Source organism: Mycobacterium sp. SP-6446, assembly GCF_001954045.1.
Lineage (GTDB): Bacteria > Actinomycetota > Actinomycetes > Mycobacteriales > Mycobacteriaceae > Mycobacterium.
The window spans coordinates 1-57,671 of the sequence record NZ_MBEM01000252.1; the positions used below are offsets into that span (position 1 = coordinate 1).

At 63.5% G+C, this 57,671-nt stretch carries 36 protein-coding genes and 2 pseudogenes (1 of these 38 running past the window's edge); 28 read left to right on the forward strand and 10 right to left on the reverse strand.

The annotated features are described in order from the left end of the window. From A5736_RS22500 to A5736_RS22525, 5 genes are all read left to right on the forward strand, one after another. The coding region (locus A5736_RS22500; RefSeq protein ID WP_254848435.1) for a rhodanese-like domain-containing protein at nucleotides 1-570 on the forward strand (570 nt) is incomplete at its 5' end. 1,058 nt (nucleotides 571-1,628) lie between these two features. Further along, a complete protein-coding gene (locus tag A5736_RS22510; protein ID WP_139333514.1) occupies nucleotides 1,629-2,183 on the forward strand; it encodes a hypothetical protein in 555 nt (184 codons plus the stop codon). Between the two features lie 652 nt (nucleotides 2,184-2,835). Further along, the gene (locus A5736_RS22515; protein WP_076248666.1) at nucleotides 2,836-4,299 is read left to right on the forward strand and encodes a wax ester/triacylglycerol synthase family O-acyltransferase; all 1,464 of its coding nucleotides are present in this window, start codon (nucleotides 2,836-2,838) and stop codon (nucleotides 4,297-4,299) included. Between the two features lie 1,044 nt (nucleotides 4,300-5,343). Beyond that, nucleotides 5,344-6,036 carry a TetR/AcrR family transcriptional regulator gene (locus A5736_RS22520; RefSeq protein WP_076248726.1) on the forward strand — a complete coding sequence of 231 codons (693 nt, stop codon included), beginning with the start codon at nucleotides 5,344-5,346 and terminating at the stop codon, nucleotides 6,034-6,036. Nucleotides 6,037-6,137: 101 nt separating this feature from the next. Next, on the forward strand, nucleotides 6,138-7,586 hold the full coding sequence (locus A5736_RS22525) for a hypothetical protein (protein WP_139333516.1): 1,449 nt from the start codon (nucleotides 6,138-6,140) through the stop codon (nucleotides 7,584-7,586). Between the two features lie 21 nt (nucleotides 7,587-7,607). On the opposite strand, the pseudogene A5736_RS22530 reads toward A5736_RS22525, so the two are convergent. Then, nucleotides 7,608-8,783: pseudogene (locus A5736_RS22530) on the reverse strand (MinD/ParA family protein); the annotation flags it as partial. A gap of 1,016 nt (nucleotides 8,784-9,799) precedes the next feature. On the opposite strand from A5736_RS22530, the gene A5736_RS22535 reads away from it, so the two are divergent. Continuing rightward, a complete protein-coding gene (locus A5736_RS22535; RefSeq protein ID WP_083667659.1) occupies nucleotides 9,800-10,690 on the forward strand; it encodes an alpha/beta hydrolase in 891 nt (296 codons plus the stop codon). Nucleotides 10,691-10,987: 297 nt separating this feature from the next. Beyond that, a complete protein-coding gene (locus A5736_RS22540) occupies nucleotides 10,988-11,479 on the forward strand; it encodes a hypothetical protein (RefSeq protein WP_139333517.1) in 492 nt (163 codons plus the stop codon). 120 nt (nucleotides 11,480-11,599) lie between these two features. On the opposite strand, the gene A5736_RS22545 is transcribed toward A5736_RS22540, so the two are convergent. The 5 genes from A5736_RS22545 to eccCa all read right to left on the reverse strand — a co-directional run bounded on the left by A5736_RS22545 (nucleotide 11,600) and on the right by eccCa (nucleotide 24,132). Then, nucleotides 11,600-14,152 carry an AAA family ATPase gene (locus tag A5736_RS22545; RefSeq protein ID WP_076248672.1) on the reverse strand — a complete coding sequence of 851 codons (2,553 nt, stop codon included), beginning with the start codon at nucleotides 14,150-14,152 and terminating at the stop codon, nucleotides 11,600-11,602. Nucleotides 14,153-14,310: 158 nt separating this feature from the next. Further along, complete coding sequence (locus tag A5736_RS22550) at nucleotides 14,311-17,115, reverse strand: LuxR C-terminal-related transcriptional regulator (protein ID WP_139333518.1); 2,805 nt, start codon at nucleotides 17,113-17,115, stop codon at nucleotides 14,311-14,313. A gap of 26 nt (nucleotides 17,116-17,141) precedes the next feature. Next, nucleotides 17,142-18,542, reverse strand: a complete 1,401-nt coding sequence (gene mycP / locus A5736_RS22555; RefSeq protein ID WP_139333523.1) for a type VII secretion-associated serine protease mycosin — start codon at nucleotides 18,540-18,542, stop codon at nucleotides 17,142-17,144. 53 nt (nucleotides 18,543-18,595) lie between these two features. Then, complete coding sequence (eccD, locus tag A5736_RS22560) at nucleotides 18,596-20,098, reverse strand: type VII secretion integral membrane protein EccD (protein WP_083667665.1); 1,503 nt, start codon at nucleotides 20,096-20,098, stop codon at nucleotides 18,596-18,598. Next, complete coding sequence (gene eccCa / locus A5736_RS22565) at nucleotides 20,095-24,132, reverse strand: type VII secretion protein EccCa (RefSeq protein ID WP_076248678.1); 4,038 nt, start codon at nucleotides 24,130-24,132, stop codon at nucleotides 20,095-20,097. The genes eccD (A5736_RS22560) and eccCa overlap by 4 nt, the downstream gene beginning before the upstream one ends. A gap of 169 nt (nucleotides 24,133-24,301) precedes the next feature. Between eccCa and eccD (A5736_RS22570) the strand changes: the two genes are divergently transcribed. Continuing rightward, nucleotides 24,302-25,726 (forward strand): type VII secretion integral membrane protein EccD, encoded by a 1,425-nt coding sequence (eccD, locus tag A5736_RS22570; protein ID WP_254848437.1) that lies wholly within the window; start codon nucleotides 24,302-24,304, stop codon nucleotides 25,724-25,726. A gap of 6 nt (nucleotides 25,727-25,732) precedes the next feature. On the opposite strand, the gene eccB is transcribed toward eccD (A5736_RS22570), so the two are convergent. Continuing rightward, entirely contained in the window at nucleotides 25,733-27,241 is a 1,509-nt protein-coding gene (gene eccB / locus A5736_RS22575; RefSeq protein ID WP_076248680.1) for a type VII secretion protein EccB, read from the reverse strand. Nucleotides 27,242-27,422: 181 nt separating this feature from the next. Between eccB and eccE the strand changes: the two genes are divergently transcribed. The 5 genes from eccE (at nucleotide 27,423) to A5736_RS22600 (ending at nucleotide 32,148) form a co-directional block, all read left to right on the forward strand. Next, nucleotides 27,423-29,057 carry a type VII secretion protein EccE gene (eccE, locus tag A5736_RS22580; RefSeq protein ID WP_254848438.1) on the forward strand — a complete coding sequence of 545 codons (1,635 nt, stop codon included), beginning with the start codon at nucleotides 27,423-27,425 and terminating at the stop codon, nucleotides 29,055-29,057. 150 nt (nucleotides 29,058-29,207) lie between these two features. Then, the gene (locus A5736_RS22585; protein WP_139333520.1) at nucleotides 29,208-29,876 is read left to right on the forward strand and encodes a DUF5336 domain-containing protein; all 669 of its coding nucleotides are present in this window, start codon (nucleotides 29,208-29,210) and stop codon (nucleotides 29,874-29,876) included. A 36-nt stretch (nucleotides 29,877-29,912) separates the two neighbouring features. Further along, nucleotides 29,913-30,233: a Smr/MutS family protein gene (locus A5736_RS22590; RefSeq protein ID WP_076248686.1), complete on the forward strand. Its 321-nt coding sequence runs from the start codon at nucleotides 29,913-29,915 to the stop codon at nucleotides 30,231-30,233. Between the two features lie 3 nt (nucleotides 30,234-30,236). Beyond that, nucleotides 30,237-31,376, forward strand: coding sequence for an alpha/beta hydrolase fold domain-containing protein (locus tag A5736_RS22595; protein ID WP_083667669.1), 1,140 nt, complete (start codon nucleotides 30,237-30,239; stop codon nucleotides 31,374-31,376). A 100-nt stretch (nucleotides 31,377-31,476) separates the two neighbouring features. Next, a complete protein-coding gene (locus A5736_RS22600; protein ID WP_076248690.1) occupies nucleotides 31,477-32,148 on the forward strand; it encodes a hypothetical protein in 672 nt (223 codons plus the stop codon). Between the two features lie 75 nt (nucleotides 32,149-32,223). On the opposite strand, the pseudogene A5736_RS22605 reads toward A5736_RS22600, so the two are convergent. Together A5736_RS22605 and eccA are read right to left on the reverse strand one after the other, a co-directional pair. After that, nucleotides 32,224-33,198: pseudogene (locus tag A5736_RS22605) on the reverse strand (AAA family ATPase); the annotation flags it as partial. A 65-nt stretch (nucleotides 33,199-33,263) separates the two neighbouring features. Beyond that, nucleotides 33,264-35,081 (reverse strand): type VII secretion AAA-ATPase EccA, encoded by a 1,818-nt coding sequence (gene eccA / locus A5736_RS22610; RefSeq protein ID WP_076248694.1) that lies wholly within the window; start codon nucleotides 35,079-35,081, stop codon nucleotides 33,264-33,266. A 156-nt stretch (nucleotides 35,082-35,237) separates the two neighbouring features. Between eccA and A5736_RS22615 the strand changes: the two genes are divergently transcribed. The 15 genes from A5736_RS22615 (at nucleotide 35,238) to A5736_RS22685 (ending at nucleotide 46,909) form a co-directional block, all read left to right on the forward strand. Beyond that, nucleotides 35,238-35,594 (forward strand): hypothetical protein, encoded by a 357-nt coding sequence (locus A5736_RS22615; RefSeq protein WP_083667671.1) that lies wholly within the window; start codon nucleotides 35,238-35,240, stop codon nucleotides 35,592-35,594. Further along, nucleotides 35,591-35,938, forward strand: a complete 348-nt coding sequence (locus tag A5736_RS22620; protein ID WP_076248697.1) for a YbaB/EbfC family nucleoid-associated protein — start codon at nucleotides 35,591-35,593, stop codon at nucleotides 35,936-35,938. Before A5736_RS22615 ends, A5736_RS22620 begins: the two co-directional genes overlap by 4 nt. A gap of 167 nt (nucleotides 35,939-36,105) precedes the next feature. After that, nucleotides 36,106-36,393, forward strand: a complete 288-nt coding sequence (locus A5736_RS22625) for a hypothetical protein (RefSeq protein WP_076248699.1) — start codon at nucleotides 36,106-36,108, stop codon at nucleotides 36,391-36,393. 9 nt (nucleotides 36,394-36,402) lie between these two features. Beyond that, nucleotides 36,403-37,758: a hypothetical protein gene (locus A5736_RS22630; protein WP_076248701.1), complete on the forward strand. Its 1,356-nt coding sequence runs from the start codon at nucleotides 36,403-36,405 to the stop codon at nucleotides 37,756-37,758. Nucleotides 37,759-37,772: 14 nt separating this feature from the next. Further along, nucleotides 37,773-38,066, forward strand: a complete 294-nt coding sequence (locus A5736_RS22635; RefSeq protein ID WP_076248703.1) for a PE family protein — start codon at nucleotides 37,773-37,775, stop codon at nucleotides 38,064-38,066. A gap of 38 nt (nucleotides 38,067-38,104) precedes the next feature. Continuing rightward, nucleotides 38,105-39,187, forward strand: a complete 1,083-nt coding sequence (locus A5736_RS22640) for a PPE domain-containing protein (protein ID WP_076248706.1) — start codon at nucleotides 38,105-38,107, stop codon at nucleotides 39,185-39,187. Next, complete coding sequence (locus A5736_RS22645; protein WP_076248708.1) at nucleotides 39,184-39,996, forward strand: ESX secretion-associated protein EspG; 813 nt, start codon at nucleotides 39,184-39,186, stop codon at nucleotides 39,994-39,996. The genes A5736_RS22640 and A5736_RS22645 overlap by 4 nt, the downstream gene beginning before the upstream one ends. Nucleotides 39,997-40,072: 76 nt before the next feature. Further along, on the forward strand, nucleotides 40,073-40,345 hold the full coding sequence (locus tag A5736_RS22650) for a hypothetical protein (RefSeq protein WP_076248710.1): 273 nt from the start codon (nucleotides 40,073-40,075) through the stop codon (nucleotides 40,343-40,345). 13 nt (nucleotides 40,346-40,358) lie between these two features. Beyond that, entirely contained in the window at nucleotides 40,359-40,643 is a 285-nt protein-coding gene (locus tag A5736_RS22655; protein WP_076248712.1) for a hypothetical protein, read from the forward strand. Nucleotides 40,644-40,721: 78 nt separating this feature from the next. After that, on the forward strand, nucleotides 40,722-41,090 hold the full coding sequence (locus A5736_RS22660; RefSeq protein WP_076248714.1) for a hypothetical protein: 369 nt from the start codon (nucleotides 40,722-40,724) through the stop codon (nucleotides 41,088-41,090). Between the two features lie 22 nt (nucleotides 41,091-41,112). Beyond that, the gene (locus tag A5736_RS26155; protein ID WP_139333521.1) at nucleotides 41,113-42,594 is read left to right on the forward strand and encodes a hypothetical protein; all 1,482 of its coding nucleotides are present in this window, start codon (nucleotides 41,113-41,115) and stop codon (nucleotides 42,592-42,594) included. Nucleotides 42,595-42,596: 2 nt separating this feature from the next. After that, nucleotides 42,597-43,598, forward strand: coding sequence for a hypothetical protein (locus A5736_RS22670; protein ID WP_076248717.1), 1,002 nt, complete (start codon nucleotides 42,597-42,599; stop codon nucleotides 43,596-43,598). Then, nucleotides 43,595-44,371, forward strand: a complete 777-nt coding sequence (locus A5736_RS22675) for a hypothetical protein (protein WP_076248719.1) — start codon at nucleotides 43,595-43,597, stop codon at nucleotides 44,369-44,371. Before A5736_RS22670 ends, A5736_RS22675 begins: the two co-directional genes overlap by 4 nt. Before the next feature lie 160 nt (nucleotides 44,372-44,531). Then, a complete protein-coding gene (locus tag A5736_RS26490; protein ID WP_175611365.1) occupies nucleotides 44,532-45,566 on the forward strand; it encodes a terpene synthase family protein in 1,035 nt (344 codons plus the stop codon). Continuing rightward, nucleotides 45,566-46,909, forward strand: coding sequence for a cytochrome P450 (locus A5736_RS22685; RefSeq protein ID WP_076248722.1), 1,344 nt, complete (start codon nucleotides 45,566-45,568; stop codon nucleotides 46,907-46,909). The genes A5736_RS26490 and A5736_RS22685 overlap by 1 nt, the downstream gene beginning before the upstream one ends. A gap of 292 nt (nucleotides 46,910-47,201) precedes the next feature. Here A5736_RS22685 and A5736_RS26165 read toward each other — a convergent pair whose 3' ends face one another. Then, a protein-coding gene (locus A5736_RS26165) for a LuxR C-terminal-related transcriptional regulator (protein ID WP_139333522.1) crosses the window boundary here: on the reverse strand, nucleotides 47,202-57,671 show its 3' portion. Its footprint extends 1,581 nt past the window's final position; only the last 10,470 of its 12,051 coding nucleotides appear in the window; its start codon lies off the right edge, out of view; the stop codon is at nucleotides 47,202-47,204.

Genomic DNA, 57,671 nt, shown 5'->3' on the forward strand with positions numbered 1-57,671 from the left:
GCGGAAGGCGGTGTGCTGGGCATCATCTGCGCTTCGATCGCGTCGGTGATGGGCACCGAGGCCATCAAGCTGATCACCGGAATCGGCGAACCGCTGCTGGGCCGGCTGATGATCTACGACGCGCTGGAGATGAGCTACCGCACGATCAGCATCCGCAAGGACCCGTCGACGCCGAAGATCACCGAGCTGATCGACTACGAGGATTTCTGTGGCGTGGTGTCCTCGGACGCCGCCGACGCGACCGCCGGCTCCACCATCACCCCGCGGGAATTGCGCGAGCTGCTCGACTCCGGCAAGAAACTGGCGCTGATCGACGTTCGCGAACCGGTGGAGTGGGACATCAATCACATCGAGGGCGCGCAGCTGATCCCGCAGTCGTTGATCAACTCCGGGGAGGGTCTGGCGAAGCTGCCGCAGGACCGGATGCCGGTGCTGTATTGCAAGACGGGCGTGCGCTCGGCCGAGGCGCTGGCCGCGCTGAAGAAGGCCGGATTCTCCGACGCGGTGCATCTGCAGGGCGGGATCGTGGCCTGGGCCCAGCAAATGCACCCCGACATGGTGATGTACTGACGCAACACTACAGTCCCAAGCCAGTACCGCTGCACACCCTGGTCACCGTCGCCGGGCAGCGTTGGCGCATCGAAGAATCCTTCCAAACCGCCAAAGGACTGGTTGGGATCGACCAACACACGTCCGGCGCTGGAAGTCTTGGCACCGCCGGATCACCCTGGCCATGCGCGCCCATGCGTTCCTGGCAGTGGCCACCGCGATCCAACGCGACACCAGCCCCCGCACCAGACGGGCTGATCACGTTGACCGTCAACGAGTTTCGCAGACTCTTTGACCCCTCCTGCTGACCACAACCCACACCCTGACCAGCCTGCTGGCCTGGTCACGATCGCGACGACGACACCAATACAGAACCCGCCAATCCCACTACCGACGACGATGATTTCGAATCTACCGGCTGCAGGTTTAGTTGACATGCGCGAACTTGGTGTGTGCCAACATGCTTCGGATTCACGCGTGATATGCGGGCCAGATCAAGATGACAATTCCGTACGATTCGCAAAATATCAATCGATGAATGTAAACGGCAGCTAGCGTTGCTCTTGGCCATCGAGATGCACGCTGTACCAGGACATCTCACACTTTCCGGTAACGGTGTATGTTTCAGGCCCTTGGCCGCGGCATCGATGCTGCTGTAGCAGGCACAACCGCCCTGAGTCGCAGACGACGCGCCTGCCAGCCCCTTGCCCAAGCACTGATACACGCCGTATCGTGACAGTGCCGCACGGATCCTCGCGCGGATGTCGACGCCTCGGTTGCGTTGAGCAACGGATGCCAAGCGACTGTAGCCACCCGGGGAAAGGCAGTTTTGCCTGGGGCTGATCGCGATCAGAGCAGGCTTGACGCAGGCCGTTATGGTTGCGGCCTGTGTCGTGATGGCGCCCGCTGCGCAAGTCCAAACCGCCGTCGGGGTGGTGCGGCCCGCGTCGCCGGCGCTGCCGCAATCTCTCGGTCCGCTGCGGGAAGCACCGGTTCCGGCTGCCGACTGCGGCCCGACACCGGCGGCTCCGAGCCCGACCGATACGTATCGGACGCCGTTTGGGGATATCGGCAAGTGGATGCTGCAGGCCGGGGGCGGTCAAATCGCTAATTGGGGCTGTCAGCAGCACGATTCGAAAGGCCTCTACGAGCCGGTCAACCTGATCCTGGTGGACCGGATTTCAACCTCTGCCCAACTGGCGATCAACAAGCTCAACAAAGCCCTGACGAACGCGGGTTTCCCGTCACGGCTGGGCCACACTGTGGGCTTCTCAGGCCGCGTCGGCAACACGGTGTACAAGCAGCAGCCCGATATCCTCTTCGCGGCCTACGCCGATGCCCCGTTCGTGCCTGATCCCGACAATCACGGCCGCGTGTTCGGGCCCGCTCCCGCAGCCAACGGTCAAGGCTTCGTGTGGTCTGCGGCGTTCAGCCGCGAACGTCCCAGCTTCTACGACGGTCAGGCTACCCATGTCTACGAATCCTTCAACATCGCCCGCGACAGGCTGCACACAAACCTGGTGGCAACCGGCGCCGCCGATCTAGGCCCTGTCCGGCTGGACAACGCCATCAACGCGCCAACTGTCACCACCGGTGACCACGATGGCTACGCCGCCGCGGTCGAACTCACCTAACTACAGACGAGACCGGAGCCCAATCTTCGTCCAGCCCACGTATTTTCACCAGACGAACACGCCACACTTAAACACCACGAATCATGAAGTCGACAACCGTCTATCGACAGACACCTTACGGTGATGACGTCGCGATTCATACGCCTCGTCGGTTTGACTGAGCCTCGAGGTGGTTAGCTCGGCGCTGACGTGCTGGGTTCCGTAGTCGGTCCAACTGTCGCCTACCACAAAGTCCGGCAAGTCGATGAATCGGAGCAAGTTGCGTCACGGATGGGCGCCCCCCAAATAAGGGCATCTCGGCGTAGCTGGTTTAGGCGTCATGCGACATCCCAAATGCGTTCGGTTACACCGATCTACAGCTGCAGTACTAACTGGAGATACATGCCGTATCAGCACTTCGGCATCGCCGTTCCGAAGCTGTGTCGCACTTGAGGATCCCGCTAACCGAACGACCAACGCACCGAACGCTATTCGCGGACAGCTTTCATGAACCAATGCCATGGCCTTGTGACCCGGGGCGATTAAGCACTATGCTTAAAAATTGACAGCGATTCTCCGTGGGTCGACCGTCCAGGAGGGGCGGCAATCATTACCGACATGTTCCCTGGGGAGCGGCCAGGGACGTCTCGGTCTATCGAAAGGCTCTGCGCCGATGGTTTTGCCGATGTCGCCCGCGGACGCATTTTTTCTGCTAGCCGAGACGCCGAGGCGACCGATGCATGTTGGCGCGCTGGCGGTGCTGAGCCTGCCTGAAGGCGCCGACGCGCGCTGTGTGCGCGAAATGTTCGCCGCCGCGCTGGCACGCAATCAGGTAGCGCCGCTCTGGCGGCGGCGCCCCCGCCGTTCGGCTAGCTCCTTTGGGCAATGGTATTGGCACACTGAGACGAACGTCGACCTCCAGTACCACCTGCAGCTCGGTGCATTGCCGCCACGAGCCGACGAGACTGACTTATGGCGTTTCGCCTCGGAGTTGCATACCGGAATGTTGGATCGCTCCCGTCCGCTATGGCAGATGCACCTCATCGAAGGTCTCCCCGACGGGCGGTATGCGGTCTACATCAAAACCCACAGCGCGCTAGCCGATGGAGTCTCGGCGATGCGGCTGCTTCAACGGACTTTCAGCTCCGACCCGGACCAGCGTGCGATGCCCGCTCCGTGGGAGGTGATCGGTCAGACGCACGGGGACAATGTCGCTGCCCAGACCACCGCGGTCGATCCACTGGCAGCCGTGCGGACAGCGCTGAGCGCGGTCGGAGACCTCGCGGGCATTGCGCCCGCACTGGCCGATGCGGTTTGGCGAGCGGTCCGGCGGCGCGGCGGTCCGCTGACCCTGGCGGCGCCGCATACCCCGCTCAGTGTTCCGATCGGTTCCGCCAGATCGTTCGCTGGTCGCACATTCTCAATTGATCGGCTGCGGATGATCGCCAAACACACTGACGCTACGCTCAACGAGATTGTGCTCGCCATGTGCGCCGGGGCGGTGCGCCGTTATCTTCTTGTGCATCAAGGGCTCCCGGGTGCACCGCTCATGGCAACCGTGCCTGTACCTCTGCGCGGCGATGAATCCGCTGGCGCGCCAGACCACGTTCCTGGCAACAAGCTCGGAGGGTTGACGTGCTCGCTGGCCACACACCTCGCCGACCCGGCGGAGCGTCTGGCTGCGGTGCAGGCCAGCATGCGCGACGCTAAGGCAGCACTGGCCGACCGGAGCCGGATGCAGGTGCTCACGATGAGCGCGCTAGGCGTAACCCCTCTAGCCCTTGCCATGATGCTTGGCCGCATGCCCGGGCCGTTGCGCCCACCAAACATGGTGATTTCCAACGTTCTTGGCCCACGAAGCCCGCGTTACTGGAACGGCGCCCGCGTCGAAACGATTCATCCGATGTCGGCCCTGTTCGATGGACAGGCGCTCAACATCACCTGCACAAGCATTGACGATCAGATCGCCTTCGGCTTGACCGGATGCCGTCGCGCCGTTCCGCGGATTAGCACTCTCGCCGATTCCCTCGACCGCGAACTGGATCTGCTAGATGCCTTCCATCGCATTTCAGGTGCGCACCGCCGTGATCGGCAACGCGATTCGCGTTCGCGCCAATTCCGGGCTCCCAAGCGATGAGGCAAGCTAACAAGCGCCGGCTGCCGACTATTCGACGAGGGGTATGGCGATCGAGAATTTTCTCGCAAGATCACGCAAATCCAATAGATGCGCTGAGCAACAGATCCTGCCGGCCCGCAGTCTTTTAAACCCGCCCAGGACGTAGTACGGACGTTACTAGGCCCAGGCACTTTCCGTGACATAACTCGACCCCTTGTCCTCGGCCGATACGCAATGTATCGTTACCGTCGATACACTTTGTATCGACGAGTGCACACCAAGCGCTCGCAAGGACGAGCCCTGGGCGATCGATGCGCGCCCGGCTCAATGGCCACAAGATCGTCAAGCGCACCGCTTGGCGGCTGGCGGAAGTGCGCCGGTGCGCCGAGTCGTGCGGGAGCTCGGAGCCGCGAATGCATAGGCGCACAATCGGAAACCGCGACCCTGTGTCGATCGCGACTAGTCGCGCTGACGGTCCGGCGGTTGAGGGCGCAGCAAACCATGATGTGAGGTCGGGCCCCCAGGCTGTCTGCGTGATCAACCAGCGGGAAAATTCTGCTCTCCGTGTTCCTCGACGGCGGGTCGGTGCTGCCGCCACTGACGTACTGGTGTTCGGCGGCGTGTGCGACCGATGTGGGCGACCATATTTGGAGTGCCGTTTCCCGAATGGCCTGTGCCCAAGCTGTTTTCCTGGCAACTGGAGGGCGATTGAACCGACGCCGTCGATCGCGCATCCCCATCTCCGTGGCCCAAGCCTGGCTCCGGCGTGAGCACCGCTTACGCCACTTCGAACTGGTATTTCGGCCAGACTCGGCGATGCACATCTGCAATCGCGCTTGCTGAAGCCCGGGCACTCGCGCGAGACCGGCAGATGTATGCATAACTGCCGAAAACGCGCGGGCCGCAAACGTTATGCACCTGGTCCACAGGAAATAGCTGCTCGCCAGCCGCGACCTCTACGCGGGGATCGACATCGCATTGGCAGACGACCCGACACCACCCCAGCCGCCTGACGATACACTCAGTATCATCAAATAGCAGCACCGACGAGGTGAGCCAGTGAACATGACACCGTCCAACACGCGCCCAGACTCGCACCCGCCACTCCGCTATGAGCAGATTCTCGAAGCCGCTCGGACCGCGGTCGAGGAGCATGGTCCTGACGCGTTGACCGCCCAGATCGCAGAATGTGCCAAATTGGCCCGGCCGAATGTATACCGCCATTTCGCCAGCAAGGAGGACCTCGACCAAGCGCTCGCGCGCAATGTTTACCGCGAGCTGCGCCGGGAAATTGAGGCGCGCTTGCACCTGCCAGGCACCCTGCTCGATGTGATCCGGGAGCTCATCGAGGCGCAAGTCGGCTGGGCAGATCGCCACCCGAACCTGTATCGATTCCTGGTCAGCCGCGGCTATCAACGCAAGTCTCAAACCCAAACCGTCCAGCGCAGCGACTTTATTGCTGAAGTCACCGCGGCCGCGGCGCGTTATTTCCCACGACTCGCGGACGAGCCCGACGCAGTCGAGGGCACACTTGTCGGGCTGATCGGAATGTTCGACGCATCGGTCCTGCGGTGGCTCGACCGACCTGTCGGCACCCGTGACCAACTCATCGATCGGCTCACCGCGCACGCGTGGCTGATCCTGGACGACCAGCTGCGCAAATTCGGCATCCGGGTCGACCCCGCTTTGTCGCTGACGCTGCCGGCGGGGTCGCTAGAGAACAACGAAGCGCCCTTGACATCAAGCGAATCGATCTAAAGGCCAACGTAGAGTGGGGCCGACACCCGCAGAGGGAGAAACAGCACGTGGAGGCGGCACAAGCAATTTCTTTGGTATCGGATTTCATACGGTACCAAGACTTGGATTATCCCAGTGAGGGGCTGGAAGCGGTTCGCTTCGAGGCAGGCTGGAGGGTGTATGCGCCGGTAGACATCGACGAAAGCGATCCCACAGCATTTCTGAACATGCCCGTGGACCAGTCGGTGTTCTTGGTCGCCGACTCTGGCCGCATCGAACAAACGTCGACGTCGGTTCCACCCCGGCAGGCTCATGAACGATTCATGGAGCGCGAAGCTGCTGGCCGGCGCGCCCCGGGCGGGTCCGACGAAGCAGAATTCATGGCCGAGCTCAAACAGCGGTTTACCGAGCTGGGCGCCGACGGGCCACCGACGATCAAAGAATTCAACATCGTCGAGGCCAAGCGCGACCACGGCCCCGAGTCCGCGATCGCCGCCGAAGCATCGCGTTTGCTTGATCCAATTGTCCAAGAGCTAGCCCAGCTTGGCCCGAGGGGCTGGCAGCGGTTCTCGGCGGAGTTCGCGTTCACGATCTCCGCTGAGGTTGCCCAGCTGCGCTTCTGGTCCGACGACCAGGCGAGCCTAGTGCCGGTCCCGCAGTCGATCGCGCGGCTGGTGCGGCAGCAACGAGAAGTGGCGGCGGCCATGCCCGCCGGGCCTTGGTGGCGGTTGCTGCTGACTGCCAGTAATGGTGGCGAGATGACCGCCGACTACGACTACGGCGACGAGCCGTTCCCTGACGACCAGCTGCTGAACCCAAGGCACTACCGCGACGACCTCGATGCCTACCCCCGTACCCGCGTACCGGTGTGGCTGTCCGGTTATATCGCTGGCCCAGTTCAGGGACGAACACCTAAGCAGGCCGCCACCCAGGTAGCCACGGACTGCGAGGGCGGACGCGCCGCCACCGCCACCCAAGACGTCCCCGCGCTGCCCGACGTATGGACCCGGTGGGCCGTGCTCGCGGCAACGTTCGTCGGCGTCAAATCGGAATGGGGACCGCGGATTCTTCCCGGCTATGGCTGGTACGAAAACGACCACCGCAGCGGGTCGACCCTCTACCGGCTCCCTGGGCAGCGCGCCGTCCTGTCCGGTGGGCGCTGGAACTCGCCGTTGCTCGAAGCTGCCTACAACGACGGGCAACCGCTTCCCGACCTCTACACCGGTGCGCCGGCGTGGGTGAACGACGCAGTGCTGAACACCCGCTTCCGCAATGGTCTGCTCAGCTTCTGCTTCTGGTGGGTGGATGGAGCCTGGTACCGCGGCACCACGAACACCGCCGACGAACTCGCCCTGCCCTTGCCCTCGGTATGGGCCACCGATCGAACCGTCCAAGCAATGATCGGCCAAACGGGTCCCGACACCGAGGATCAATGCCGCGCCCTGCTCATCGCCGCCAGTGACCAGTCCGCCACCCACGACGAAGTGGCCGCAATATTCACCAACCATCCCGACGCTGATGTGGACGCCGCTGTCAATGAGCTCAGCCTGGCAGGACTACTGACGCCGTAAGTCTGGCATGGGCAGACCGCGTCATGGGCGTCCGGCATCCAGCCCAGGGAAATTCTCGGCAACCGCACCAGCCAGCTCTACGTACGCCTGGCGAGTCGCTGGTTTCAGCATGCCGAAGTCGACGTCGGCCCCCTCGGCCAGATGTGGATCGAAAGGTATGAAATGGATTGACCGGCAGCGTGTCTCGAAGAATTCGCTAACTTTGTCCAGCTTCAGCGCAGCCGAGCCTGGTCGTGCCGCACTCAGCACCACGTGGCCTCCTCTCACCAGCCTCGAATGGCCATGCTGCAAAAGCCAATCCAGCGTTGCCGAGGCACTTCGGACGGCGTCCATTGCGGGCTGACTGACGAGCACGATCGAGTGCGCAAGGTCGAGGACGCCGGCCATCGCTGAGTGCATAATGCCGGTACCGCAATCAGTCAGGATCACGTTGTAGTAGTGGCCGAGAATGCCGATCGTGCGCCGATAATCCGCCTCGTCAAATACATCGGCCGCCGCCGGATCTTGCTCACTTGCCAGCACCTCTAGCCGGCTGACCGCCATTCGGGTGTGTCCTCGAATGTCCGCGTAGCGCTTGATATTCGGGTCCGTCAGCAGGTCACGCACAGTCGAGCTGGTCGAGATGTCTCCGACCCGCTCGGCCAGCGTTCCACGGTCGGGATTGGCATCCACCGCGATCACCCGGTCGCGGCGAACCATCGCGAGCGCCGAACCCAATCCTAGCGTGGTGGTTGTCTTTCCGACTCCGCCCTTGATTGAAAGCACCGCGATCCGGAAATCGCCCATGATGGGCTGCCGAATGTGGGATAGCAGATCATCTTGTGCGCGGTCTTTGCGCGAATCGCCTGGGTTGAGATGCCCGCGTGTGGCTCGATGGACGGCGCGGCGCCAGCCGGATCGCGGTGCGGATTTCCGCGGATTAGCGACCTTCGCCTCGTCAAGCGACGGTGGCATCCGAAATGTCGGTACCGGGCGGGTTTCCGGTGACACAGCCGTGTGCGACTGAGCCGGTGCGGATTCCACGCCGTGCCCCCAGGCGGGCGGTGGCAGCGCGCCGGGGGGCGGCCACCATGGCGGGCCCGGCGGAAGCCAACCCGCCGGTGGCGGGCCGCCCGGCGGCCAGCCCGGCGGTGGCGGGGGCGGCGCAAACTGCACTCCCGGCGGTAGAAAATCGGATTCTTGCCAACCTCCTGGCGGAGACGTCCGTTGAGTAGCCGGCTCGTGGGTGCTGTCTCGTGAGACCTGTTGCTCTTCAAGCTCTTCGGGAGTCAAGTCACTTTCTTCGGCACGCCAAGCGCTGTCCAGTCGGCTGGCTTCGTCCGTATCCATGTGGTCCGACCGGTCCCGCGGTCCTTGGGACGCGGAACCTCGGATCGTCATGTCGGCATAAGGGGGACCGCAACTATCCCTGCTGTGGTCACGTTGCGGGGGCCGCGCATCCACGCCTCGATATGAGTCCTGGGCTGAAAGCCACGGCGGCCGCGGCAGTCCGGGACCATCGTGGTCAGGCGGCTCGTGTCTTGGCAATCGGACTCCCGGGTCAGCGAATTGATCAATCCTCCGACCATGTTAGGCGGGGCCGGCGGTCTGCGCGTCGGTAGATTAAGGCCTCGCCGTCGTCGAGGCGCCGGCGGACTTGTCTCGCCCGGCGGAGTTCGTGTCAGCTGCCACAAGAGGTCCCGTCAAAACCGGTGACCGTTACCAAAGCCATACCTGATCAGCAGGTTGATTTCCAACCCAACAAGGCAGCGCCGCACTGGGCGGGACGGCCGAACAAACGCTATGGCCTTACCTAAGTAGCCACCGCGAGGCAATCCGATCAGCTGCCGATGACTGTCGCGTTCCGATCGCCGAAAGATTGCTGACGTCAGGCCGAAGCAGTTCAGCATCGGGAGGTGGGACAGGTGCGACGCGTACAAATCAGGCCGGAACGGAACTGGTCTATTGCGGAGTTACCGACTACGCGAGCGGGGCTGCTCGACACCTTTGCACCAAGTCGGTTGTCTCGGCGCGGCGACGCGACCGGTCAGCTAGCGGGCGCGACTGAGAGGAAAGCGCGGCTTGGGCCAGGACCCAAGAGGTCTTCGCTGATCGTGGAGCGCCCGAACCGGGCAAGCCTCGGGACTCAACTCGCCGACGCCGCCCTACGCAGGACCCTCGGAGTCGGGCTGGCAGCGCTTGCGCGAACACACGGCCGATATCAGCTTGAGTGGATGCTGCTGCTCGGTCGCATCGTCGATCTCCTGGCCGCGGTGCCGGTTGCCCCGTGCCGGGCCCACCACGTGCCAGTCCCGTTAGGGAACTTTCGAGGTGAATGGTTATGGCACGACGAAGTTGCCGACCCGCGGCGGCAACAGGATTGGGTACTGCTGTATTTCCACGGCGGAGGCTATGTCGTCGGCGGTTTAAATACCCACCGTCAGCTCGTCGCCAAGATCGCGCGGGCGAGCCGGATGCCTGCGTTCCATGTTGATTATCGCCGGCTGCCGAAAGCTACTTTCGCACAGATTCTCGACGACGCGGTCGAGTCCTACCGATACCTGCTGGAGCAGGGTTTCCGGGCCGACCACATCATTGTGTCGGGCGACTCGGCTGGCGGCGGACTTGCGTTTCGCCTCGCATTGGCCACCAAGGAACATAAATTGCCGATGCCGGGTGGCATCTCGGCCATTTCACCGTGGGCGGACTTCGATCCAACCACGCGCAACGCCCACCCCAACCGGCGTCGCGACTGCTATCTACCTACTCGGTGCATGGAAACCATCGCCCAGCAGGGTTTTGCCGTAGACGGTCAAATCGATCCGACGTGGTCGGCGGTCAATCACGACTTCACCGGCCTACCGCCCGTCCTCATTCAGGTTGGCTCGACCGAATGCCTACTGGCCGACGCCGAGACGCTGGCCGAACATTGCGCTAGGGCACAGATACCGACTCGGCTGCAAATTTGGGACCGTGCCCCACACGTGTACCACATCGCCTCAGACCTGCTCGCCGACGCCCGCGTGGCCATCGAGCACCTGGGGACATTCCACCGGACGCTGATGACGGACGCTGCCCGCCGATCACGGTCCGGGTCCCGTCGCAGTCGACGAGCGCCCGCTTAACACGCCACGGCGTAGAGAGGGACCCGATGCGAGCGAGGTTGGAGCCACCTTCGGCGGGGGACCAGCGACGACTGCGGCCGGCCACTAAGCGGTCCGGTAGGTATGTCACTTATCGCCTACCGATGTGGCGGTGCATTACCCGACCGAACAATATTGCTATGCCCGTCGAAGGGGTTTGTGTGGGTGGAGGAGCAGCCGCAAGCTTCGCGGTGTCCGTGAAATACGGGGTGGAGACGCCGACCGACACCGCTATCGACCCACCGCAGCCCTGTCCAACCCAAGAGGATCGGTGACCGAATGACGATCAGTGAACCATTGTCCCGACAAATTGATTCACGGGAGCAGGACACGATGCAACCCAAATTGAAACTTCTCGATGGCGGTTGGGTCGAAGCCGCTCTGGCTATGCACAAAAAGGTGGCGCGGATCTACGAAGAGGCCTGGAACGCTCACACATTCGACTTCGAGAAAGACGTGGGGCACTTTATGGCTCCCGATCTCAGCATCGTTTCGGGCGGTATGCTTGGCGACCGATCCATGCTCGGCGAGATATCGGATGCACGCGCGGAATATATCCGCACCGGGGACGTGATAGTGACCCTGGACGTCGAGTTTACCTGCGTCGCGGACCTAGGCACCACGGTTGTGGTGGTAGCCGAAGGCGATTTCAAGTTCGCGTATCCCGATCAGACAACCTACACCCAACAAATATCGGTCTCGTCGACTCTGCGTCTCCTGGGCGGCAGGTGGGTCTTCCAACACATTCATTGCGGAGAAGCTTGCTTGTAGTGGCTTGGGTTTGGACTCAGCCGCCCGCATGACGCATCGCCACGACCGGAAAACTGTCGCTCTCAAGGCGTTTCCGACAAGTCTCAGGGCACGTGGGTCCGGGGGCCGGGCGGAAATGAATCACCGTTTGCCTCGGCTTTGGCGAGGAACGTGGGAGCGTTCGGCCGAAACGCGGTTGCGCAGGTCTTTCGGAACCAAATTAATGATCGCCTCGCGTGAGTTGATCATTAGCTTTTGAAAGATTGAGGCCACTTGCGCATCAGTGGTCCGGGTCGTGGTACCTCGGCGCGCCCCGATCGCACTGTTGGGCCAGCCGGCCGCGGCCAGGATCGCGACTTCCTGCTCGGCTTCGGACAACGCCTGCCAACTCGATGTGCCACCGCTTCCGGCGGCCGGCGATGCTCTTATCGACCAGGTGCCCAACGCGATTCGCTCCAGCTCGGCGCGTTCGACAAACAAGCGCGATCCGCGTTTCTCGGCCTCGGCGTAGGATTTTTGCCCGAGCAAATCACGTGCGACCTCCTCGGCGCGGCCCATTTCGTCGGCGAATGGACCCTTGTTCTCGATCAACACACCCAGTCGGGCCGTTTGTGCCTTCACGCCGCCGGCGAGGTAGGCGATCTCGGTTGCCAGGTCGACGAGGGCGCTGCGACTAGTGTTTCCGGCAGCGATCTGGTCGGTGATCAGTCGCGCCAATGACCACATGCGGATGTGAACCACCCAGTCAGGCCCCCACTGATCCCCGGTCGGCAACTGGTACGTCAGCGCGTCGCGGCCCAGCTCCAATGCCTCTTTGGGGTCGCCGTGTTTAGTCAGCGCGATCGCCAAGGTCAGTTGGGCCCACGACCGCGCCAGGGCTGAACCGGCCGCGGTCGTCCGCTCGAGATGTCGCCGAGCGGTAGTCATCGCTACTTCTGCGGTTCCGAAGAATCCGGCCGCCAGAGCCTCGAGCAGCTCGCACATCGCCTCCCCGCCGCGGTGTCCGATGCGCCCGAACTTCTCACGCGCACGAGCCAACACGACGATTGCCCGCGGATCGCGTCGGACCCACATCAGCTCAGTACCCCAGGCGTAATCGACCACAGCCGGAAAACCCAGGTCGCTGTCTGGCCGGTCGCGCCACTGCGCTGCGTCGGCATTTGGATCGCACGCAGCAACACAGCGCTCCAGGAGTTCCTCGGCTTCCTCCGGGCACCCCTGCACCAGGGCCAACCATGCGAGCTGCGCCACCGCGGCAAGCCGAAGCCCGCTGAGCCGGGGTTTCGAGGCTTGGGTGGCTGCCAGCGTCTGCTCGATACGCCCCCGGATTTCCGGCAACGAACCGATTAGGCACGGACCCCGCAGTGCCAGCACACCCAGGGCGATTACCAGTCCCACCATGGGCTCTCCGTCGGCTCGCACGCTGGTATCAATGGCCCGCCGGATGTTCGACCATGCCCCTATTGCCCAAGTCAGCAACTCCTGATCGGCTGGACCGAACAACTGGATCTGGGCGAGCAATACCTTGTCGCGGTAGTAGTAGCAGTGCCGCCGCGCCAGCCGGGCCGGCTCGTCGATGGCCTCGGTGGAGCGCTCGGCCAGCCGATCGGCCGCGAAAAGGCGAAGGCTTTCCAACAATGAGTAGCGCACTGCGTCGTCGCCGATATGGATCGAGACCAGCGACTGTTCCACCAGCCGCTCGAGCAACTCGCGGATTTCGGTGCGAGCGAGGTGAACACTGTTGGCCGTGCTGTCGGTGTCGCAACCCTGGATTGCAACGTCGTCAGCGCAAACAGTCTCGATGGCCTCCAATTCCGCCCCGACATCAGCTGCCGCTGTGGCATCCTCGGGATTGGCGTCGTGACCCGGCGCGAACACCGACAACCGGTCAAATAGCAACCTGTGTTTGTCCTCGCACAACTCATACGACCACGCAATGACATCGGTGACGGTATGGTGACGGCCCTCCAGCCCCGCCCGCGGCCCATGCCGCCACCGCATCCGCACATCGTCGGATTCGCCACTGAGCTGCGCAAGGATCGCCGGCAATGGCTCGTAGAACACGCGCGCGGCCGCCAGCCGGATAAACAGCGGATGCCCGTGTACGTGCCCGCAGATTTGCTGGGCCAGCGCGACATGACCGGGCTCGGTGATCGGATGGCCTGCCAGCCCGGCGCGTTGCCGAAACAGCTCCAGCGACTGGTCAGCCGACAACGGCGGCACCGTTATCAAGTGCTCATCGACCCAGCCCACCGGTTCCCGGCTAGTAGCCAAGATCGTCAGCCCCGGCACCGCTTCAAGCAACTCCACGATCACCGCTCCCACACTGGTCAACAGGTGCTCACAGTTATCCAGTACGAGAATGGTCTGGCCCACCCGCCCTGCCGCATCCGCCGGCGAGAGCCTTTGCACTGCGCCCTCCCACGCCGAGGCGCCCGCGAATCCCCCAACTAATACCGACGCGGTGATCGATTCCCGCACCGCCGCCCTATCCGAGCCCTTGGGCAGGCGCGCTAGCCGTGCCGCGAACACTGGCGTGTGTCGCGCACGGTTCAACCGACGGGCGGCCTCCTCGGCGAGCCTGGTCTTGCCGATCCCACCCGGCCCGACCAACGTCACCAACCGGGTCCGTCCCACTAACAGGGCGCCGACCCGATCCAACTCGGGCTGACGACCGATAAATGCGCCCTGCACGGGCGGCAGAGCGGTCGAATCGGCTGGATTCCCCCTGGGCATGGCTTCCCACGATACACCCCGTATCCGATTGGACCGGTCGACGCTTGTGACTTCGCATCAACCGCGCCCGCAAAGGTCAACACCTTCGGCAGTTGGCTAGGGAGCCGATTCCGATATCAGGCCCGGTCGATCTTGCGGCTGGGCTGAATGGAACGTGGTTTTTCTCCGCTTTTGCGTCCAGCACGGGAACTCTCGGCCGAAACCCGGCCGCGCAGGTCCTGCGGAACGAAACGAGCGATATCCTTGCGCGAATTGATCATCAGTTTCTGGAAAATTGACGATATTTGCGCATCGGCGGTCTTGGTTGAGGTTCCCCGACGCACTCCAATGGCACTGTTGGGCCAACCGGCCGCAGCCAGGATGGCGACTTCCTGTTCGGTCGCCGACAACGTATGCCAGACCGATGCGGTGCCCTCTGCAGCAGCGTCGTCGTCAGGGGGTAGCGCGTTTATAGACAAGGTGCCCAACGCGATTCGTTGTAGCTCGGACCGCTCGTAAGACAACCGGGACCCACGGTTCTCGACCTCGGCGTAGATTGCTGGTCCGAGCACATCCCGCGCGACCTTCTCGGCGGTACTCGTTTCCTCAGCGGAGGGACCCAACCCCTCGATCAGCACACCCAGTCGGGCTCGCAATGCCCTTACGCCTCCCGCAAGGCAAGCGATCTCGGTAGCCAGCTTGACCAGGGAGCTGCGACTCGCGGTGCCGGCCGCGACCTTATCGGTAATCAGTCGCGCCAACGACCACATCCGAATATGCAAAATCCAAATGGGACCCCATTGATCCCCCAGCGGCATCTGGTAGGCGAGCGCTTCGCGACCCAGCTGCAGCGCCTTTTCCGGATCGCCGTGTTTGGTCAACGCGATCGCCATGGCCATCTGGGCCCACGACGTCGCCGGCCCTGCACCGGCTGCGGTCGTCCGCTCGAGGTGGCGCTGACAGATACTCATCGCCTGCTCGGGCGATCCGAAGAATCCGGCTGACATCGCCTCGAACATCTCGCACATCGCCTCCCCCCCGGGGTGTGGGATTTGGCGAAATTTCTCGCGCGCACGAGCGAACACAGCGATGGACCGCGGATCGCAGCGACCCAGCATCAGCTCGGCGCCGCAGGCAAATTCGATCACGGCAGGCAACCCGATGTCGATTTGTGGCTGGTCGCGCCAATCCTCAGCGCGGGCCGCGGGTATGCCGCACACGGCTACACACCGCGCCAGAAGCTCGTCAGCGTCCTTATGACGCCCCTGGTACACGGCCAACCACGCGGTCAAGGCCATCGCACCCAACTGAAGCGGACTCAGTTGCGGTTGTGACGCTTGGGTAGCCGCAAGCGTCTGTTCGAGGCGCCCCCGGATCTCCGAAAAAGAACCAAGGAAAAAGGGGGCGCGAAGCGATAGCAGGCCAACACAGATTTGCAGGCCCACCGCCGGCTTCCCGGCTGCCATGCTGGCATCGATAGCCCGTCGGATATTTGACCACGCTCCCGATGCCCAGGTCAGCAGGTCCTGTTCGGCGGGGCCGAACCATTCGGACTGCGGCTGCAGGACCTTGTTGCGGTAGTAGTAGCAATGCCGGCGCGCCAGCCGGGTTGGCTCATCGATCGCCTCGGTGGAGCGCTCAGCCAGCCGATCGGCAGCAAATAGCCGAAGGCTTTCCAATAACGAGTAACGCACCGCCTCGTCGCTCCTGTGGACCGAAACCAGCGACTGCTCCACCAGGCGCTCTAGCAGCTCACGAATTTCCCTGCGCGCCAAGCAAACAGCGGGCTCAGGCCGATCCGCACACGTGGCGCTAGCCTCAACGTCGCAGCCCTGGATTGGCACGTCGTCGGCACAAACAGTCTCGATGGCCTCTAACTCGGCCCCCACATCGGCCGTGCCCGCGGCGGCGTCCTCGGGGTTGACGTCGTGCCCTGGCGCGAACACCGACAACCGGTCAAACAGCAACCGCTCCTGATCCCCGCACAATTCATACGACCACGCAATCACATCGGTGATCGTGTGGTGACGGTCCTCCAACCCGGCCCGCGGTCCATGCCGCCACCGCATCCGCATATCGTCGGAATCGCCGCTGAGCTGCGCGAGGATCATCGGCAACGGCTGATAGAAAGTCCGGGCGGCCGCCAGCCGGATAAACAACGGATGCCCATGCATGCGTTCGCAGATTTGTTGGGCCAACGCGACCTGAGCGGGCTCGGTGATCGGATGCCCGGTCAGCTCGGCCCGCTGCCGAAACAACTCCAGCGACTGCTCTGCCGACAACGGCGGCACCGTTACCAAGTGTTCATCGACCCAGCCCACCGGTTCCCGGCTGGTCGCCACAACCGTTAACCCCGGCACCGCGTCGAGCAATTCCGCCACCACGGCGCCCGCGCCGGCCAGCACGTGCTCGCAGTTGTCCAGAACCAGGACCGTCGGCTGTACCCTCCCGGCGGCATCCACTGGCGAAAGCGCTTGCACAGCACCGTCCCACGCCAAGGGACCGACGAACCCGCCAACGAGTACAGATGCCGTCACGGCCTCCCGCACCGCCGCCACATCCGAATCCCTAGGCAGGCGAGCCAATCGTACGGCGAATACTGGTGTACGCCGCGCCTTGTGCAACCGACGCGCGGCCTCCTCGGCGAGCCTCGTCTTGCCGATCCCACCGGGCCCGATCAACGACACCAACCGGGCGTTCCCCAGCAATAAGCCACCAATTCGGTCTAGCTCCCGATTACGACCGACAAACCCTCCGCGAACACGCGGCAGATCAGCCGAATCACGTGGATCTCCCGTTGGCATGTCTGCCACGCTACCGCCCGTTAACCCGTCATGTCTTAACCCGGGAGTCGTTCCATCATTGGATCGACTCTGTGCAGGGGCCGGTGGCCCCGCAGGCACCGGCATTTTTCTGCGGTCTTCGCTTACCGCCGCAGCCACTCGTTGTGATCCAAAAGTACGATTTTTCAAGATATTTCACCGACCTGCGCGGAGGCTTTCGCCTGAGCGCCGGCGATCGATTCATCGCCGTCGCGGGCCGCCCCAGCGGGCCGGACCTTCCGAATTCGCTTGGGCCCCAACACACCCAGGGCAACCGCCGACAGCACCACACATGAGCCCGTCACCGCCATCACGATGTTGCGAACCCGGTCATCACGGGCTGCTCGCGGCGGACGCGGTACGGATCGGCCAACTTCTGGGTTCGGCACTTTCTGCAACGGCGGCAAGTGATACGTCAACGCCGCCACCGGATCGATGACACCGTAGCCCGTAGCGGTGTTGGGGCCCGGTCCGTCGGTGTGCGCTGTACGTTTGATGAGCTCCATGATCTGGCCGGCGTTGAGGTCCGGGAAGCGCGCGCGCACTAGTGCGACAACACCCGCCACGAACGGCGCGGCGAAGCTGGTGCCGTTGATTGGTACCAAACCGCGCTGGTCCTGCCAGGCATTGATGAGTCCGGGACCACCCGGATCCAACGAGACGATCCGCTCCCCCGGGGCCGCGACAGCCACCCAGGGCCCATGCAGACTGAATTCCGATGGCCCCCCCGAAGGGCTCAGCGCGGCGACAGTGAGCACATAGTCGGAGAACCATGCGGGGCTGGCGACTGTCGTAACGGTGTCCCATTGCCGCCGAAGCGGCAGGTTCGGATCCCCGACCATGTTCTGGCTGGCGCACATCCCCTGCTGTTGGACGTTTCCGGCAGCGGCCACCACCACAACGTTGCGCTCGTAGGCGTATCGGAGCGCCGAGCCGAGTTCGGCGTCGTTCATGCCCGCGCCTACCGGCGCACAGGCCACCTCCGAGAGGTTGATCACTGTCGCACCCAGATCGACAGCCCGGGAAATGGCGAGAGCCAAGGTATGGATGTTGCCGTAGCCGGGTGACACCGAGTTCGGGTCGTTCTGAGCGCCGCCGGAACCCTTGACGGCGTATACGCCGCTGTTTTGACGAATCGACAGAACCGTCGCTTCCGGCGCTACCCCGGCAAATGCATCGTCGGGACTGGGGGCGGCCGCGATGATCCCGGCCACCAACGTACCGTGCGCGTCGCAGTCCACTAGACCGTCGGACCCCGCAACATAGTCGCCGCCGCCCTCGAGGGCTGACAGCCGCGGGTGTCGGTTAACACCGGTGTCGATGACCGCCACCTTCTGCCCGGCACCGCGGGAAAACCGCCACGCGCTGGTGTAATCCAGCTGGGCCTCCGAACTCGGCCGCTGCCGGAAATCGGTCTGCGGCAATACCCCGCCCGCCCCACAGACGGACTTTTGTTCCGTCGGATCGGGCGGTGCGACCGGTCCGGCCGGAGGGGGTCCGGGCGCCACGACCGGCGGTGGTACCGCGCCCGCGGGCGGCGCCGCCATGGGCGCCCACAGCGCGACAGCTGAACACGCGACCCATCGCTCGATCTGTCGCCTCACGAGATCTCCAGTTGGGAACAGCCGCCAGCGACCCACAGCGCCGCGGGGATCAGCGCCGCATATGCCGCGTAGTGCAGATAAGCCCACGCCGTCGCGCATCGCTGCGGCCGCTTACTGCCGGCAACCCTCAACCCGACGATCGACGTCACCACCGCAGCGGCGAGCAGCGTACTCAATCCGGCAGAAACCATCGCAGCGGTGCCGCAAAATGCACTGGCACAAAGCAAAACCGCCAGCGCTGCCGCGGGCACGCCAAGCGACATACGTTCGGCCAGGGTCTGCGGTAGCCGGGCATGGACGCTGAGCGCGGTCGCACACACTGCGGCAAAGCCCAACCCAGGCCAGCGCACGCCCGGCTCCGCACGCAATACCGCTGCGGCACCACATAACACGCTGATCGCGAGACCCGCATAGAGCGCAGACCTGGTCACCGCCGCTGCTCGAACTCTCGCCCACACCGCTTCCGCGGTCGGCATCGCCCCGAACGATGGGGCCGACGCGCTCGTGGCATCGGAGTCGATCGCCGACGGCTTGGGCGCGAACTGGGTCTCCGACGTGTCTGCTGCCTGGTCGGAGCCGGGCCGGCTCGTGGATGGCTCGACGCGCGCCAGGCTATGCGTCAGCCTTGCAACCGTCAGGCAGCCCAGCGTGCCGACCACCGCCAGGACGACGGCCGCCACACGCACAGATACGCCCAGCGCATGGCCTAGCATCGCCAAGCCGGTCGTGGCGAAGACGACGCCAGTGGCGAGGTAGCCCCATCGCCCGCAGCCGAGCGCCCGATGGGTTGCGGCATTGAGCACCACCAGCGACGCACAACCGGCGGCCGTACCGTATTCGCCAAATCCCCGCACCAACAGCCACACGATCGCGGCGACGATCGGGATAGCGGACCAGCCGACGGCGGCCCCGACATCGGATCGTTTGTAAGACCGTCGGGCCAGCGCGGCGACACCGACCATTGCCGCGGCGACCGCTGTCGCCAATCCCACCATGATCGGACGTTGCGCTCCATTCGGGGCAGCCGCCAGGAAGTACACCCAGATTAGCGACGCGAACCCCAGGCCCCCGAACGACATCCAGCGAGCAGCGTCGGCATTCCAGCCGGCGTAGGCAGCTTTGTTCAGCCGTGCCGCGGCGTCCACCACATCGTCGTAGAGCGTCGGTGCGGCCAGCGCGCGTTCGTCCGTCAGCCGGAGAAGCTCACCGTCGATGACACCGCTCGCACGCAACGTCTGGTCGAGCTCCAGCGCGACAGGCGGATCGAGCCGACTGAGTACCCAGAATGCATCTCGCGTCGCCGCCCACGGCGTATCGGTCGATGCCTCTACGTCGCGCGAGCGCACCAGCTTGACCAGCTCTGGCAGCAGGCTTGCGACAGCGACGTCCACGGGCAGCGCCACGTCGAGCTGGGTCCGGCCGCCGACCACCGATACCCGGACATGCTCGGGCGCGGCCGACATCGCCGGCGCGGGGCCAAGTTCGCCGATGCCGGTCACGGGTCCGGCATCCGAGAAAGCTGGATGACACCGCTTTTCATGGTACGCGACACCAACATTCCTCTCCCGGGCGGCATCTCGGTTGGCTTGTATCCCCCGAAGAGGCCGCCCTCGTCCTTGGAGCCGCTCATCACCAGACCATTACACGACAGATCCTTCAGCCGGCCGATGACTGGATCCATCATCGCCCGGGCGGCGCCGCCGATACGCCGGGTGATGACGGTCCGAAGCCCGATATCACGGGCTAACGGAAGGTATTCGACCAACGGGGCCAGCGGGTGGTTCAGCGAGCCGCCCCCGATCAGGTCGTAATCGTCAATCAGCACATAGACGTCCGGTCCACTCCACCACGATCGTTCCTTGAGCTGTTGGGGAGTGATGTCGCCGGGTGGTAGCCGCTTCTTCAGAGAGTCCGCCAGCGCGGTCATCAGCTCCGTGCAGGACTGGCTCGCGGTGGCATACCCGCCGATGTAGTCCGCGTCGACCATGCCGAGCATGGAGCGCTGAAAGTCGATCAGGATGACCTTGCACTCGTTGGGCGTCGAGTTTTCCATGATTCCCTGGGCGATGTTGCGCAGCAGCCCCGTTTTGCCACATTCGCTGTCGCCGAACACAACCAGATGCGGTTGGGCATCGAAGCGTAGTACCACGGGCGCCAGCTCGGCTTCGTCGATTCCGATGGCGATCCGCGACTTGTCAAGCGGCCCCGCGCTGCGGGCCGTCTCCACAACCGCGTTCCGGTCGACATTGTGCGGCAACATCCGCACCCTGGGCGCGGCGCGCCCCCCGTAGAGGGCGCCTACGGCTTCCACCGAACTCGCCACGCCCGCCGGGAGATCCTCTGTGGCAGAACTGGAGTCGAGCCGTGGCAGCGCGATCAGCATGTGCAGCCGCTCAGCGGTCATCCCGCGGCCCGGCCGTCCGATCGGGACCAACTCGGCGAATTTGCGGCCCACATCGCTGTCGATGGGGTCACCCATCCGCAACTCGATCCGCGAACCCAGCATGTCTTTGACGGCTGGGCGAATCTCCATCCACCGCGTCGCCGAAATCGCCACGTGGATCCCGTAAGACAGGCCCTGGATCGCTAACGACTGCAAAACCGGTTCGAGGTAATCGAAATCGCTTTTTATCGTTGCCCAGCCGTCAACCACGAGGACGACGTCGCCGAATTTGTCCTGACTCAGCAGATCGGCGGCGGCGACCTCGGGCGGTAGCGCCGCGAGCTCAGCCTTACGCTGGCGGAAATCGCGCATCGACTCGATGCCCAGGTCACGAAAACGTTGTTCCCGTTCCCGCAATAGCCCCGACACTTCGGCAACGGTCCGCCGAATCCGGTCGGCATCCATCCGTCCGGCAACCCCGCCGACGTGGGGCAGGTTGGACAGGCTGCCGAGCGTGCCGCCGCCGAAGTCGAGACAGTAGAACTGAATCTGTTCGGGTGTGTGGGTGGCTGCCGCCGAAACGATGAGGGTGCGCAGCGCTGTGGATTTGCCCGACTGCGGTCCGCCGACAACCGCGACGTTTCCCAGGGCGCCCGACAGATCGACCAACAGTAGATCCCGCCGCTGATCGTATGGCCGGTCCACCAACCCCACCGGCATCAGTAAGCGCCCATTGACATTTCGTGGGTCACTCCACGAGGAGTCGGGGAGCAGCTCGTTGACGGCCGGGCTCTCGTCCAGCGGTGGGAGCCACACCTCGTGAGCGGGACGCCCATGGCCCCGCAGACGGCTCACGACCACGTCCAGCAGGATGGACTTGGCCGGGCGTACCGATCCCTCGGGCGGGCTTTCGACGCTTGGCTGCACTGGTGTCTCTTGGCCCGGCTGCGGCGAATCCTTCTTCACCGGGGTCGCGGTGAAGAGCTTCGGGGCCAACGATCCGGATGAAGACGCACGCCCGATACGCCGCGCGACACCCGGTTTGACGTACTCGCCGGAGACATAGCAAGTGTTGAACCGGATGGGTTCGTCGGCGTCGCATTTGAGAAACGCCGAACCCGGGACGCTGGGCAGGTGGTAGGCGTCGGGAACGCCGAGCACGCTGCGCGACTCACCCGCAGAAAACGTCTTGAGGCCTATCCGGTAGGACAGATGCGAATCCAACCCGCGCAGCTTGCCCTGTTCCAGGCGCTGGGAGGCCAGCAAGAGGTGAATGTGCAGCGATCGTCCGAGCCGACCGATCATGACGAACAGCTCAGCGAAATCTGGTTTCTGAGACAGCAATTCGGAGAATTCGTCGACGATGATGAACAGCGCCGGCAATGGATCCAGCTCGGCGCCGTTGGCGCGGGCCCTTTGGTATTCGATGACGTTGGGAAAACCGGCGGAGCGCAGCAATTCCTGCCGCCGGTTCATCTCCCCGGCGAGCGCATCGCGCATGCGGTCGACCAGGATCAGTTCGTCTTCGAGGTTGGTGATGATCGCCGAAATATGCGGCACGCCTTCCAATCCCAAGAAGGTCGCACCGCCCTTGAAGTCGACCAGCACCATGTTCAGCACCTCAGGCGAATGTGAGGTAATCATTGCCAGTACCAGCGTGCGCAGGAATTCCGATTTGCCCGAGCCGGTGGCGCCGATGCACAACCCATGCGGGCCCATTCCCCCCTCGGCGGACTCCTTGATGTCCAGCTCGAGCGGCTGGCCGTTCGGCGTGTAACCAATCGGCACCCGCAGTCTTTCCCTCGGTGATCGTTGCCGCCACACCTCCTCGGCAACGATCTCGGCGGCGTCGGGGATTTTGAGCAATGCCATCAGGCCGGGGTCGGTGGCGCGGGAATCCAACTCGATGCTGGCAATGTGCGCGGCGTTCGCCAGCCGGTAACGGCCGAGCTGACGCGCAGCGGCTTCAGCCTCGGTCAGGCCCACCCGATCCGGCGTTGCGAACTGTTCCACACCCGCCCTGGTACGCGCTCCGACATTATCCTGCTCGAGAACCAGTTGCAGTCCCCGGCCCGCGCTGCGACCGTCCGCTGGGCCGGTCAAGTCCAGCACCGTGACGCTATCCACGCCGGCATCGGTGATCAGGCGTTCGTCACCGGTGACGTACCCGTCATCGATGACCACCACCAGCTGCCGGCGCCCCTGCGTCGGCTCGGCGGTGCGGCTGAACCGACCGCGCTCGGCCAAATCCTCTGCAAACGCTTGCTCCAATAGCTCAAGCGACGGAAACAACAGTCGCATTTGTCCCATCCCGTCGGACAGCGCAGGGTGCTGCGCGTGTGGCAACCACTTTGCCCAGCTCCAATTCTCGCCGTCGGGATTGGCGGTGACCACTGCAATCTGAATGTGGTCGGGGCCATGAAATGTGCACAGTTCCAACAACATCGACCGCACGAGCTGTCGGGTCAGCTTGGCATCACCCTCGAAGGTGACGCTGGGAAAGGCGCGCAGCGATACCGCCGTCGGGAGTGCGTGCACCACCGAACGAGTCTTCACGAAGCGCCGCAACGCGACCGTGGACACTGGCTCGAGATCTTCCGGCGGTCCCGTTTCCGGTGCCAAAAATCGGGTCGCCAGCCGGTGGGTCCCGATCCCCACCCGGACATGGCAGAAATCCTGATCGGAGGGACGGCGTTCCCACATCCGGCGGGTACCCGCCAAATCGGCCAGCGTGCGGGGGTCGGGGTGGCTCCACTCTAAAGCGGCGCGCTGTTCGTCAGCCGTTTTGTCGGCCTCGTCCCGAAGAGTGGCGAGATAGCTGAAGTAGTCTTTGCGTTCCTCGTTGAGTTCGGCCGCGGCCTTCCCCGATCGCCCCCCTGCCCCGCCGGTCAGCATGCCGACCATGGCCATCACCATCATCATGGGATACATCAGGAACATCGGGTTCCGCGCCAGATCACGTCCGCCGACTGTGACCATCAATGCGATCATCCCAACCACTGCGACGACCATCACGAATGGCATCAGCTTCATGAAGAGCTTGCCGGGGATGACCCGGGGGACGTCAGGCGGCGGCTGCAGGTTGACCTCGCCTCCAGGCATGCGCGGCGGCGCTACCCGCAGGCGGCGTGCGAACCCTTCCGTAGCCACGCCCTCTCCCGTCCGATACTCGCTGTATCATAGTAAGTCACCTGCGGTACTGTCCACGCCGTCAGGCAAACGCACTGTAAGGGGTTGCGCCATTACGTTGCCGTTACCGTCATCGCTGCCGGACCCGGAGTCTGAACCCGACTCGGAGCCGGAACTCAGTCGTGTCACGGTGCTGATCGGGCAACTGCGCCTCGATGTCGGACTCCCTGCCGATGTACCTATTGCGGCGCTGGCCGACGACGTGATCGAGCTTGCCAATACTCAGTTGTCGGACCAGCCCGAGCGACCCCACGATGCATCAGGGGTCGCATTCGACGCGACCGAGGGCAAATGGACCTTCGCTCGCCTCGGCGCCGAACCTTTCGACTCGAACCGGACTCTGGCTGAGTTCAACGTGTGCGACGGTGAAGCACTGGTGATCCGAGAGGCCGGGATACCATGCGCCCCATTGCTCTTCGACGACCTCGATATCGATGCTGAGGAGGCGGCAACCTCGCCGCGGCACGAGTGGGCGGCTGATATCCCGGTGATCGGTTTTTTTGGGGTGGGCCTCATCGCCTCGGTCACCGTGGCGGTACTCCTGATCAGTCGATCCCCCGCTATGCCGACGGTCGCCGCGGCGCTTGCCGTGGGGGCCGCTGTCGCGATCGCCGCCTGCATCGTGGGGTTCGCCACTCCCCACGCTCGCGTCTCGCCATGGCTTACCGCGGTGGCGATCCCATTGATCTTCGCGGGCTCACTGCACCTCGTTCCGGACGCGTCAGAGATCACCGCGCTGCCGATGGCGTTCGGACTGAGCGGTTTTGTCGCGCTGATGTCGCTACTGGGCGCCCGCCGCGACCGCTCGTTCTACACGGTCGTGATCGGACTCTCGCTTCTGGGCGGCGCGACGACCGTCTCGATGTTGCTATGGTCTCCTACGCCGCGCGCAACGGGCGCTGTGCTGGCCACCGCGTCGGTGATCGTGGTCTATCTCGCCCCGAGGGTGACAATCGTGTTGGCGAAACTGCCGGTGCCCCCGGTGCCCACCGCCGGGGAACCGCTCGACGATATCGAGACGCAGGGCGGGACCACCGTAGAAGGCGTGAATGCGGTCGGCAAACAGGTTATTCCGAGTGAGGAGGGCATGATCGAGCGTGTCCGACCGTCCAATCAATACCTGACCGGCATTGTGGCAGCGGCCACGATGGCGGCGATCGTCGGCAGCTACCTGGCGGTCGATGTGAACAATGGATTCTTTTGGCAAGGAACAGTTTTTGCGATCGCCGTGGCGACCGTCCTATGCTTGCGGGGCCGGAGCCACTACGACCTCATCCAGTCGGCCACCCTCGTCGGCGGGGGCCTGGTGACCGCGTTGGCACTCATCGTCAAGATCGCGGCCCATCTCGATGGCTGGCAGGTCAACGCGGCCCTGGGTCTGGTCGTTGTGATGGCCCTGATCGTCGCGTGCGGCCTCATCGCACCGCAGCTGGAGTTCTCGCCGGTGATCAAACGTCAGGTCGAGCTCGGTGAATACCTTGCGATCGCACTGCTGTTTCCTTTGTGCTTCTGGATCATTCGGATTTACGCATTCTTCCGCGAGCTGCGGCTCTAGTCAGCATCAGCTTTTGGGTTGTTGGACCGTCGTCCCGTGCGGGTCCGGCGGCATGCCGTCGTGGGCTATCAGCGCGGCCTCGGCAGACAATTCCGGCCCTGGCGGCAATAGCGAGATGACCGGCCACGGAGCAAGTTTCGGTGTGTCCTTCTTGCCGTTGTCGGTCTTCACGCCGCTGACCCCCAACGCGTCGGCCGATGGCTGGTCTTTGATGCCAAAGCGCACCCCGACATCCGAAATATAGAAGAGCCGCCCCATGGAACTGCTGTCCGGCTGCACACCGGTGGCTTGGACGAACTCACCGGTGCCGGGCGTGAGGTATGCGCTGTCGAGCCCGGGCCCACTGCCGTCGGCGGTGGCCAGTCGCACCGGCTGCGCCTCGCGCGGTAGCGGCAGGCGGTGCCCGAACAGCAGCCGGGTGCTGGCCCGGGCCGCGCCGCTGTCGCGCCGCCACGACATGCAAACGACCGGATCCGGTTCAACGTCGACAAGTTGCGGAGAGGCGGCCGGATAATGCCCGACGGGCAACGTGTGCACCACCGCTACCTGGCTCACCATCGCAGGCGACACATCCCGCCAATCCTGAACCGATGCCGACGTGCCGCCGCTGTAGCGGACGATGTCGGCGGTGGCTTCCGAAATCGGCTGCAGTCCCTCCCGCAGGACCACGTATAACTGTTGGCCGCGTGAATCGGATGTCTTCAAGATCGAGCCCACGCGATACCCGGGACCCAAGTAGCCCGCATCCTCCCCCGCACCTGGAATGCTCACCGGGGCTATCGGATCCACTAGGGGAATCGAATCAAGCAAGCCCGGCGAAAAATCGCGAACCTTGGCGCCATTGAGGTGCAGCGCGCTCATCAAGACAGGATTCGTGACGTCGATTGGCGCGCGCACGCCCTGGTACACCAAAAAAGTGGTCCCGCCGGATCTGGTCAGGATCATGTCGGCGGGGCTGGCCGCCCGGATGTCGTTGTCAAGCACCGGATTGTTGGCCAGCACCGTGGTCTCGACGCCCGCGACTCCCGACGCCTCTGCCATCTTTGGGGTTTGTGTGCTGTCGCATACCGTCCAGGAGGACGCGCCGGAATCTTCACCCGGCTGGATACTGGACGGTGCGCCGATGATTCCGACCACGGGCCCCAGGGCCAGTTGGTTGAGAAACTTATCGTCGACCTGTTTCGGCGACTCGCTCTTCCCCACGATCAACCGGGCTGAGGCCAGATTGAGGACCGGGTGGACGCGGTCTCCAATCCGAACGAACAGCGCGCTACTGGATTTGCTGAGCAAGATTTGCGCGTCGCCGAGATTTGGGGTCGGTTTGAAAAACGCCAGCACGCCGGCGGCGCCGGCGATGAGCACGCCGACGACCAAACCGACTATCAACGACCGCATTTGACCCCGCATAGGGTCATGAATCATCCGGGAGTCCGCCCGAATGAGGGCATGCTCGAGTCGCCGGATCAGGAACCGATACCCGTTGACCTGTGCACGTGTCGTAACTTGCGCCGGCATGGACGTCCCGTCATACCCCCAAGAGCTGCTACTGTATACAGAGTGTATCGCAGAAAGGTGTACGCTGGAATCACATCCAACTCGGCGAAAGCAGCGCATGCCCAGTCGACGCACTCCCAGCGACAAATCGGCCACGTCCAGTCAGCTGCTGGACAGCATCGACATCGTCCCGCAGCGACTGTTGCCGCTGGCGGATCTTTTAGTCCTGCAACTATTCACTATCGCGGGGATCTTTTCGGCCCGGCTCCTCGCGTTTCGGGGCTGGCACGGCGCGGCATCGGGCCTCGCCGTAGCGTTTTTGTTGCTCCTGCGGTTTCGTGGATTGACGTTGCCACAGTGGGTCGCGCTACGTGCGAATTATGTTTGGGGACGCCGGGATAGGTCCGGCGGTAGGTCGCTTACCGAGCCGTTTGATGCCGAGCTCGCCGGCGAATCGCAAGTTGGTTTTCGTTGGGATGGAACGACACTTCTCTCCCTGTTGAAGATCGACGCAAATCCGCAAGCCATGACCGTGCTGGAGCCGCGTATGACGGTGTCCGGGGAGATGTTGTCGATTGAACTGGTCGCCGATTGCCTGCGCCAGTTCGATATCGCGCTCGATTCGATCGACGTGATCAGCCACGGATCCCGCTCGCACGGTCATACCCCGATCGCGGCCGTCTATGACTCGGTGCTCGGCCCGCTTCCCGCGATCGCCCAACGCAGCGTGTGGGTCGCGATGCGGTTCGATCCCTCACTGTGCGCCGACGCTGTACGTCGGCGCGGTGGTGGGCGCGAAGGCGTGCTGCGAACAGCCGCGACGGCGACGCGGCGAGTCGCGAATCGACTGATCGAGGCCGGGCTACGACCCCGGGTGGCGACGGCCAGCGAAATCGCCCATGCCACCAATCAATTGTCCGACGGGGTGAATTTACGCCACGTCGACGAGACATGGCTTGCATGCAATCAGGGGAATTTTCAGCTGCAAAGCTTCTCGATAAGACCTGCCATGCTGACCACCGCGGGAGTCGGGTTGTTGTGGACCATTCCAAGTTATTCGACGACCATATGCGTCTCGCTTCGACGCGACCCAAAGCATGATCTGATCAAGATCCGTGGCCTGGCACGCTTCGATACCCACGGACGCAGGAAGATTTATCTACCGGGTCTGGAAGAGCTCTCAGGACAACAGTTTTCGGCATTGCGGTCCACCTTGCCAGTGTCGCAGCCCAAACGTCCCGTCGGCCGCTGGGCGTGCGGCTCCCGCGACAAGCCTTTCCAGAATCTGGCGTTGCCCGCGTCGGGCTGCGGGCAGGTGATCGGCGCCGACACAGAAGGTCGCGCCGTAGCACTGCCGCTATTTGGCCCGCAGATCCGTCGAGTGGAGATCTGCGGCGGGCTGCACTTGGCACAACAAGTACTGCTCCGTTCGCTGGCACTGGGCGCACGCGTGCGAGTACACACCAACAGGCCCAGCGCGTGGCGCGACATGGTGGAGCAGGTCGGCGATCGGGACCTGTTGTGGGTGGCCGAGTCGGGCCGCGGATCCATCCAGTCCGGCTCGGATCGCAACTATTCCCTGGCAATGTTCGACGGGGTCTCGGCGCAGTCGGTGCGGATAGGAGTGACGACCATGGTGCTGCAAGCGCCGCGCACCGTGCCATCGGCGGCCTGCGATGTCACGCTGGAAGTCCTCGACAGCACCACCGATACCGTCAAGGTCAGCACTGACGCGGGGACGGCAGTCGTAACAATGGTGGAAACCGAAGAAGAGTCGCGCTATATCCGAGCATCGGTAGACGCCGAAAAGCTGACGGCGCCAGTCGCATACGTCTAATCTGGAAGGGTCTGACCCATGGCATATCCGTATGGCGGTTCGGATCGGTATCCACCGCAGTCAGCAGCGGCCTATGGCGCGTATTGGCCATCGTTTACCGGCGCCGCGCACCAACAAAACTCGAGGGCAGACCAAATCGTCTGGATCGTTGTGGCGCTGGGCCTGGCAACGTACGTCCTCAGCTGTGCCGCGGAACCGGGTGGCACCGGACTAGGGGTCCGATTCAGCACACTGGCTGCGATCGTGGCCGCCCTAGGTCTCCTCCCGCGACAGAGCGCCCACCCCAAGTTAATGACGGCCCTGGCATTGATGGGATTCTTCGATGCGCTGTCGCAGCTGATCACCGACGAGCAGAATCCCAGGTGGGCCACGATCATCATCGTCATTCTCATTGCGCTGCAAGCTCTCACGACGATCGCGGCGTTGTTGACCCGGCAGCGAATGTCCAGCGCGGCCGGTCCGGCGCTTAACCCGTACGACAGTTACGCGTATTACGCACATGCCGCCCAGCAGTACTACGCGGCGCAAAACCAACCGCCTCCGCAGCAGCCGGTTCAGGCGCAAGGCACGGCTCACGCAGAAGCCGCGGCCTCGGCACAGGCAGGCCAGTCCGCGACGGAACAGCATGCGCTATACGCGGAATACTTAAGCGCACAACAACCCGGCGCGCATCGGATTGCGGCGTCACCACAGGCGGGAAAGCGCACCCAAACCCTGCAATCGGCAGGCGGCGCCGGGATGCCGATGACGAGCCCCACCGAAAGCATCCGACCGAGCGACGACCCCGCGACAGGATCACCGACACAATCGTTCTCGTGATGTTTGGCATCGTCGTCCGACACTGAGGAGATATCTGTGCCCGGGATCCTGACCGTGGACCTGCATCCCATCTTCAGGTGCGAGCGTGACATCGACAACGCCGTTCGCGGCGCCCTTTTTCGAGCGGTAGCCCAGAATGTCGCGTTACTCGAAATCATTCCCGGCAAGGGCTCGGGCACCTTGAAGCGGCGTGTCCTCGCCAAACTGGAGCAGCCGCATTTGAAGAGACTCTATCGTCGGGTCGAAGCTGACTCGAGCAATGTGGGTCGGATCCTGGTTCACTTCGACCCGCCGTCGTCATCAACGAATGCAATCGATCCCGACGACGATTTCACCATCTGGGGCACGCCGCGTTAGTTGATGGCGACTGGTAGCTGGTCCAAATTACCCGAAGGGCCGATCGCTGAAACACGCGCGCAACTCATCCAAGGCGCGTTGCGCGGACGGGACCGATTTCCGATCGGTGATACACCGTGTATCGTACCTATCGTGGATCTAGTCGATTGGAGCCGCCAACCTGAGGTTGCACACTTCGGTCCCGCGTCCAAGCGGAGCCGTCTACTGGCAGCGTTAACGGCAATTTCGGTGCGCCCCGTGCTGGCCGCCTTGACGATCGTCGGCATGATCATCAACCGTTGGCGTCCAGAAGTACTACAACGAGCACGCCTCGACGTCATCGACAGGCCGCTGCGGGTTGTGCCAGCGCTGCCGGGGACGGAGGTGACCTCCGTCTCGCTGCCTGAGTGCCCGGCCGAGTGGGTGATCGCCCCACACGCCCGCAACTCCGACCGGGTCATCATCTACTTTCACGGCTCGGCGCTAGTGACGTTGGGCCTCAATTCTCACCGACGGTTCGTCAGCAAATTGACACAGCTTACGGGCGCGCGGGTATTCAACGTGGCCTATCGGTTGGCCCCGCAGGTGGTAATCGAGGAGGCGGTGTCCGACGGGCTCGACGCCTATCGGCATGTGCTGTCGCTAGGGTTTTCGCCGGATCGCATTGTGCTGGCGGGAGATTCGGCGGGCGGTTTGATCGCTACCAACACCGCGCTGGCTGCCCGAGACGCCGGGCTGCCCGTACCCGCGGCACAGGTGCTGATGTCTCCATTGACGTCGTCGGACATGGGCTTGAAATACCGCGCGCTCAAAAATCACCGCGACGCGCTGTTTCCTTTCATGACGGTGAAATTCATCTACGACGTGTTCGCCACCGTAAACGGCACTCGCCCGCTGCCGCTCATGCCGCCCGAAGCCGACCTGCGCGGCCTTGGTCCGTTCCTGTTGCAGGTCGGTACCCACGAGATGCTGCTCGGCGACACATTTACCCTGGCCCATCGTCTGCGCGTTCACGATGTTCCGGTGTGGGTTCAGGTATGGCACAAAGCGATGCACACGTTCCAGCTCACCTTCGACATCAATCCCGACGCCCGTCGGGCGATCGAAGAGATCACTGACTTCATTCGGTACGCGACGACTATCGAGGACGAGGTCAGCGCATAGCCAATGCGCGACGAGGCTCGGTGGCCCTACAAGCTGATCGACACCACACAAACGCACTGGCGCAAAGTCAACGCACAAGGTCAAGTAAGAAGCGATCGACATGATCCAGGTTGATGGTTGGACCCTGCGTCCCGTCGAGGGAGACGCGACGGGCCTGGCACAACTGCCAGTGCAGTGGCGCCCGATCGCCGAGGACGTCGACCCGGCCGGCCGGCGCGCCGCTGCGCTGGCGTTGTGGCCCGCGGGATTTCTCGACTTGGCCCCCGCGTTCGCGCAACGATTCACCGACCATCTCACCGACGTGCGCGCGTGCCTGGCCGAACCGGAGTCCGAACCGGTGCTGGTATACCTAGCTGACCCGGCCATGTGGATTGGTCGCGACCCTCGCACCTTCATCACCGCGTCGTCGTTCTGGAAGCATCTGCCGCGACCGGCCCAGGACTTCCAACGGCAGACGCACTCCGCTCTCACCATGCCCGACCGCGAATCCTACGGGTTGATGCACCCGGCCCATATGCGCACCATTGCCGAACTGGCCCGCCGTCCCGCCGGCATCCGCGGATGGGACGAAGCCGCGGCCGCACGACCCGGCGGACAAATCGCTTCCAACCGGCTGCTGACCGTGACTCGAGACTCCGGCAACTTATGGTTATGCGTGTCCCCTGACCTGCTCGACGGTCAGGCCGCCACAGTCTACGAGGGCGATGTGGACATCGACAGCTTCACCAGCGCCTTCGATGACCTTATGGTCCTGGCATTCGAGGATACCTAGCGAAGGAGGCAGCACAACAAGTCCACCAACGAGCGTGATGGTCCTTTCGCGGCGACCAGCCCTTGACAGTTCCGGCTACCGAAGGCGCCGAAGCTCGGGCCGTCTCGACGGGTGATTTGCCGCGCCATGGAAGCGGTCTGTGAGTGTCGCGGCTACCGCCATAAACGCCTGTCGCGTCTTATGATTCATCAACTCGAGCGAGATTTCCGAACCTTCTGCGAGATGACGATCGAAGGGGATTCCGTGCACCGCACGGACGTGCGAAAGAAAGTTGCTCGCGAACTTGCCAATATCCACGGGCACCGGACCCGGCCTCGGCGTGCTGATGACAATAATCGCGTCGGACACCAGATGGGAATAGCCGTGGTGTTTCAGCCAGTCCAGGGTAGCCAGAGCGCTGCGCGCGGCGTCCGCGGCGGGCGCGGCCACGATGACCAGAGCATCGGCCTCGTCCAGGATGCCCGCCATGGTCGAATGCACCAGACCTGTACCGCAATCGGTGAGAATGATGTTATAGAAGCGCTGCAACAGGTAGAGCGCGGTTCGGTACTCCGCCTCTGAAAAGCCCTCGGACACAGCAGGATCACGTTCTGAGGCCAAAATCTCGAGCCGACTCGACCCTTGCGAAGTATGCCGACGGATATCGGAGTAGCGAGAGATTTCCTTGTCCAACAGGAGGTCTCGAACGGTAGAGCGAGTCTCGATGTGACCGCGTTGAGCGAGCGTGCCGAAGTCGGGATTGGCATCGAATGCGATCACTCGGTCTCCGCGAAGCGCGGCAAAGGTGACTCCCAGCCCCACGGTGACGGTTGTCTTGCCGACGCCGCCTTTCATCGACAGAACTGCAATGCTGTAATCACCGGGAACCGGTCGATTGACCCGATCGATCAGGGCCTTCTCAAACATGTCTCGCTGCGATTCACCGGGGTTGATCGCTCCCCCGCTCGCTTGATGTACCAGTTTCCTCCACCCACGTTGCGGTGCTGGCCGTCGACGAATCAGACCCAGTTCGTCGTTGGTGGGCAGGTGCCCGCCGGGCTGCCAATCCGGCATTTACACCACCGTCCGATTAAAAGGTGTTGCGGTGTATGAGCATAACGCTGACGTGGAGGCTGTCATGGACTCAGACTCAATGCTCCTGCAACACCATTTAGTGCTGCTTTCATGTCAGTCAGGTCGATGCGCATCAGTTGCTGTTCATCGAGGCCTTCGAGATCCGCACCATAACTTTGGCTTAGCCGGTATTCGCGTTCCTCCTCGGCCGCCTCGATTACGTTGCGCACAAAGCGACCGTTGCCCGCCAAATCGATGTTCCGCCGAACCTTGCCGGCAGAGTCGACCGACTCCTCCTTATATAGCGCGGTGCACGCCGCGACGAGTTCGTCGTAGGCGGCCTCGGTCAATTCGGAATCCCTTGTCCGGGCGATCAGCCGGCCAATGTCACCCAGTTCGGCCGGGGTGTAGGACGCGAACCGGATGCGTTTGGTGAACCGGGACGCCAAGCCCTCGTTGGAGGCCAGGAAGCGGTCGATCTCCGCATCGTAGCCGGCGATGATGACCACCAGCCGATCGCGGTCGCTTTCCATCCTGGCTAGCAGCGTGTCCACGGCTTCCCGACCGAACGCGTCGCCCCCTGACAGGCCGGTCTGGATCAACGTGTAGGCCTCGTCGATGAACAGTACCCCGTCCATTGCCTGATCGATTAGCGCCGTGGTCTTGATGGCCGTGCTGCCCAAATGCTGGCCGACGAAGTCCTGCCGTTTGGCTTCAACTACCGCGGGTGTCTTCAAAAGACCTAGGCCACAATAGATTTGAGCCACGACCCGTGCGATGGTGGTCTTGCCCGTACCCGGCGGCCCGGTGAAGGCAAGGTGCAGACTCCGCGCGGCCGTGCTCAGCCCCTTGCCGCTGCGCACCTTAGCCACGGTCGCCGCGGAACGAAGCTTGCTCACCTGCAACTTCACGTCGGCCAGGCCGATTTGACGGTCCAGTTCGTTTTGCGCTTTGAGCAGATACTCGTTGCCGCGTTCGACGACGGCGTCATCGTCGGCCGCTGCGGTGTCCTGGGCGGTGCTCGGGTCCCACATGTCTGCACGCGAGTCGATCATCTCTTTGGTGGTGATTATCAACCGGTACTTCGGATCGTGCAGCGCAGTGGCATTGGCCTCGAAAGTCGGCTCTTCACTGTAAATCCGCTCGAAGATGGCCCGCGCCTCGGCTTCGTTGCCCATCTCGCGGAGCGTGAGGCCCTTGCAGAACTCCGCGGCCCGACGTGCAGCGGGGATTGGTCCCTCGATGGCCTGGTCGAGTCGGCGCAGACCCTCGGTGAACAGGCCCAACTGCGCGCAGGCCGATCCCACCATCAAATTCGCGCCCGCCGCTATGTATTCGTCGGCGAACGACGCCGAATTCGCCAGCGCGGTCAGTACATCGGGCCAGCGCTGAGTGGTGAAGTGCAAAACGCCGCGGATGTATGCGCAGATTTCCGAGGAGGACACGTCACCGGCCGGCATGCCCGTACGCTTTTTGTCGAGTTCGTCGAGGACTCGTTCGGCCTCGTCGTAGTCTTTTCCCTCGATCATGCTCGCCGCGTACGCGAGCCGAACCTCGGTCAGGTTGGCCAAGGCATAGTCGAGGTATAGGCCGGTCTGGAAACGGCCGCTGAGAACGCCAGCAGGCAAGCCTAATCGACGATGCTCGCGGAACAGCAGATCGCAGGTCCGGTAGAGGTGATAAATCACTTCACTGGTGGTTTCCCCTGCGGCCGCACGTCCCAACCAGGCGTCGCACATCTCGGGATCGCACTCGGTGGCATGCCGAAACGCCTGCGCCGCATAGCGAACGTCGCGATTGGTCTCGAGCCCGTCGATCGGAATACCGAGCGAGAGCACGCCTGCGTCGAAGAAGCGTTGAGCGTCTCTGGTGCCATTCATCCGTGTTTTCCCCATCGTCGATCGCCATCTCGGGCCGAGCCCGAGCGGAACGGACAACCTGAAAGCAACCACCGCCGAGCCTTGGCAGGAATTGGGGTGTCCTGTCGACGGCCGCCGGAAGTACAGTGGGACCGAAAATCCGTTGAGGAGAACCGCATGGGTGACCAATCAACGCTTCGGGGAGACGAACCCGTCGCGCCGTGGCCAGTTGTCTCCCGCGCCGCGGACATTTCGGTGATAACAACCGAGCGCGGACTACCGACCCAATTGAAGATCGGTACGTCCGAGATGTCGTGGGCGCCTGAGGATTTGGCGCAAGAAATCCTGTCGCTGTGCCAGTTGTCCGCGCTGCGCCTGCAGGTCGCGCGTCGACGTGAACTGCTGAAGCGCGGTTTCGGCCCGGCGGTGGTTCGTGGTCTGAATCTGGCCACCGAGGAGGCCTTGGCCGAAGCCGAGGAGGCGGCCCGCGGTGACGACGAGGGACCGCCCGAAACCTGGATGACCTCGCGGTGAGCGGTCTTGCCGACGCCGTGATCGCGCGCATGATGGAGCAGCGCGACCTGCTGCAGGCGTTGAATGAGCACTGCCAGTCCATCTCCGCCCGGGTGACGAGCCGCGACGGGTCGGTCTGCGTCGAGGCGGATGGCCTCGGCGCCATGACCGGGCTCTGGCTGCGCCCACAGGCACTGAAGCTGGGTCCGAAGGCACTGGCGCAGCTGATCATTGACACGGCCGAGGCGGCGGCACGGGTGTGCGTTGATCGCCAGAACTTCCTCATCACGGAGTTCAACCGCCGCATGGGCGCACTGGATGAGAAACCGTTGACCGGTGGGGCCGACACCCCGACCAGCCATTAGCGCCAAAACTGTTTGCAAGCCAGCCACCCCACGTTGTCCAGGTGCGATGTCCTGGTGCACCGCCCAGCAACTAAGACTAGCCAGATCGTGCACAAATGGATACACTGCGTATCACGATACAGTGCGTATCGCCAATGCGTCGATAGAACTGGCGGAAGGTGTCCACGATGGGCGACGTTACGAAAATTGTTCCGGAGGCTATAAGTGGATTTGCGGCCGCCAGCCATGCGGCGGGCGAGGCCGTTCGTAACGCCGCTTCGGCCGACGTGGGGGCTACGTTCGCCGCAGCTGCGGCCGCAATAGGACCGATCGGTGCGCCGCACTACCTCCCGGCCCTAGGGACGGCTCTGGCCAACCATGTCAATGCCGCTTTGGCCGTGGGCGACGCTTACCACGGGATCGGCCATGTTGCTAGCGGCACTTCGGCTGCGCATGTCGCCGCCGACAACGCCTGACGGCCACCGATGACAGGGTCATCGTCGCTTCAGGTCGACGCGACCGGGCAGCTGGCGGCCTCCATCCCCGGCTTCGATCCGACGGCGGTCATCGCCGCCGGCGACCAGCGACTGGCCGATTACCTGGCTATGCCGACCCAGCAGATCCTCGATCAACTGGGGCTGCGGGGGTCACACAATCCGGCCCTCGCCGCATCCACGTCGCCCGCGCCGGCGGCGGCCAACCCAGGCGGAGCGGCCAATCCGATGAATCCCGCCCCACTGATCAGTCCGGTCGTCAATGCCCTCAGCGCGCTGGGAAGCGGCATGAATCCCGCAAGCATGTTGCCCGGGATCTCCAACGCCCTCACCGGCACCGCCGGCCCATTGCAGCAGGCGTTGAGCGCCGTCCAGCAAGGCTGGCAGGGCGCATCGAACGTGGCAGCCGTGGCCAAGACGGGCACCGCGCTGGCGAATGGCGCCGAAGTCGCAACGCAGGCAACCGGCCTGCAGAACACCCTGACTGCCGCAGTGGCCGATGTCGCACAGGCCAGAGCCCGGCTGATCGCGATCATCCAGGAGTACATGGCGACGCTCGCGGCCATTGGGCCCAACATCATCTTCCCGTGGGGATGGGCGGCGGTCGTCGCGGCCGCGTCGCACGCCGTCACGCAGGCGGGTCAGGTCATGGGCGAGACGCAAGGATCCCTGGCCGCCCATGCGGCCGCGACCGCGGCGATCGGAGCCCCGGTCTCGGTGACGGCCGCGCCCGCGCTGGGTACCTCCGCGGCCGGGGCGTTGGGCTCACTGTCCTCGATGGCCGGTGGAACCAACTCGTTGAGCATGCTGTCACCGCTGATGTCTGCCGCCAGCATGGGAATCTCGCCGGCGCTGAGCGCCGCCCAGATGGCCGGGAGCGGCAGCTCTGCGGCTGCGGAGGGCGCCCAATCGGCAGCACTCGCCGGAACCACATCCGCTGATCCCAAGCCTGGGGCCGGCGGTGGCGCGCCCGGAGGCAAGGGCGGCGGCGCGATCGGGGCTCCGGTCTCGTCCGCTGGGGGCGGCGGTGCCGCTTCGGGCGCACTGGTATCGCGTCTCGCGGCACCAATGGCGCCGGCGGCTGCGGAGGCTACGACCACGGCAACCGCTGCCGGCGCGGTCCGCCCCGCGATGGTCGGCGGTTCTCTTGGCGGCGCCGGAATGATGGGCGCTCCCCTCGCGGGCGCCGGCCAAGCGGCCGGCAGCGGCGGATCACACAGCGCGGCATCGTTTTTGCACACCACCGACCAGGGCGGCAAGGTCGTCGGGAACCGAGACACGGTGGCCCCGCCGGTTATTGGTGAACTCGATCCGAACGACGTACCCGACATCGAATTACGAATCTAAGTAAGGAGCACGACATGAATCACGGCGAACTCTCGATTAGGCCAGGCGAGGTCACCGATGCAACCAGCCAGTTGGCCGAACTTGCCGACCGCGTGCGACGGGTGCTGGACAACGAGGCACTCAATCTCACGGTGGAGGCGCCCGGACGTGACGAGGTCTCCCAACGCGTGGCCTCGACGTTGAACCAGGTGCACAAGTCGTTCGGTATGGCGTCCGATCACGGCCAGCAACAGCTCCGCGATCTCTCGACGACCCTGCGGACGCACGCCGGCAATCTCGTCGCCGCCGACGAAGGCCAGGCAGTCTAGCAGCACCTGGTTGCGACGGAACGAACGAAAGGCTGGGCATGGGTTTTACCAATGTTGCGTGGGAGTCACGCAGCACTGCCCAACTGGCCCGTGACCTCACGGCCGGGCCGGGTCCCGCTTCAGTGGGCGGTGCCGGCGCTGCCTGGGTGCGGGTCGCCAACGAGTTCGCCGCCGTGTCAGCCGATTACGACAAGATGGTCGATCGGCTCAAGACCGCCTGGGAAAGCGAGGCCTCCACGGCGGCGGTGCGCAAGCTCGAAGAATTCGGCAAGTGGCTACAGGATATGAGCCTCGCCGCGGCGACCAATGGACAGCGCGCCGAGGAGGCCGCGGTGGCCAATACCGAAGCCGTGTTGGCAATGCCGACGGTCTCAGAGGCATTGGCAGCCAAGGACGCCCAGGACATGATGGCCTCGCTGGCCGCATACAACGGCGCAATTCTCAACGGCAAGTTCGCCGAATTCGATGAGGCGGCCCGGGCCGATCACGCCAACGCCGCGACCGTGATGCGGCAATACGAAGACGCGGTGACCGCCCTCGCCCAGCCGTGGGAGCAGCCGCATCTCGACGCGACGTCCCAGCACGGATCGTCGGCGGCCGAACGAGCGGGCGCGGACGGCGGCGGGGCGGCAGGTGCCGGCGGCAGCGGTGGGATAAGCGCCCCGCCCATGCCGTTGGCGGCCTGGACTGCTCCGGAGGTCAAATCCAGCGGCGGTCCACAGACCATGCAGCGCACCGGCTTTAGCGGAGGCCTCGCGGGCGCCGGCGGCATCGGGGGCATGGGAGCCGGGGGCTACGCACCGATGGCGGCGGGCGCCCGCGGCGACAGCAGGGAGTACGAATCGGCCCGGCCCGCTGGGACATTGGAAGGCGGCGGCGAGCAGTCCGCGGGCCTATCGGATGCGACGCAGTCCTGGCTGCCTACGGCCAGACACGACGATTCCGGGTTCACGGTGTCCAGCGTCAGCTGGGGACCGAACTCGGCGCTCTTCGACGAGCTGGTGACGCCCGAGGTGCCCGAGCCCGAAGGGTTCGCCGACGAGCCAGGGCGAACGCTCGAGCAGGTCTCGGACCGGTGGGTAGCACCACCGGTGATCGGTGACGAGCAGGTCCATCGATGAATGTCGCAGTGAGGGCAGAGTTTTCGCTCAGCGATGATGAATTGCAGGTCGCCGCGGCGCGTAGCGCTGCTGATGATTTCCCGACCGTGCTCTCAGTATGGCCACGCCACGGCACCATCGACGAACTCGACGCCGCATTTGAAGCTGCCACCCAGGCGCTGGTCGCGCGGGGGTTGATCACCGACGGCCTGGTGAGCTCAGATCTCGCCTCGCTGCTGTCGACGCTGTGCCGGCCCGATCGCGAACTGGCCATGCGAGTGGTCACCCCAGACGGCATCTCGCGAGTGTCGATGGCGCGGCGGGGCTCACAGGGTGTGCTCGCACGACGGGTGGGCGACCAGTTCATGCTGCGCGCCACTGAGAATGGCATCGAATTAGACAGGGCGACACAGCAACTCGTGGCCGAGCTGCCGCGCGCGGAAGCCGCACGACTCGATCCGGTGGGCGCACCACTGGACGCGATGACTGAATGCCTCAACGATAGTCACGACCCACTTCACCTGGCCGACCGGGTTCGGGCGTTGGGCGCGGAGCCGCGCTCCGCGATGATGCTGGGCTCGGCGCTGGCGTCGCGCGTAGCGTTCGCCGAAATCGTCTACCACCCGCTGTCCCGTGACGAGGACCGCATTTCGCGGTGTCCCGTCGCGATCGCGGTGTTCTACACCAAACGGGGCCGGATTGTCGCGGCGCCCTCCGCTTCTCCGAGCGGAGAGCTGTGGATCACGCTCAAGGCGGGATCCGAACACGCGATCGCCCAGGCGATCGGCCAGTTGATCGGGCTATCCATCGAAAGATGGGAGGACGCCTAGATCCTCAAGGAACGCAACACAATAACCACAAGTTTCGGATATTCAGAGGTAACCAACAGGAAAGAGAGGCAGACGAATGACAACAACCAGTCTGACCCACGCGGAAGCTCAGGCGAAGATCAAACAAATCGATCAAGCGATGGGCGACGCCTTGGTGCTCAAAAACAAGATGGAGAACATCACCCTCCACATGACCTCCAGCTCATGGCAGGGTAACCAGGCGCGCACGTTCGCCACCAAAATGCAGGGGTATAACGACGATTTCAATGCCATCATCAATCAGTTGTCGAATGTCGCCGAAACCGGCAAGAGCAACATGATGACGCTGGTCAACCACGACTCCCACTAGAAAGGCAGGACAAATGTCTGACATCCTCTACCAATACGACGCGAACTACGCAGCACTCGACGACATCGGGCAGGCCCTCAACAACGTAGAGCATTTGCGTGGGGACATCGCTCAGGTGTTCGGTGCCCTGACCGATGTCTACACCGGTGAGGCCGCGAATGCGCTGCAAGCCGCCCAACTGCGGCTCTCACAGCAGCTGGACGAGCTCGTCTTGGACATGCAGGCTCTCAAGAACGCAGGCGTCCAGCAGCAGATCGACACAGCGGCGTTGGACCACCAGCTGGCCGGAGGCTTCTGAGCAGTGAACGGGTCCGGGCTTGGCGGGCCGGCAACCCCGGACCCAATTGCTTGAGCTCGTCACGTCGAAAGGAACACCATGACTACCCCGACGAACCCCGACCCGTCGGCCGGTGATCTGAGCACCCTGATGCAACAGCTCGGCCAGTCCGGCGATGTATCTGACATGCGGCTCTCGGAGAGCGCACGCCAGGCCTACACGGGAGCCCTCACCGATTACCAGAACACGTTGAGCGCTCTGCGCGATAAGGCCGCTGGGCTGGTGGATTACGGCGCCGTTGGAGACCCTACAAAGCTCTGGTCGGCAAATGAAACTCGGGGCAACCAGATAGATAACGCCGCGATCTTAGCCGCGGGGCTGGACGACCTCATTAAACTCGTAGCAAATACCGTGGACGCGTGGAACGCCGGGTTCAACCGAATGATCGCCGAAGACAAGGCCAGTTGAGCGGGTAGAAAGCGGGTTAGTTATGTGCGGCGACAGCATCTTCAATCCTTTTGCAAATCCTATGGATAGCCCAAATCCTCGATTTGTTGACTCTCCGAATGTTCATCCGGGTGACGGCCCACTTGCTGATTTCGTTCACAAGCCTGTGCAGTATACGGACCCCGCCGGGCCGGATACCCCACTACTCGATCAGCTGACAAAAGTCACCGACCACAAAATGCCCAAGAGCATTGCGTTTGAGGACTTGGGCGGAATGACGTTTAAGGAAGCCTGCGATATCTTTACGGGCGTAAGTGACAACGTGGCGGGCGGAATACCCGCTGGCTACAATGATGTGGCGAAAGGCCTGACCTTAGCCATTGAAGGCAGCGACGGCTTACGCTACAGCCTGGAAAAGCTGGACAATGGATCGGACTCATGGAAAGGACAATTTCACGACCAGGCAATGGCTTACATTCGCCAGCTATACGCGATATCCGCCGCGATCGCCACGACCGCGACCAACCTAGGCACGCTCGCTGGCGCGTTCTCCAAAACCATGGCCGTCACGAAGAACGATATATTATCGAACGAGGCAGGATATCACGCAAACCTCCAAGCCGCCCCTGAACAAGCTAACAACATCAACCAGGCCTATGACAGTTTCGCACAAAAGGTCCTGACGACGGTTTATAAGCCGAAGATAAATGATATCGCCAGTAACAACCCTGACTTCAATTTCGGGTCGCTGTCCGCGGCTAACGTCCCAACTAACATTCCGACTAATGTCCCCACTAACGTTCCGACTAATGTCCCGGCAGGATTAAGCAGCGCGGCCAGCGGCCCGGGACGTGGCCTCGGGGGGGCAGTTAACGTACCCAGCGCACCGGCGATGTCGAATCTGGCAAATCAGGCGAGCGCGCCGGTCACCCCACAAACCGCGACCGCATCACAAGTCCCGGCGGATCTTTCCGGCGCGGCGGCTTCGCCGAACTCGGCCCTCTCGGGACTGAATGGCCTTGACGCACTGGCCAACCCGCTGCAGTCCCTCGCCTCACCGCTGCAGTCCGCGCTCGGCCAGGCCATGGGCGCGGCCCAGCGGGGCAACATGGGCGCGCTCGGCGGGATGCCCAAACTGCCCGAGGGCAAACTGGGCTTGGGACCCGGGGGCCTCAAGGGTGGCGCGGGCGCAGGGGGCGGCGGCGCCGGACTGCGTGGCGCGTTGGCCGGCAAACCCGCCGGCGCCCCGGCCATCGCGGCCGGCTCCGCGTCCAGCCGTGTCGCACCTGCGGGCTTCCGGTCGGGTCTCGGTGGGGCGACCGGCGCGGGCGCTATGGGCGCTCCCGGCGCTGGCGCACCCGCGGCCGGTCACCAGGGACCTGGCGCCGGTGGCGTGCACCAGCCCAGTAAAGCGTTGCGGCGCAAGAAGAATGGCGAGGAACTCGTCGGCGACGCTCAGGCGGTGGTGGCCGTGCTCGGCGAGCCCGCGCGAACAGAAGCCGCCAAACCCCCTGACGCCACCTGACCGTGGCCTTCCTCGAGTCCGTGGGTCTGCTGTTGCCCGCGTCGAGGCCCACCAGCCCGCAGGAGGTGGCGTCCGCGCCGGCCTGGCGGGGGGTTCGCGAATTGCCCAACGGGTCCCCCGCGGACATGGCGATACAGGTCGGGAGGGCCGCGCTCGCGGCCGCCGCCTCGGAGCCGTCCGACATCGAGTGGGTAATCCACTGTGGCTCCGGCTATCAGGGCGGCGCGGGTTGGCCGGTGCATCATCACATCCAAGACGGCATCGTCGGACGGCACGGCACGGCGTTCGAGCTGCGCCAGTACTGCGCGGGCGGGCTCACCTCGTGGGTGATCGCCGACCAACTGGCATCCTCCGGCAGCACCGTGATGTGCACCGGCGCCGACAATTGGTCCTGGGACGATCGCTTCGCGATCTCCAGATCTCTTGGCGGCCCGCCACTTTCCGATGTCGCGCACGCCACGGTCATTTCGCCGCGCGCCGGGTTCGCGAAGCTCTTGAGCACCGCCACCGCGAGCTGCCCCGAACAGTCCGGCCCGTGGCGGACTCGCCAAGCCCATTGGGAGCACGCCGGCCGGAGCGACTTCCAGGCGGCCTTTTCCCGCGCCGTCAGTAATCGAACGCCAGACGCCAACCATGATTCGTTTCGGATGATGGTCGACGCGGTGACGGCCGCGCTGACCGAAGCCCACCTCAGTCCCCAATATGTGACCCATTTCGTCCCGCACAGCTCCTCGCGCAGCGGCGAGCCGTTCCGGTCGGTTGCGAAGGCCATCGGCTTGCCCTGGGCGGAATCGCTGCACCAGAGCAGTCTCGGCGGTGGCGACCTCCATGTGAGCACCGAGGTAGCCGGACTGCTCGAGCTCGCGAACTCCGGTGAATTACAAACGGATTCAATCGTTGTCATGCTGGGAACCACCTATTCACTCGCCGCTACCGCGGTGGTAGTGCGCATCATCCGGCCGCCCGCCGTGTCCGTCGACGGCGTTATCCAGATCGCCGCATGAGCACCACAGATCTTCGGGAAGTCGGCAGCATCGACCTGCTCGACCTCGACATCATCAGCAGGTTCTACGGCCGAGAGTTCCTGCCCCATCCGTTTATGTTCACGCAGCCGTCCAGGTTCTCGTGGGATCACGAATATGTTGAGTACGCAAAATCCGTGCCGGATCGCTTCAACAATGGCGATCTGCGCCTCTTCCAGGAGTGTGCAGGGTCGTATGCCTACGCCGACATCCGGGTGGAGTGCCACGTCCAAGCCATTCCCGCCGACGCGCCGAGCATCCGGGTGGTCGGCTTCCGGTTCGATCAAATGGGCTTTCTGGCCAAGCAAAGATCCGACGAAGATGTTGTCGACGTCTACGAACTGTCTCCCTACCTGCTGGGGCCGGCGGTCGCCGAGTCGGCCGGTTTGGACAAGCCGGGCCGCCGAACCGCGATCGTCATTCCCGAGTATGTGCGTTCCTCCGGCAGTACGAGTGCCTCAGAAGACCTCACCATTCACCAAACGATAGAGAGCGAACCGACTGCCACCAAGGTGCCCCGCGCCGACGTGACGGCTTTCGCTACCGTGCAATCCCACTGGCGTCCAACGAGGCAATGGGGGCTCGATCGTGGCAAACACTTCGCCGTGTGGGTTCGAATCAAGGATGATGGCGACTACCTCTACAAGCCTGATTTCAGCGAAGCCAACCCCGTGACCGCATCGGTGCTGGCGGAACGAATCGACCGGCTGATATCCGAAGACATCAAGGCACTACGGCAGTTTCGCGGCGGCTAACAGGGTATTGCGGCGCACGGTTGCCCGTGCGATGATACACTATGTATCACCACAGCCATTGGCCCGATGAAAGATCGTTGCAGCATGGGTCTGATTGCAGGCAGGCGCGTCGATGCCGATTCGGCCAGGGGCCGGTCGGCCGATGAATGCGGGTGCAGCCGTGCCCAAAATTGATACTTCCGCTCTGATATCAGGTTTTTGCGAGGACCGCGCGGTTAATCCTGCAACTCAGCGCGCCGAGGACGCCACTATTGCATGGTTGTGGCGGATCGGCTTTCTTACCACGCCGCGACAGGAGGCGCATCTGCGCTCTTTCGAGTTCGGCCTTTATCACGGCATAGCCACGCCGGACGTGGAACACGAGCGGCTGGTTCTCGGATTGATGTGGTTCTGTTGGGGTTCGCTGGCCGACGATCAGTACGACAACTATGACTGGGGTGAGCGCGGACAGCGTTTGGGCGGCGTTATCCGTGCGATGCAGGCGATCATCGACGGCTGGTGTTCGCCCCGCGTCGAGTTGTCCAATCCGGTGATCGCCGGTTTCGCCGATTTCTGGCCTCAGCTGACCGCGGGACTGTCCGAACGTGGTCGACGGCGGATCACCAAACACTTCATGGATTACATGCATGGGGTGGCTTTCCAGAATACCTACCATGCGGCCGAGCGGGTCCCCGATATGGCGACATTCTTGACGATGCGCCGCCACACCATCGCGATGATTTTCCAAGCCGACGTTCTCGCGGTCGTCAGTTCACTGCAGATCCCGGAGGTGTTGTGGGACAGCTATTTATTCCGCGAGCTCGTTTCGTGTTTCGCCGATATTACCGCCTGGCACAACGATGTCTACGGACTGGAGAAAGACATCGCCGACGGCCAGACCTGCAATGTGGTACGCGTGGTCGCGGCCAGCGAGAGCTGCAGTCTGGACCAGGCAGTAGACCGCGTGCTGCACCGGGCCCGCCAACGCCAGCGGCTCCTAGTCGAGTTGCAGACCCAGCTGCCCGAACTCGCTCGTCTACTCGAACTGCCGCCGGCAGCGGCAGATCAAGCCGGCCAACTGGCGTGGGCGCTGCGCCGCTACGCCTACGCAAATCTGGTGTGGATCGATAAAACTCATCGCTACGATTTGGATCGTCCACGAATCCGCGGCACCTTCAATGACGTCATCACCTCATCGGCGTATGCAGAGCATTGATGGACGAGCTCAGTTCGATTCCCATTGCTCCGGGCCGGCTGCCGCTGCTGGGTCATGTTGTAGCTTTGGCGCGCAATCCTTTTCAATTTCTCGGATCGTTGCAGACGGTTGGCGATATCGTCCGCGTCGACCTGGGCAATTGGCCCGTGTACATGCTGACGACTCCACAGTTGGTACGCGAGGCATTGGTCACGCGCTCTGGCATCCTGGCGAGAGGCCGCATCTACGACCGCGCGCGGGTGCTGTTCGGCAGCGGCCTGGCGACGTCCGAAGGCTCATTTCACCGGCAACAACGGCGGCTTGTTCAACCGGCGTTTCACCACCAGCGCATAGCGCGCTATGCCGAGGCAATGCGCCGCCATACCGATGAACTCATCGCTTCGTGGGAATCAGGCCAACAGATTGCAGTTGATCGGGCGATGCACGAGCTGACCCTTCGGATCGTGGCAGACGCATTGTTCTCGGTCGATGTCAACTCGACCAATATCGCAGAGGTGCAGCATCATGTGCCGACCATCATGGGAGGCATCGCCGCCCGGATGCTCACTCCGCGATGCCTGGACCGCTGGCCGATCCCATCGAACGTGCGATTCGATGCGGCCTCGGCACGGTTGCGCCAGCTTGTCATGGAGTTGATAGCTCTTCGTCGCCAGTCGAATCTCGAACGCGAAGACCTTCTTTCGATGCTGCTGGCGGCCCGCGACACCGTCAGCGGCAAAAAGCTGACTGACAAGCAGGTGTGCGACGAAGTTATTTCGCTGCTGATCGCCGGTACCGAAACCCCCGCCAACACACTGGCCTGGACATTCCACGAGTTAGCAGGTCATCCCGAAGTCGAACTGCGACTGCATGCCGAGGTCGACGCGCTCGGCAAGGACTCGCCGATCAATACCGACACGATCGGCAAGCTGGAGTACACCGGCCGAGTCCTCAACGAGGTACTGCGGCTTCATCCGGTTCTGATGTTCACTCGGCGCGCGACGGTGAAAACCCAGATCGGTGGCCGGCATATCCCGGCGGGTACCGAAATCGCTTACAGCCCATATGCGCTTCACCGCGACCCCGGCGTGTACCGGGAACCGGCCCGATTCGACCCGGACCGTTGGCTGCCCGGAAACGCCGTAAGTTTGACTCCGCGAATGTTTAATCCGTTCGGAGCCGGCCAGCACAAATGCATCGGTGACTCCTTTGCCTGGACTGAAATGAACATCGTGGTAGCCACCGTCGCCCGCCGCTGGCGACTACGCCCGGTCGAAGGACATTCCGTCAGACAGGTCATTGCAGAGGTGCCCCGCCCGAACGCGCTGCCAATGATTTCGCTCGCGAGAACGGGACTCGTTTGACCCCGAATTCAGGAGTCGTTGGGGCTGCTGGTCGATAGTGCCGAAGTGGGCGAACTTGTCGATGATGACCAGGAGTACGGACGAGCTCGTCAGTGTCGTCCGTGGTGATGGTCGGCTGGCGTGATCGCCGGCGATCGATCACCAGCGCCGTAAATTGTTCCGGGCTGCTGTCGGCGACCTGGATGGAACGACGCAATCTGCACCTGCCGCGGTTTACGACCGGCCGATGCGCTACCAGGTGCGCAGACGGTGTTAAGTGTTGTTGGGCTGGTTTGAAAGGCTTTGGTGAGCGCTAGTGCTCCCAGCCGTCCGGCGGCGGGCCGAACTGAAACCATACGCGGTCCTTCGGAAAAGCGATTCCGTATTCAGCGAACTTGGGTAGGCCGTACAACGCCAAAGAGATAGGCGTGGGGCAGTAATGACCACTGGCGTTTCGAATGGTGATCCCTTGGTAGCCCTCTGCGGTCTTCCAAATCCGGGCCTTGCCAGCCGTCTTTACGTAATCTGCTTCTGCAGGAACGTCTTCGGTCAACATGCCATGAGCGCTATTCCACAAGCCCTTGCCCGGCACGAAAACCTTATCCGGCAAGACCACCAAGCGGTCATCCAAGGTGACAGCAAAATGGACCTCTTCTAACCCATCATTAATGTAAGTGTCGAATTCAGGTGTCCCGGGTTCGGCGGGGGCAACCCCAGCGGCGCGCATATCCGCAAGCTCGTCGGCCTTCGAATCGTACAGCCGATTAGGGAATGGCCCCTCCTCGGGAACACTGTCGTTGTCGAAAGAACTTGGTGCTTGGTGTGTTTCGGATCGAGAGTCGGTGGGGCCGAAGTCGTGGGGCGCAGCAGTTCCAACCGCGGGCGGTAAGCCGGACTCCACATCGGGGCGTGCGGCGTTGCCGACGATCACCTCTAGCACATACCGTGCCAGCCCGGGTGCCACCGAGTCATACTCGCGGCGCAGGCTCGGGGTCGTCGCCACCCTGGCCGCCTCGTAACACTGCACCCTGTAATCGAAGTCATCGGAGAGCCGCGACGAGAGGGTAAAGTGCCGCACGGCAAGCGCGTTGGCGTCATCCGAGCCCGCCCCTACCCCCCGTTGCATCGCCGAGGCGAAATCCGCGTGCAAGACCCTCCGTTCCTCGGCAAGCCCCGACCGGTCCATCTCGGGCAGCACCGCCACCAGCTCGTCCATCTCCGTCAAGACACGGATGCAGCGGGCGTGGTCGTCGGAAGGGACGATGGGATTGCCGTGTCTATCAACATAACCCGCCAAGAGCTCCTGCACAGGTAGGTACATCGCAGGCAGCTGTTCTCCCGAAAATGCGTGTTGCGACCACCGGACAAAGTGGTCCATATCGGCGAAAGGGTCGTCTGGGCCATCGAAGAGGTGCGGCGACGCCACCTTGATTCCCTGGAAGACCTCGTAACAGGTGTGATGCTCGTCCGGTACTATCCAGCCGACCAAGGCACGGGCGAACTCGTGTTCGGTGACACCCTCGGGCCGGATCCAGAGAAACATCGAGTGAAGCCGTGCGGCCGAAGACGAGATGCCCGCAATCACGGGGAATCCCCTCTCGGTCGAGACGGCCTGGTACCACGGTGCGTCGGGATCCATGCGGAACATCGCGCGGCCCGAAACCCATGCCAGCACATCGGGATCGTCGTCGCAGGGCGACGTCCGGGGCTGTGCGCTCCGCTGGGCAGCGATCTCGAGCGGGTGCAGCGCGATCCCACGGCCAGCGAACTCCCGCATAGTCCACCGGTAGTCCTCTCGTTCTGCCAGCAACCGCGCCCACCGCCCCTCGTGGCTCGCATGATATTCGGCAAGTGCGTCCTCGGTGTCCGGCGAGTGGGAGCTCAGCGCGGGCAACGTATAGATCTCATGCCCCTTGTCGACCATCTCCTTCACCGCGCCCAATCGGGGAAGGTCCAACCCCGCCGACTCGGCGATCCCTTCCCAGCCCGGCCGCTTCAGCAGCTCAAGGATGGTCTTCTTGAACGTCATCGAATCGAGGCTGTCGCTGTAGGCGTTGCACAGCGCGGTCATCACCATCCGTAGGTTGCCCACGCGGAGCAGCTCTGGCAGCGTCACCACGCCCCGTCCGACCTGCCCGGGATTGGTCGAGACGTCATTGAAGAAGATCCGCTCCGTACGCTCCGGCGGCGTCCCCGGGTACAACTCGGTGTGCAGGACCCGCATCACCTCGAACAGCCGCTCGACCGTGCGCCGCGCGGCGACATTCGCACCCGGATCGTGAAACAGCCGATCACCCAGCTCCCGGTCGAAGAGGATCGCGTCACACCGCGACAACCCGCGCGCTTTGTCGTCGGCTCCGCCTAAACCATCGAAAAGTTGGGCCGCGGTGGCCGATTGGGGTTCTGAATCTGGTTCTACCAGCCCGTTCTGTAAGGCGATCGTCACCAGCTGGGCACGGGTCTCTGCACCCAGTTTCTCTAGCAAACGCCCGACGAGGTTGTCCACGGTGCGGTCGGTCCTGCCCAAGTGTGTTGTGATCTCTAAGTGGGTGAGCCCTGCACACAGCAGCCTCAGCACCGCGTGCTCGTGGGCGGTCAGGCGCTCCAACAAGGCTTGTGGCTCTTCGAGATGCGCCGAATCAGCCGAACCCCCAGGCGCCGCGGCTTCGTCGCTTGAATCAATCACAGTATTGAACGGGCTCAACCAGCCCGGGCGCTTCAACCTGACCTGCTTGGTGTAACGGACTTCGTAGGGTTCGGCGAATCCTATGCCACCAGCGACCTGATCCCACCAATGGGGACATTGCCAGAGGAATTTTCTCACATTGCTCTGACGAACCACCATTGGTTTGAGTCCGGGCCACGCCCCGTTATTTGCATGCAGCACTTCATATTCGAATGCATATTCGGAGGTATTGGCGCGCAGCCAAGTTCCAGATTCTTCGTCATACCAGGCCGCGTCGGGACGCAAGATCACTCCATAATCAAAATTGATGGCGCCGTCTTTTCCGGCGAACGCATCGTTTGACATGTTTATCTGACCAGTGGCGGCATCGGCATAGAACCGCGAGTAATCCGGAAGCTCCCTCTGGCCGACCGGGATCCCCGACCAGCGGTGGCCCTTCGGATGGATCATGACCTTACCGTCGTCGTCGTAGGTCAATACCTGAGCTGAACTAAACAATTTCAAGAACGGCACTGCCACCACCCCCCGCAGATCAGGACGCTCAGGCAGCGCTTGGTCGACAAGATTGAGGTCCAGCCGGCCGAGATCTTCGTGCAAACGAATTTCCTGGAGAACGCTTTCGCGATCGGCTACCGTCGCCAATATCTTATTGAACTCGTCCGTGCGCGTGATCAATGTAAAGAACATATTCATACCGCCGTCAAACCTCGCCATCCGCCTTATCCTGATCATCTCCCTCTTGACGGGTTTAGGAATGGCCGACCAGAACCGCCGAGCCTGCTCTCGTGCTACCTCCAGACTGCGCTTGGCTTTCGCGAGCTCCTCAACCAGAATCCGCCGCTCGTGTTCTGTACCGTCCTGCTGCGCGATCTCACCGAGTTGACCAGAAATTTCGCGCACTGCCAGCAAAAGGCCTCGAACCACCGCGCTCTTCTCCTCGGCGAACATAAAGAAGCCTTCGGTCGAGCCAACCAGACGCTGCGCGCTCGGATCGGTAAAGTACAGCGCCTTAGTTAAGAATTCGTAATTGAACTCTCCAAATTCCCGGCAGACCAGGCCGATGCATCCCCTGCTTGTCATCACCGTTTCCGCGTCGGTCTCCTCGTGACCGGTCTTCCTCTGCATAGCGCGGCGGTATCTGTCCACTGAATGTTCGCGTCGATATACCCATCTGCCGTGGTGATCGCGCTCATGCTTCGGATCTAGTGGCTCGAATAGCCTCATCTCGGACGGAGAGGGAACATGATCGACGACGATGAACCGGCTTGGCACCTGCTCCGACCTGTAGTCATCGTCGGCGGCGGGCCTCTGTGGCGCGGGCTCCCGAATGTCCTTGTGGGGCATGACATCCGCCGAATCGCTTGCAACCGACTGATCCTGCTCAGCGGCGGGGCCGGGAGGCGGGCTTCGGGATCGCTCGACTGTGATCTCGGCCTCCAACGGGGTCGCCTCGTCGGGAGAGATGCGCAATTCCACGCTCGGCTCCGCGGCCGTGATCTTGGACCCTGCGTCAGGTTCACGCTCGCCGAGCAGGTGAAGCTGGCAGGCGCGCGCCACGAGCTGGGCGTGGTCGTGTGCGTGGACCTTCGTTGACATGATGCCGCCGATCCAGCGTTGAACGACGGCAACGGGCACATTGAACTGCGCGGCGATGTCTTGGACCTTGTGTCCGTCGGCCAGCCGCGTCAATACCTCGTGCTCGCGGTCCGTCAGCTGCACCGTGCTGGTCGGCGCTTCTTCCACCGGATCGACCAAGCCGTAGTCGAAGGCCTTCTTGACCAGGTGGGCGCGAGTGGTTGCGTGCAGCTTCCTTTCGGCGCCGTCTAGGAAGGTTTCCACACTTGCCGGGGCGAGATTTGCCCGGCCAGCGATCTGCTCGTTTGTGAGGCCCTCCGCCAGCAGCCTCGTCACCTGCACTTCGCGCCGCGTCAGATGTTCAAGGACTTCGTCGAGGGTGCCAGGTGGGCCGGCCGGCGAATCCTGGGCGCCAAGTGGCTGCCGCACCACGTGTACCAGCCCGCAGTGATAGGCGATCCTCACCAGCTGGATACGATCGCGCGCCTCCAGCTTTGCCAGAATGCGCTCGATATACACGTCCACGGCATCGTCACTCACACCCAACGCCGCGGCGATCACGTTGGCGGTGTGCGCTTTGGCCAGCAGCGTCAGCACTTTGCGCTCAGGTTGGATCAGGCTGGCCAGGCGCTTCCGCAGGACTTCTGGCTCGTCAGCCGGCGACCCCGGACCTAGTAGGCCGTGGCGAAAAAGCATCGCCACCGCTTGGACACGATTCGTTGCTCCCAGCTTCGTCACGATGCGCTGGATGTGCGTCCTTACAGAGCTTTCACTGATGTGCAACTCTGCGGCGATCTGTTGATCAGTGAGTCCCTTGGTTGCCAGCAGGGTCAACACTTCGCGCTGACGGCGGGTGAGGCCGGCCAGGCACTTCTGCAGGGCTTCTGCGGACGTGCCGCTCGGTGACAGGAGACCGGCGAGCATCGCCATCGCCTCGGCGCGATTCGCTGCGCCCAGCGTCGTCAAGACGTGCTTGACGTGGCTTCTGACGGTGTTGGCGCTGATGTGCAGCAGTGCGGCCATCTCTCGAGTGCTGCGCCCCTTGTACAGCAGCGACATCACCTCGTACTCGCGGCCGCTGAGGCTCGCGAGGCGCTCTTGCAGGCCTTCCGGCGCGTTAGCCGGAGAGCCCGGATGTTGTCCGCGGTCTCGGAAGACCATCGCGACGGCCTCGTTGCGGTCGCGTGCACCTAATTTCGCCAGGGCCTGCTTGACGTACGTTTTCACGGTCTCCAGACCGATGCGCAACTGCGCGGCAATCTCGGGGTTGGTGAGCCCCTCCGCCGCCAGCATCAACACCTCACGCTCGCGGGGGCTCAGGCTGGCCAGGCGTTGCGATTCCGGCCCGTCGCCAGCCGTCGGCCGGGCCGGCGCTCGCTTGAGCTTCCCGTCCTTAACGGGCCCGCTGGTTTCGGCGGGTGTCGGGCCGGCGCCGTCCGTCGCGGCACCGGCACCATCGTCGCCATCGTCGGGTTCACCCGTGTGCGCCTCAGTATCGATGCCGCCCGAATCGCCACCGGCGGCAGGCGGCTGGGGGTTCTCGCTTGTAGGCGGGCCTGATCCTCCCGGTGGTGGGCCGAGGGGCTGGCGAGGGTCCTGCGGGCTTGCACCCCCGGGGTTGTCTGGAGGGCCCAGATGGCGTTCGGCGTTGGCGACGATCACATCACACACGTAGCTTGCCAACCCCGGTGCGAGCCACTCATAGGGGTCACGAAGCTCCCCATCCGTGACCAGCCGTCGCGCAAAGTGACGATGCAACCGGTAGTCATAGTCAGGTAAAAGCTCTTGCTCTATTGCCAAGTGTCGGTCGGCCAGCCTATTCGCCTCCTCCGAGCCCGGCTCCAGGGGCGGCTTCCGATTCATCGCCGCTTCGAAATCGCGGTTCAGGGCCTCGCTGTCGCCCGCGAGCCGCAACCGGACCGGCTCGGGCAACGCCGCGAAGGCGTTGTCCATCAGTTGCCTGGCCTGCAGCCACCGCACGTCGTAGCCGTCGAGGCGGCGTACCGGCTTGCCGTCGCGCCGGAGGTAACCAACCGTGGTGGACGCCACCTGGTCCTCGCCCCACCACGCTGGCGGTTCCCCTGGGAAAAGCTTCTCGAATCGAGGGTCGTAAAAGAAGACCTCGTCGCGGATGTTGACCGCCAGAAAGACGCGGTTGCGACCGGACAAGGTCTGCGAAAATACGACGGCCGACGAGCCCGGCTTCAGGTAACGCAGCGTCGCACCCACCTCGCGGTAAGGCGCATCCACCTTGTCATGAGACATGACGGTCCAGCCGGTTCCGGCGCCTCGAAACAGTTTGCGGTGGAGCAAACCTTCGTGTCCCGGGTCGATGTGGATCCCAAGATCGTGTATCTCGTTCAACGCCTTGGCGATTCGGTGCACGTCATCGCCCGGTCGCCAGCTCTCGGCGGCGCCCTCAGACGGTCGGTGGGTCTGGAAGTACTCCGCGACGGGGTGAGCGTCATCATCGGGCCCGGAGTCAGCAGAGGCCTTGCCGCCATCAGGCTGACTTGTGTCGTCCTCACTATCGGTGGGAGCGCTGTCGGTTCCCGCGGTGGGTCCCTCACCGGAAGCGGATCCACCCGCCGGGCCCTCCGCAACAACATCGCCACCGCCCAAATGGCGTTCAGCGTTGGCGACGATCACATCGCGCACATAGCGCGCCAACCCTGGTGCGATCCACTCATAGCGGGCACGAAGCCCCGCATCCGTCACCAACCGCCGCCCGAAGTAACGATGCAGCCCGTAGTCATAGTTAGCCAACAGCCGCCGCCCGATGGCCAAGTGCTGCTCGGCAAGCTCGTTGGCCTCAGCCGAGCCCGGCTCCACACCCAGATCCATCGCCGAAGCGAAACGCCTGTTCAAGTCGTCCTCTTCGGCCGCCAACCGCAACCCATCCGCCTCGGGCAGAGCCTTCACCGCATTTGCCATCTGGCGCCTGGCGGCATGCCAACGTCGCACGTCGAACTCACCGAAGGGCCGCCAGGGCTTGCCGTGGGCATCGAGGTAACCGACGAGCGAGCGCACCCCCGCGTCCTCGCCCCACGGCGGTCGCTTGAAGTGAAGGGCACCCGATCGTGGGTCATAGAAGTAGACGTGATCGTCGATGTTGACCGCCAGAAGGACGCGGAAGGTGCCGTCTCCCCAGCGCGATATGACGATGGCCAATGAGTCCCGGCCCAGGTAATCCAGCGTCTCCTCCACCTCGGCGTAGGACGCTAACTCGGGGTCGGTTCCTGCGGCTTTCAACAGCCTCATGGTCAAACGTTCGGGTCCAGGGGCGATCTGCATCCCAAGACCGTGTATCTCGTACAACACCTTGGCGATGTGGTGCACGTCATCGTCTGGTCGCCAGTTCTCGACAGCGCGCTCAGACGGTCGGTGAGTCCGGAAGTACGCCGCCACGGAGTGAGCGTCATCATCGGGACCGGAGTCAGCAGAGGCCTCGCCGCGCTGTGCCGCGATCGCGCCGTGCGGGCCGTCGGCGGGTTCGCCGGCGCCCGCATCGCGAGCATCGCCGCTGCCCAAGTGGCGTCCGGCGTTTGCGACGATGACATCACGCATGTAACGCGCCAACCCCTGCGCCCTGCGCTCGTAGCCGTCGCGAAGCCCGGTATCCGTCACAAACCGTCGCCCAAAGTGACGATGCAGCTCGTAGTTATAGTCGGGGTAAAGCCCCCGCGCGAGCTCGAAGTGCCGCTTGGCCAGGTCATTGGCCTCAGCCGAGCCGGCCTGGACATCTCGAGCCATCGCCGACGCGAAATCCCTTTCCAGGGCGTCTTGTAATCTGGCCGCCTCGGGCTGCCTCGCCAATGCGTCGTCCATTAGCTTCCGCACGGTCAACCAGTCCCGGTTGTACTCGTCGGCGTGGCACGCCGGCGTGCCGTCGGGCTCAAGGTATCCGACCGAGGGTTTGCCCAAGCTTGGGTCCTCACCCCACGCCGGTGGCTGGTCGGAAAGCTTCCCCGATGCTGGATCGTAGTAACGGATCTGGTCGCGAATGTTGACCGCCAGCAACAGTCGCAAGTCCAGGTTCCCCATGTCGTCCTTCGACAGGCACAGCATGATGGCCGACGAGCCCGGCCTCAGGTAACGCAACGTCTTTTCCACCTCGGCAGGGCTTGCTAAGTCCTGGTTGGTTCCGGCGGCTTCAAACAGCTCGTAGTACATCGCACCCGGGCTTTTCGATTTGGATGCAACCTCGATTTTGCGTCCATAGATGTCGCTCACCAGCTTGGCGACCCGTGCGACGCGCAGCGCGTCACGGTCTGGTCGCCCGTTCTCGATCGCCTCCCCGGACAGTCGGTGGGTCTTGAAGTAGTCCTCCACCGGGTGTGAACGGGCATCGCGTTCGGAGTCGTCCTCGTCGTTCTCTGGGGAGACCTCGCGATCCGGGGTGTTTGCGACCGATCGACCCGCTGGCTCCTCGGCAAGAAGATCGCCGCGCAAATGGCGTTCAGCATTTTCGACGATCACATCGCGCACATAGCGCGCCAATCCTGGCGCCCTCCACTCATAGGGGGCACGAAGCCCCGCCTCCGTTACCAACCGCCGGCCAAGGTCAAGATGCGACCCGTAGCGGTAGTCGGGGAGAAGCTGCTGCCAGATCGCGAAGTGGCGCTCGGCAAGCTCATTGGCCTCAACCGAGCCCGGCTCCACACGACGCGGAACCCTATCCATCGCCGAGACGAAATCCTCATCCACGGCCTTCATCTGCTCCAGCAGCTGCGACCTGGCCGCATCGGACAGCGCCCTCAATGCCTTGTATATCTGGGCGCAGGTGCCACCGTCGCCATCCCAGGGTCGGTAGTGCTCGTCATACGGCAACGCCGGCTCGCCGTCCGCCTCGAGGTAACCGACCACAGGGTCGCCTATCGCGTCATCCCAGTGCGGCGGCCAGGGGAGAAGGCGACCCGATCGAGGGTCGAAGTAGTAGACCTCATCTTCGATGTTCACCGCCAGGACGCCGCGGAAGTCCAAACGCCCGCTGTCGTCGAGGAAGGGCGAAGCCACCATGGCCGACGAGCCCCGCCCCAGGTAGCGCAATGTCTCACTCACCCCGTCCGGCGTCGCAACCTGAGGGCTGGTCCGGGCGGCATGTAACGCCGAAACGTACGGGGCGCGAGGATCGATGTGGATCCCAAGGTCATGTATCCCGCTCAACACCTCAACGATGCGGTACATGTCATTGCCCGGTTGGAGATTCTCAACGGCGTCCGCAGACGGTCCGTGTGTCCGGAAGTAGTCCTCCACGGGGCGGGGTTTGGCGTTTTCGACGATCACATCGCGCACATAGCGCGCCAACCCCTGCGCTTTCCTCTCAAAGGGGTCACGAAGCCCCGCGTCGGTCACCAACCGCCGTCCCACGTGACGATGCAGCATGTAGTCAAAGTTGTAGACGAGCCGCCGCCTGAGTTGAAAGTCTCGATCAGCCAACTTATTGGCCTCAGCCGAGCCTGGCTTTACACCCCGGTCCATCGCCGAAGCGAAATCCTCGTTCAGGGCCTCGATCTGGTTCACCCAGCGTGACCGCTCCCGCTCGGACAGCGCCGCGAAGGCGTCGTCCATCCGCTCGCTGACATCGACCCAACGTGGATCGATCTCGTCGAGCGGGCGCGCCGGCTCACCGTCCGCCTCCAGGTAACCGACAAAAGCGCGCCCCCCTTGGTGTTCACCCCACGGCGGCGGCGAATCGGAAGGCAGCCCCGACCGCGGGTCGTAGAAGTAGACATGATTGCCGATGTTGACCGCCAGAAAGACGCGGATATTCGACGTGGAGGTCCCCGACACCACGATGGCCGACGAGCCCCGCCCCAGACACCTCAACGTCGCTTCGGCCTCGGCGCGGGACCTCAATTCCACCTCGGTTGCGGCCTTGTCAAACACCGTCAGCGGGGGTGCACCAGGTTCGACGTGAATCCTGGGCCCAAATATCTCTGTTAGCACCTCGGCGACATGATGCGCGTCATCACCCGGGTGTCGGTTCTCGACGTCGTCGTCTGACGGTGAGTGCAACCGCCTCAGGAAGTAGTCCTCCAGGGGGCGGGGGCGGTCATCCGGCTGGGGGCTGTCGATACCCTCGCCGTCCTCACCCAGACCTTGGCCGCCCTGACCCTGGACTTGGCCGAATTCGTGGTCGACCGAGGCCAAGCGGGAATCTAGCGGCTGTGATGGCTCGTGGGCGCCGGCAGTATCAGCCTCGGCACTTGGCAAGTACTTGACGAAGTTCTCCGCCGGTATCTCGTTAAGCAGTTGGCGTCCAACGTTTCTCGCGCCCTCTCCCCCGAGCGCTCTGAGGCGACTGGGCTCGGGTAGCTCCCCCGCCTCACGGTCCGATCTCAGCTTCCGCGCAAACCGATCGAGGACTCTGCGGGCTTTTTTGCCGGACCGATGTTGCAAGCGTTCAACGGATTGCTCGATGGCATCGAACACCTTTTCGCGGCTTCGCTCGGGATTCCACCCAAGGCTCGATCCTTCGACGTCCTCCAGAACCGGCGCCACAACGCGATCAACGCCGGA

Bases quoted from the DNA above. Each gene is read 5' to 3' on its own strand.
- A5736_RS22540 (WP_139333517.1), top strand. From the start codon at position 10,988: ATGACGATCAGTGAACCATTGTCCCGACAAATTGATTCACGGGAGCAG.
- mycP (WP_139333523.1), bottom strand. From the start codon at position 18,542: ATGGCGGCGCCGCCCGCGGGCGCGGTACCACCGCCGGTCGTGGCGCCC.
- A5736_RS22510 (WP_139333514.1), top strand. From the start codon at position 1,629: ATGCTGCAGGCCGGGGGCGGTCAAATCGCTAATTGGGGCTGTCAGCAG.
- A5736_RS22630 (WP_076248701.1), top strand. From the start codon at position 36,403: ATGACAGGGTCATCGTCGCTTCAGGTCGACGCGACCGGGCAGCTGGCG.
- A5736_RS22515 (WP_076248666.1), top strand. From the start codon at position 2,836: ATGGTTTTGCCGATGTCGCCCGCGGACGCATTTTTTCTGCTAGCCGAG.
- A5736_RS22650 (WP_076248710.1), top strand. From the start codon at position 40,073: ATGACAACAACCAGTCTGACCCACGCGGAAGCTCAGGCGAAGATCAAA.
- A5736_RS22635 (WP_076248703.1), top strand. From the start codon at position 37,773: ATGAATCACGGCGAACTCTCGATTAGGCCAGGCGAGGTCACCGATGCA.
- A5736_RS22685 (WP_076248722.1), top strand. From the start codon at position 45,566: ATGGACGAGCTCAGTTCGATTCCCATTGCTCCGGGCCGGCTGCCGCTG.
- A5736_RS22600 (WP_076248690.1), top strand. From the start codon at position 31,477: ATGATCCAGGTTGATGGTTGGACCCTGCGTCCCGTCGAGGGAGACGCG.
- A5736_RS22655 (WP_076248712.1), top strand. From the start codon at position 40,359: ATGTCTGACATCCTCTACCAATACGACGCGAACTACGCAGCACTCGAC.
- A5736_RS22675 (WP_076248719.1), top strand. From the start codon at position 43,595: ATGAGCACCACAGATCTTCGGGAAGTCGGCAGCATCGACCTGCTCGAC.
- A5736_RS22625 (WP_076248699.1), top strand. From the start codon at position 36,106: ATGGGCGACGTTACGAAAATTGTTCCGGAGGCTATAAGTGGATTTGCG.
- A5736_RS22520 (WP_076248726.1), top strand. From the start codon at position 5,344: ATGACACCGTCCAACACGCGCCCAGACTCGCACCCGCCACTCCGCTAT.
- A5736_RS22535 (WP_083667659.1), top strand. From the start codon at position 9,800: ATGCTGCTGCTCGGTCGCATCGTCGATCTCCTGGCCGCGGTGCCGGTT.
- eccB (WP_076248680.1), bottom strand. From the start codon at position 27,241: ATGCCGGCGCAAGTTACGACACGTGCACAGGTCAACGGGTATCGGTTC.
- A5736_RS22645 (WP_076248708.1), top strand. From the start codon at position 39,184: ATGAATGTCGCAGTGAGGGCAGAGTTTTCGCTCAGCGATGATGAATTG.
- A5736_RS22640 (WP_076248706.1), top strand. From the start codon at position 38,105: ATGGGTTTTACCAATGTTGCGTGGGAGTCACGCAGCACTGCCCAACTG.
- A5736_RS22660 (WP_076248714.1), top strand. From the start codon at position 40,722: ATGACTACCCCGACGAACCCCGACCCGTCGGCCGGTGATCTGAGCACC.
- A5736_RS22595 (WP_083667669.1), top strand. From the start codon at position 30,237: ATGGCGACTGGTAGCTGGTCCAAATTACCCGAAGGGCCGATCGCTGAA.
- A5736_RS22615 (WP_083667671.1), top strand. From the start codon at position 35,238: ATGGGTGACCAATCAACGCTTCGGGGAGACGAACCCGTCGCGCCGTGG.
- A5736_RS26155 (WP_139333521.1), top strand. From the start codon at position 41,113: ATGTGCGGCGACAGCATCTTCAATCCTTTTGCAAATCCTATGGATAGC.
- eccA (WP_076248694.1), bottom strand. From the start codon at position 35,081: ATGAATGGCACCAGAGACGCTCAACGCTTCTTCGACGCAGGCGTGCTC.